Genomic DNA, 40,975 nt, shown 5'->3' on the forward strand with positions numbered 1-40,975 from the left:
GGCTACAGACCACCAGCTCCTGAAGCGCTCTTGCCAGCGACTTGTCTGCCGCCCTACGTTGAGGGCGTGCCGGCATGACCGCCGCACATAACCCGCCGGGCCCTAACTTTAAAACTGGGCCACTTGGGTGGGGCAGGCCAACTCCTGAAGGTAAGCCAAGGACCTTCTGTGCAGTAGCAACCGGCGTGGGCTCTTCGATAGCTTCTCAAAGGCGTCAGCTTCGCGCGCGGCCTACGGCAGCTTAATTGTTCTCAGTGGATTGCAAAGGTGTCCCTTGAAGCCAATCAGTCTCGGGCCGCTACGAATTCCCCGAACGCACCCGCCGGCATCCGCGTTATCATGAATTCTGGGCCCAGCCGGCCATGGCTGAATGGGCCGAGACCCGGCGCGCCAATAGCGCGACGGTCGGGCTGCAGCCGCCGATGGAGCCCGCGAAGTAACCGCACGTTGGGACGGGCACATTTCGAATCCCGCTTCCTCAATTAGGCGTTTTGGCAAAGCATGGTATTCAACCAATAGGGGAGATCTGGGGGCTTCAGTCATGGGGCGGAATCAGCTTTTCGAGCGTCGCGCGGTCTATCTGTGGGTGGTGGCTCAGCCATGATCCTCCGCCGCTTCATTCAGCATGTCCGCGAACAGAACTGGTTCGCTGTCGGGCTTGACTTCGCCATCGTCGTGGCCGGTGTCTTTCTTGCCGTGCAGATCGGCTATTGGTCGGAGGCGGTGCAGGAACGCTCGCGCTTTGCTGCCCAACTCGACGCGCTGGAGCTGGAATACCGCGAGCACGAGCTCCGTATCGACGGCTATCGCGCGCGGATCACATCCCAGCTTGAATATGTCCGCAGTGTACGGACCCAGTTTGGCCTGGCTGAACGAACGCTGGATGATGACGCGATCCAGATCCTGCCTCTCAATATCTTTTCCATCCCGAACTTCGCCTGGGGTATGTCCACCCAAGACATGCTGAGGAGCGATACGGCCATGCGCCGGCTCACTCCGCCAGAGCTGCACGACGCGCTAGTCGCCTGGGAAGCTGATCTCTCCTATGTCAGCCGTCTGGAAGCGGCTTCGCTGCGCAATCGCGACCTGGTCGCCATCCCGATCCTGCAACGCTCCACATCCTTCCCGGCCATCGCCGAACATCATGAAATCTCTGGCGAATACGCGCTCGAAAGCCGGTTTCCCAATGATCTCGATGTGCTGGCAGCCAACCGGGAATTCGACGGCCTGCTCGCTGGTCGCACTCTCTTCCTCAGCCATATCTTGACGCAGTTCGACGATCTGGAGCGCTCGACAACAGCCGTGCTCGACGTGCTGACGGGAGAGGATAGTATGGAGGCATCACCATGATACTGCGCCGTCTTATGCAGCATGTCCGTGATCAGAACTGGGTCGCGGTCGGCCTCGACTTCATGATCGTCGTGGTCGGCGTGTTCGTCGGTCTCCAGGTGTCCAACTGGAGTGCCGCCCAGGCCGATTTGCGGCGCGGCGAACAATACGCCCACAGACTGGCCGCCGATCTGGAAGTCGATGTAAACAACCGCCGGACCACTATCAGCTACTATGATGCCGTGAACGCCAGCGCCGAGCGCACGATCGAGCTCCTCGCTGACCCCTATGCCGACAGCCTCGAGCTGGTCGTGAGCGCCTACCGCTCAACAGAATACCAGCTGATCCCGCAAACGCGTTCGACCTGGGATGAGATTGTAGGAGCCGGCGATCTAGGCCTCATGCCTGATCGCGCCGTTCTGGACGGGCTCTCCCAATATTTCGGCGCAGATAGCACGGGACGGGCAGCGGATACCCTGAGTACTTCGGCTTTGCGCTTTCGCGTCAGAAGCACCATCCCTCACGAGATCCAAAAAGCGATCCGGGCGGGATGTAGCGACCATCGTAATGCGGATGGCGATATCATCGGCTTTTTGGCCGAGTGTCAGCTTGATATTGCCAGTGACGATATCTCCGCCGCGGCGGACGCCCTTCGCAACGATCCCGAACTTCTGCCTGCCCTGCGCTATAATTTCTCTGCTCTCAATTCCGCCCGTCTGAACATGCGGGGCGACATCATCATCCTGGAGCGTGTGATCGCCCTCCTGTCCCGCGAGGAGACGGATACTCCATGATCCTCAACCGCATCACCAGGGCCATCCGCGAATAGAACTGGTTCGCCGTCGCGCTGGAATTCGTCATCGTCATCCTTGGCGTCGTAATCGGATTCCAGATCACCGAATGGCGCGCCGCGCAGGCCAATCAGGAAACCGAAGCGATCTATCTCGCGCATTCGCATCAGGACATGGAGCGTACTGTCTGCACGATTCGCAACGAAGCTGCGGACAGTAGGCGCTGGAATGAGCGCGCCCGAAACACTCTGGATGCCTTGAACCTCAATGACCCTGATTTGGTGGATGACACCGGTCTCGAGCTCGTCGCCTCAACCCGGGTCCAGCCCGGCTCGTCTTCTATTAACTTTCTCAATTGTATTATCTGTGATACATAAAATACGATAATGCATTACGGATGATACAAATGCCTGCGCCAACACTGAACATAACACCGGCCGTCAAACGGGAGCTTAGGACGCTAGGCGCGGGATTAAAAAAAGCGCGCGTCTTGCGCAAATTGTCCATGGAACTTGTTGCTGAACGCGCGGGATCTACCCGAAGCACGCTGTACCGGATCGAAAAAGGTGATCCGAATGTTCGCATCGGTGCCTACCTATTGGTCATGCAGGCGCTGGGCATTCTCAAGGGCATTGGCGAGTTCAACGATGAACTCGGAGAACGCCTCGCTGCGGAACAACTTCCAAAGAGAGCGCGCCAACGTGACTGATATTCAGGTTTATCTGGACGCGTTTGGCCAACAGCGCCGGGTGGGAACGCTACGCCGTCATGCAGGAGCCCGCCGAGAGCGGGTCACCTATGAACACGACGAACTGTGGCTCACATCGCCAGAGGCGTTTCAGTTCGACCCCACCATCCCAATGGCCGCCGGCATCATAACTCCCCCTGCGAATAGGGAAATGTTCGGGACCCTAGGGGACAGCGCTCCCGACACATGGGGCCGTGAGCTCATGCGTCGAGCCGAACGGAGGTCCGCTGAACGCGAAGGCCGACCTGTTCGAACCTTGCACGAAACGGACTATCTGCTCGGCGTCTCGGATTTTACCCGGCTAGGCGCGCTACGGTTCAAGCTCGAAGGGCAAGAAGAATTCCTCTCGCCGCAAGCACGCGGCGTGCCAACAACGGTTGCGCTTGGCGATCTACTTGAAGCGTCTCAGCGCATCCTAAACGGCGAAGAGACCGATGATGATCTACTGCTGATTTTCGCGCCCGGCTCGTCTCTGGGCGGCGCTCGCCCGAAGGCATCGATCTTTGATCAGCATGGGCGCCTCTCGATCGCGAAATTCCCGAAAGAAACGGATCAATACTCGATATCGCGATGGGAAGCGATTGCGCTGGATATGGCGCGAGCCTGTGGCATTACCACAGCCGAGCACGACCTTTTGCCATCAGCCCACGGCCCGACTTTCATCACGAAGCGGTTTGATCGGGATGACGACCAGCGCATCCCGTTCATCAGCGCTATGGCGATGACAGAACATGATGATGGTGACCGGGATGGCAGTTACCTGGAGATCGTCGACATCATCACCGATCGCGGCGCCCAGCCCGCGCAGGATCGCATCGAGCTTTTTCGTCGGATCGTCTTCACAATTCTCATCAGCAATACCGATGACCATTTGCGCAATCATGGATTTCTTTGGACAGGCCGCCAGGGCTGGAAACTCAGCCCGTGCTACGACCTAAACCCTGTGCCCGACGGCCCACGCGTCCTGAAAACGCTCATCGATTACGACGACGGCACCGCGTCTCTTCGCCTCCTTCAGCAAGTCGCCGAGTTCTATCTTCGTCCCGATGAAGGTGATCAAATTATTCGGGATTGTGCGACTGTGGTGAGCCGGTGGCGTGAGTTCGCCCAACGTCGGCAAGCGCCAGCGGCTGAGATAGCTCGAATGACGACGGCCTTTGAACACGACGACCTCGCCTACGCTCAGCAGCTCTAGAGACGAGTAGGTGTGCCGCGGCGATTGCGTCCAATGCTCATCATGCGCGTTATCGCGGCCGTGTCGGTCCGACTAGCGATTGAGCTAGTCGTTGACTGGACGGGCTTGTAGGCCTTTGAGGAAGTCGCCAGCCGCACGCCCAGATCCGCTCCGAGCGTCGCCGAGGGTGTCGTCAGACTAAAGCGAACGTATCTCGAAATCCCGCAAACGCCCCTCCGTCAGGCGGCGAGTTGATGCCATTCGGCCAGGGCGGCGTATCCGCAGATAACTTTTCGGAACTATTGGTGGCCACGCATGACCAACCAACGGGTCCGCAAGTGGGGCCAGTGACCTCAAACAATTGACAACCGAAGCTCAGCGATTGCGGCGCTAAAGCGATCGGCGAGGCGCTGATCACTCGTCACCAGCAGGTAGTCGCGTTCGACCGCTTGAGCGACGATCCACAAATCGTTCTCATCGACCTGGAGCATCTGCCCGGTGGCCCGGTCCTGCCAGTTCTCCAACCACCTTGGTGCCCGACGTGACATGTCGAGATAGTGATCTGCCAACCGGGCCTTGACGTCGCCGTACGCTTCGGCGGTATGGCGCCCGATTTCCGCGAGGGGATAGGTTGCCGCTTGGGTGAGCGTTCTACGTATATGGGAGACATCCTGCCCGACACGCTGTGCCGCCTCCATCCCGTAGCGAAGTTCTGCCAGCACCACCACCGATAGATAGACAAGATCCGTTCGAGCAAAGGCTTGAGCGCGCGTTTGGACGGCGCTGAAGTTAGGGCGCCTCCGATCGAACAAAACGGACACGAAATTGGTGTCGAGAAGAATCTGCTCCATCAGCCAAGAAACCTGGAAAGCGCGTCATTCTCCTCATCGGAAACGGGCTTGAACACATCGAGCACCCATGCCCCGAGATTGGCGTTGTGGTCCCTGGTCAGCCACTCGTGAAGAGGAACAAAACCCTTCATGTCCTTAGGCAACCAGCCGTTGAAATCATGCAGCGTCGGTCGTTCGCGCCCCTCGAAATAGGCGAACAGCTGCCGTTCGAGGCGCGGCGGTAGATCGTAACCATCGAGAACGAGAGCATCGATCCACACGAGCAAACGATTAAGCCGCTCATCGCCATCATCGGAAGGCAGCAGTGTCTGCAGTTTTTGCTCGAGTACGGACTGATACTCACGGACGGCTTCCCCGAGTGCTGCGGTGTCGAGCTTGGGCGGCAACGGCATGCTTGCGAGCATAACGTTGGTGAAATCGTGGTCGGTCGAATGTTCTGTGACAAACGCATTGGCGAGCGGTCCGTTCAGGACTGCCGCGAGCGCATGGATGTCATAGTCGGCGGTGGGCCAAATCCCTGTGAACTGTTGGGATGCCCAAAGCCCGCTATCATCGGCTGCCGCCGCAAGCCGCCACGGACCGCGGGACGAGCGCTGATTGTTGATCAGGACCTTCGGTTCTTCCCATGGCTTTTCTAGCGGGCCAAGCCTATGGCTGAGAGCAGGATCCGTACCGAGCCAGACCGGGTTCATCAGGTGGAACGAAGCAAGGCTGTCAGCCGGCTTGTAAATTCCGCGTTCCCGCAACGGCCCGGGTTCGTTGAACACGCCAGCGCGTTGTGAGCGCCACTGGAGACCGCGGGAGATGTCGGCATAGTTGCCAAGCCGGGGGGCATCTTCAAGATAAGACCAAAGAGCGTCCAATTCACCGATCCAGAGGTCACCTTTGAGCGCCGGCCGAACGGCTCTGCGTGCGGACGTTACCGCCCCATCCGTGAGGAAGTGCGTACGACCCGCATCGGTCACGGTCTTCGCGCTCAACCGTACAGGCTTGGAGATGTCCTCCTCAGCCCGACGTTCGGTCGCGATCATGAGCGCACAGGGAAAAGTCGCCTTCTCGAAGATGCGGTCAGGAAGCGAGACGAGGTCGACCCGACGATAGGCGGCTGCGAGGCGTCCACGAAGCTTGCGGTATTTGGCCTGCTGGAGAACGCCACGCGGTAGCACAAATCCGAGGGCATCGGGTTCGGCGTCGATGGCAGCATTGAGCGCGACCATGGCCTTAGACGGTGATGTGGCGAAGGCGTCCGAATAATCACGCCGTTCAACCTTCGTGAAATCCTCAAACGGAGGATTGCAAAGAATGACGGTTGCGCCCTTAAGGAGTGTGTCGAGCGTGCCTTTCTCGAAGAGATCTGCAGAGCGAACATGCCAGCCATTAGCATTGGGATAATCTGCCAGGATCAACGACAGTGTCGCCACCTCGCAGGCGAACACATCTAGCTCCGCCCCGACCAGACGATCGACCAGAAACTGGTGGCGCCGTTCGGCGGACCAATTGGCCGGCAAGAGATCGCGCAGCTCGCGAAGGGCGGCGACCAGGAAAATTCCGGCGCCGGCGAACGGCTCGGCGATCCGCACCGTCTCGGGGTCGTAGCGGGAGAGGTCGATCTGGTTGAGCATGTATTCCGCCACAGGACGCGGCGTGCTGTGTGTGCCGAACAGCTTGCGGGTGTCCGCCGTTACCAACGTGTTTTCGTAGACAAATGCGAGGCTGTCCGACGAGATGTTGCGCAGGGAAATCGCCTTTCGCAGTCTCGCCCAGGCTGCGCCGATGTCATCGGCGGCAATCGCGGCGATATCGTTCCCGAGGGGCCTGAGACCATAGTAGCCCTGAATCCCGTCGAGAACGGCGCTGACATCCTCCTGCTCCCACTGGGAAGCCGCGGGATGCTCACGATCAATCAAGATCTTGGCGGCGAGCAAGCGGAAGGTTAGCCGGAACGCGGATTTTTCACCGTCGCGGCCGGCGTCACGCGGCAGGAGCAATTTGAGCACCTCCGCCATGGTCTGGTGGAGTTTGTGCTGTACTTCCCGCTCGATGGCCGGCAGCAAGCCTAGATCGACAAAATCGAACTGAACCGGACCACGCTGAAGCCTCACCGCCTTTGCTCTGTGCATCGCCTGCGGGGTCCAGCTGTCGTGATAGCGTGTGAAAAGATCAGGCAGCTCATCGACCGGCACGCGCTCGATGAGCCGGGGCGCCGCGCGTGCGCCGACTGCCCACACGCCAATTTCCTCACCGTCGATGGAGAAAAAGACTGGTGCGCCGAGCGCACGATTAGCCATGATGGCCGCCGGGGTGTCCAGCTCGTTCTCGATGACCCCGAAGGCCGCAGAGCGGAAGGATTCGGGGGTTTGGGTGAAGGCGGCGAGTGCGACCGTCCGCGTTTCCGCACTGGGATCGAGAACATCGGCGAAGCTGTAGGCGCGATGCATCGCCCCAGCTTCATAGCCCAGGTCGCGCAGCCCATGTTCAATTGAGGCGAGCACGTTCATCGGACCCGCACCGCGCGAAACAGCGGAAGCTGCTCGCTCTGATCTTGTGGGGCGAATTCGGCCTCTAAAACGTCTAGATGCGGGTCAAGGCGGAGGAACAACGTGTCCGGATCGTCAACGCCGACACGGACCAGGCCCTCAGACAGGAGTTCGCCATGCTCCATAGCGCGAAGCGCGAGCACACAACCGCGAAGCATCGGAAACGGCACACCGGAGAAAAGACCGCGCAGCGCGTGAAGCAAGCCTTTGTGGGCCTGCAATTCGATTCTGAACCGCTCCCGCAGAACTACGGCAATCCGCAATAGCAAGACCGTCTGCCAGCTATAGAGCGCGGGCCGACCAGGCCCCCCCGCCGCGACGTCGGGAGGAATGAGGTCGCGACGATGCGACCATTCCCTCAACTGATTGGCGGTTAGCGCAGTCAAATTCTGAACTTGGCCTGCCGGAATCATGATTGTCAGGCTCCTGAACCGGTATGGTGACAACTCAGACTCCAAAGCGGGCACCGTACCCGCTTTGAAATCATAAGCGGGCACAGCACCCGTTTCAAGTCGTCCGATGGCTCCGACAGGTCCAACGAGATTACGGATCGCAGGTTTGTCCCATTGTAGAACCTCTATGGCCCAACCGAACCGAAGCAGCACATTTGGCCATTTCAAAGAACAAAGCGGGCACATTGCGATGTACGCGCTTTGCGCACCATTGCTCTCCTTGCCGCAATCTAGGAATGTCCCGTCTGCGACCGGATGCAATTTCCGAAACTCACTGATGCGCCACCCTCAATGCTCGCGGCTTAGGTCGGCACCAGTGAGCGCCGCCATTTTTCCGGGCAGATCGGATCGGGCGTGCAGAACATCCACGATGATGACGCAGTCCGTATCCTCGATGAACACGATGAAATGCTGGCCGCAGCGCGTGAAACGCAAATCCTCAGGCAGATCGGGGTCGACCAGTAGGCGGCACCCCCGCGACACGGCCGTGCCCGCGGCAATGTCGTTGCAGCGTGCGATCAGGTCTTCTTCATAGGCGGAAGCTTGTCGCCGGCCAAATGTCTCTAGCGTCCAGCTGGCGATGTCGATGAGCGAAACTCTGGCCTGCCGCGTCAAGCGCCAGGGTTTGGCCATTACGTGCCCGTCCGGGCCGCTGAAAACGCTCGCCGAATGGCGGCCTCTCCGCTCCCCTCCGCCAATGTGCCGGATCGCGCCTGTTCAATGCCGCTGCGTAGTCGCACCCGCAATTCATCGAGCTCGGTTTCTTCGCGTTCGAGAAGCCGAAGCCCTGCCCGCAGCGCCTCCGAGGCATTCTGGAACCGACCCGACTCAATCAGTCGATCGACCAGTTTGGACTGCGTCTGTGTCAGAACTACGTTTCGCGTCACCATCGGATACCCCACACTTGGAGTTGGCAATATATGCCAATGCCGCAATCCTGTCCAATTCACGCGACCTTGGCCCGCCTCTCTTCCAACGCGGTCCCGATATTGTTCTTTGAACTAGAGCTTCAAATCGCGGCAGACCCATAGGTAGAATGTGCTCGCTGTTGCACGCGTTGATTTGTTTTTGGACGATAAACACGGCACGCTCTGAGTTGGCCCGCGTTTGCAGATCCGTTACCTATGGCGAAAGCGTAAACTCAAACCCTCAGGATTGTCACATGCTTAGTTTTATAGCCGCGGCCGCACTTGCCCTATCTGTTACCGACCATCACGGGCAGCATGGCGATCATCATCACGCTGATGCTCAAACCAGTTCGACGGTTGCTGCAGATGTGCGAGCGGTTGATGCCGCCAACCGGACTGCGGTTGTCCGCCACGATGCGCTCACCGAGCTGGGTATGGGGGCCATGACGATGCGGTTCGCTGTGAATGAGAACGTAGATTTCAGCCTGTTTCAGACCGGTGCGGCACTGACGATCACGGTCGTGAATGGCGAATCCGGTTTCGAGATTATCGCGGCCGAAGCACGCGCCCAGTAACTCGAATTCAAAGGCGGGCTCGGACGGGCAAGCTCTGAGCCCGCGTGGTTGAATACGAAGCCGTGGCGCAAGACGGAGGGCCCCCCTCACCTTCGCTATTCGCGGTACTTTCTGGATGGCGAAGGCAATTTGAATCCGGACTCCATACACCCGCCCTCAAACACAATCCGAGTACGTCGCACGGAACTCTCTTCGTGCGGGATTTTGGCTTGGCGTTTGCATCTCTCACGTATGAACGCGTCGAACGCTTGAATTAACTTCAATCCTGTATCGATGCGGCACTTGGAGCTGGTGCAAATGCCTGCGATCGATATCAGCCTGAAGCGCCCGAGCGAGCTTTCAGCGTCCGAACAGGACGCCTGGCGGATATTCGTGCAGGCTGACCCGGCTCTCGGCAGCCCATATTTCGCCCTCGAGTTCGCGCAATGTTGCGAAAAAGCCCGGTCGGACACACGGGTTTTAGTGGCCAGTCGGCGCGGACAGCCTGTCGCGTTCTTGCCATTGCAAACCGGCCGGTTGGGATTTGCGCGACCTCTGGCGGGCCCGTTGGGTGATGTGCACGGTGTCATCGCCGCGCCTGGTTTTCAACTCGATCCCAAAGACCTTCTTCGCCGCGCCGACATCCCCGTGTTCCAGTATCACGGTGCACTGGCGTCGCAGGCCGGCTTCAGATCGGGCGCGCGGGACGTCGAAGGATCCTGGGTCATGGATCTATCCCAGGGCTATGCGTCGTGGGAAGCATCCCGGCAACAGCTCGCACCCAAGGCCATGCGGAATCTACGGGCTCGCCGCCGGAGGCTCGAAGCGCTTTAGGGCGGCTTTTCCTTCGTGATTGCAGATTTCGGAGATACAGCGCTTCAAACCCTCTTGCGCTGGAAAAGCGAGCAATACCGGCGCTCTGGCGTGTTTGATGCGTTTACCGTCTGCTGGATACGCAATCTGCTCGAAGCCGTATTACGGCAACAAAGTGACCTGTTCACGGGTGTCTGCTCCACGCTCTACATCAATGGCCAAATCGCTGCTGTGCATGTTGGCATGACCACCGAAAAGCTGAGCCATTACTGGTTCCCGGCCTACAATCCGGACTACGCGCAGTTTAGCCCGGGCCTGCTCCTGCTTCTGGAAAGCGCCCGACATGCGCCTGCGCTGGGCTGTGAGGGTATTGAGCTCGGCCCCGGTGATTACGGATTCAAGAAGGATCTCGGTACATATCAGGTTGGCCTTGTAGCTGGCAGCCTGGGCACGCAATCCATTCAGAATGTGTCGCAGCGCGTGCTGCGCCGGATTGCCGGTCAAATGTCCAGGGCGCCTTTGGGGGCGCTCTCTCGCTGGCCGCAAAAGGCGCTCAACAAGGTCGATCGACTGTCGGGATTCTACGCCGTATAGCGGCGTTGCTCCAATTGAGACAGGGCGAACAAACCTGATTGGTCCGCTGTCAGGATGATCGAACCAAGGCAGGTTGGGTGGCGGCAACGGATTCTTCTTCCGAGCCAAAGAGCCACCGGCGAGCGCAATCGTCAATTGCTTGGCGGCCGCTCTGGCACAATTAAAACAAGCGATTAATGTCGGAGTATGACCCCCGAGTAAGGAGTGTGACAGTCACAGCGACGTCCGCCCGGTTGCGCCAGAACCAGCCATGGGCACCGTCGAACGCCGCCTCAAACTCGGAGGCGTCCCCGGCCTCGTTTCGACCTTGGCGGTAGCTGATGAAGTTATTTTGAGGATTGTCGCCGTGCAGGTCCGAATTGAGCCCGGCTTGATCGACGGACCACTCGTAGGTGACCACATCACCACGCCGCATGGTCAATTTGACTTCTGTCGCCTCCCCCGGTTGCAAGGTGATCGAGATACTGTCTTGCCATTCCGGTTCTGATGTCACCTGATCCGCAGCGCTAACCGCGTCCGATTCAAAAACGTCTGGATCAGAACTCTCTTCGAGTTGCGTAGCGACGGTCGCAGGTGCCGTCGCAATCGTGGACGCCGCCCTTTGCGCTTCACCTTGATTTTGAGCATCCCGAACGCGGTCGGCCTCCGCTTCCTCAGCGAGCTGGGTCTTGATCTCGCCCATCTCAGTCAAGCCGAGAAGACGCCCTACTCCCGTGGGATCGATCCCATATTCGGCGGGCAATATTGCAACAACGAGCAGTACTACAGCGGCGCCCATCGCGATCACTGTAGATTTAAAAAGTTGTGCTGAGGTCGGCAGGTCTTCGGGTTTCGGCATAGATGAATTGAACATTCTAAGCTCCAGAAATGGTTAGGCGACGAAGAAGCCGGTGAGCTGATATCCAATCAGCACGAAGCCGGCGCTCATCAGCACGGTGTTTGCGAGGAAAGCGTGGTTGGCGAAGGACGCTGTGCGCCGCCAAAAGCTCATCACGATGAGGATGGCCGAGAGCGCCAACAATTGGCCGATCTCTACGCCAATATTGAAGGCGATGAGATTTCCGAGAAGGCCATCTGAGGCGATCTCGTAGTCCAACAGCTTTGTGGATAGTCCGAACCCGTGGAACAGACCGAAGATAAGTGTTGCGGCCTTGGTAGACGGCTGAACATCGAACCAGCGCTGGAAAGCGCCCATATTGTCGAGCGCCTTGTAGACGACTGACAGACCGATGATCGCGTCGATCAGATACGCGTTGATTGCGATGTTGAAGAAGACGCCAGCCAGCATGGTCGTGGAATGACCGATGGCGAACAAGCTGACGTAGATTCCCACATGCTTGAGGCGATAAAGAAAGAAAATCACCCCAAAAAGAAACAGTAGGTGGTCATATCCCGTGACCATATGCTTGGCGCCGAGATACAAAAACGGGATCGGGTTTAATCCCGTAATTTCTTGAATATAGCCTTTGTCGCCCTCAGTGACGCCGTGAGCGAATGCGTCTCCGCCCAAAACAAAACTAAACAGGATTGCAGCGATCCACGCCAATCCAATTTGAGCGGTTCGGCCAGATAAAACCGATAGTCTCAAGGTTATCTCCAGGAATGAGGAACGCCCTCGCAGCACGAGGCTGCGAGGATGTTGCGACGATTAGTCTGCTATCTCAGGGGAAAGCGTGGCCACCTCGTTCGATCTGCCGCGCACAATGCACAACAGATCTGGCAGCACGATCAAAGTCAGCACGGTCGAAGAGACGATTCCGCTAACACGACGGTCGCCAGCGCTCGCTGGGCCTTCGCGCTGGCGCCCACATTGAACGCTATCGGGACGAAGCCAAGACTCGTGACAAGCGCGGTCATTAGGACCAGCCTCAATCGCGTCAGGGCGCCTTCCCGGATCGCTTCATCGATTGGCTTACCCTCTCGTTACATAACAGAGAAGTCAAAGACATTGAGGATAGATCGATATGGCTCAAACTGCCTCTTCTAGATGAAAAGTCAGCGTAGCTTGATCACTATGATAAACACCTGACGGCTCGCTAGGGGCAGAAATCCAAACGGCTGACAACAACACTACGCCCGCAATTGATGGGTCTACTCGAACGACTCCTTCCTCGTTCGTTACCGCGAAAGTTTGCTCTCCTGTATCCGAGTAGATCGTTACCCGTTGGTTCTCGACGGCTTGGCCATAACGGTACAGAGCGAAAGACCTCTCCTCATTGGCAACGCCGATGAATTCCAATGCCTGTCCGAACGGCGTTTGGGCGGCTTCCTGACCCGCCTCGCAGGTGTCGACGCATAAAAACACCTTCGTGTGCTTGGAGTAGCTCCTATTCAAGGGCGGCGATCCTGGCAGATCTTCGAAGGCTTGTCGGATGTCTGCTGGAGCCTCGATCTCATCAAAATAGGCTGCTGCGCCTTCTGGGCTGATTTCGCCAGCGCGCGGATGAGTGCTCATGGCAACAACCGAAAAGCCGCTTTTTTCGGCTTGAAACGACACGGACAGAGCCCTCTCACCTTCTGCGAACGAGAGGTTTTGGACCTGCGTGTTGGCCACTACCACGGACGTGAACGAAACACGGTCGAGCGCAGGCCCATACTCGACGTTGGGAAATTCTAATGCGCTTGTTAGTCCGACCTCGACTGTGTCGCCCGTCTCCCAGAGGTGCCGCTCGGCGGCCAAAAACGTCTTGTGTCCGAACGCTGGTGCGCTGAACAATAACGCGGAAAGCGCGCTGGCCACCCAGGCGCGTCCGCGGTTCGTTGATGGTTTTGCGGAGTCGCGGTTCATAGAAGCCTGTAATTTCATTTTCGTGCTCTCCATACTCAATTGCTGCAACGCCAAGGTTGAAGGCGGTCGCTCTGAGCGGCTTTCAGAAACCTCGGATTTTTGGACGTGAGCGCGTGCTGATGGTGTGCTGATCTATCATCCTCACGCTAAAGTTCTTATCAACTCAATCAGGCGGCGCCGAACACCGCGCCTCGATATGGATGAAAACGCTTTAGCCAGTTCCAGACCATCCGCACTAGCGATGAATTCGTATACGGTCTCGTTGATGCTGTCGGCAGGTGAGCCGATTGCGGTTTCGTTCAGGCCCTCGAAAAAATAGCCGACCTCCACTTGTAGCACCGTGGCGGCGCTAAAAAGTCGGCTTGCGCCCAGGCGATTGGTCCCGCGTTCATATTTTTGGATCTGCTGGAAACTGACACCTAGCTGGTCACCTAACTCAGACTGGCTCATTTCTAGAATGCTGCGGCGAAGTCGTAGCCGTGCACCGACGTGCTTGTCGATGAAGGTAGCCCGTCTCATGATGTGGCCCCTGACGGCCCGGACCATCTGATCCTAACCACAGCTAGCTATACCGCGCGAAGGCTTCGAGTTGATCGTTGCCGAAAGCCCAAACGTTATAGGCTTCCCGATACCCTTGAACTTCCATGCCAGGCGAACCGGCCGGCATGCCCGGAACCGCTAAACCATCTACTGGGGGGCGCTGCTCGAGAAGCCGGCGGATGTCCTGAGCAGGAACGTGACCCTCAATGACATAGTCTTCAACAATTGCGGTGTGGCAGGACCACATTTCTTGGGGCACATTATAGCGCGTCTTGATCGAGGTGACGTCCGCCATATTGCGTGCGCGAACTGAAAAACCGGCTGCTTCCAAGTGATCAATCCACGCATTGCAACAGCCGCAAGTCGGTGACTTGTAAACAAGGACTTCGTTGTCGGCGAAGACGGCGGGCGCGGCGATTGAAGTAAGGCCCAATACGCCAAGTGATTGAAGTAGAAGTCTGCGACGGTCGATCATTTTATCCTCCTCCGCCAACCACTCCATCCAACGCGAGGGTTGACCCAAACCTATTACGTTCAGAACAGCCGCTACCCTCATTCGCCAGAAGCGCTGTGATAGAGCGCTACGGATCGGCCCGCACTATCTGTTTATTAGTGCGACCAAGAACCGAGCGAAGCCCCTGTCCGGTCTTGACCTTCAAACGAAGGCTCGGCTTTTCGACGAACGTCCATGAAAAAGCTGCGATTAAGAACGAGGTCGGCAAGGCGATCGCTCCGATGAGAAGAGGGTGAGCGTCCGATTTAAAATACAAAACGGCCTGCATGATCGGATAGTGCCAAATATAAATCCCATATGACCAATCAGGAATTTTTGACCAGGTCGGTACGCTGCCGAGTTTGGCGAACGCGAACCAGAAAATTAGCGCTGATAGCGCAATGTTCAAAAGAGGTTCAGCCCAAGGGGCTTCGCCTGCCATCAACCAGAGTGGCAGTGCGGCAACTGCCGGCCATGGCATCACGGGAATAGTGTGTCGCCAACCGTGCACTACCATACCCAAGGTGAAGGCCGCTGAAAGCCGCGCAGAACTCATGATTAAGGCCGGGGCGTCGTTCCACAAAAGGCTAAGGGCTAGATATGTGCCGGCCGTCACCGCGAACAGGACGAGGTGAGTGTATTTGTTCCAAGGAAGAGGCGAAAAGAAAATAACCGCAGCGGCAACATATGCGATCATTTCATATCGCAGTGTCCACAACGTGGCTGAGAATTCTCCAGCCCACGGCAGGTCGGTAAAAATTCCAGCAGGGCCTTGCGAAGTGTCTAAGAACCCGAGCACCTGAACGGGAAACAGCCATGTTTGACCGCTCGACCAGTACTCAGCCATCGTCATTTCGGTAAAATAGGGCCCGAAGATAAAGACAGCCGCAAGGGACAGGAAAACCAATGCTGGCATGATGCGAAGTGCGCGAGAGGCGGCATAGGTAAATACATCTGCGCGGCGTTCCAAGCTGTCCGCGATCAAAAAGCCGCTCAAAATAAAGAACGCATTGACTGCGATGTAGCTAAGCGACCATCCATTCACTGCCAGCGGCGGCGGCGGCAGTGGGCCTTGGGTCACAATGATGGCGTGCTCAACCAATACCGCCGTAGCCAGTACGAACCGTATGGGTGTGAGCCTATTGTCTCGACCTACATAGGCTTGACCGATTGTGGACATCGCTGGAATGTCGCCCCTCCTCCCATCGTATCTTGTGATTACGCGACAAAACGACGCTCCCCTCAAAATTAGTTCCAACAACCAACCAAACGATTAAGTCCCACCAAATTGCTCAAGAAATTATAGCGCCATGTCTGCGTCCAAAAAGGAAAACTGGTACGGCAAGCTGCGTGTTGAGCCGGGTTGGGCGCATTACCAGGGGCCAATTGGTGATAGCGAAAGGCATGCGCACTACGCGGTCCAGTTGGTCTTTTCGCCGAGTGCAAAGATCCTGGCGGTCGATGAAGAACTCTGGTCGATTGCCCGCAATGTCAGGGCGATTCCAAGTGGGGTTCAGCATGTTGTTCAAGCAAGCTCAGAGGTCAGCGATCTTCTCTTCGTCGAGCCAAAGCTTTTTGAAGGCAACAAGATCCGGACGGTCAAAACCATACAGGTCGTCACGGTCGAGAATATCATCGCGCAGTTAGAGAGTGGGCCGCTGGCTAGTTTGCCAGATCGGTTCGCTGCCATTATCGCGTGTCCAAACGGGGAATTACCGGCCGGGTTTTCAGCGCGAGACGCGGCGGCGCGCCTAGGATTGTCTCGATCGCATTTTTCCCATTTGTTTCAACTCGAAATGGGTTTGCCGTTTCGTCAGTGGGTCCTTTGGACACGCCTTAAGCAAGCGGTGCTTTTGGTCATGAGCGGGGAAAATCACACACATGCCGCGCATGCGGCGGGGTTTTCCGACTCAGCGCATCTGGCCAGAACGATGCGCCGGATGTTCGGGATCTCGATTAGCGCGTTGTTCTGAGCGTCATAAAAGAGAGTGAAGAGTGTCTTTTCTTGATCCGTAGATTTCGTTTCAGTAGGCGTAGCTCTCTCTTCGACCGAAGCTTGGAAGCACACAAAATGAATAGAGACCTAATTATAAAAGTGGGAGCTGATCGGGCCGGGCTATCGCTCCGATCAGTCGGTGCACTGGGCAGGTTCCGTCGAGTGCCCGGCCCTTTCTAGCGAGTGTTTAGGCCAGCCATAGGCAGCCAAAGATGCGATCTGAGCAACCAGATTGTGAGGCAATTTGTAGTGAGAGCCGCTGGCCGAGCACGGTTTGGAAGTGCACGATGTTCTCTGACTGGTCTTGGTTGTGTCGCTCGAGTTCTGACGAAACTGCCGAGCGATCCAATTCGCTGACAGTCGCCGCAAATTGCGCTTCATCAATTCTGACCTGAGCCGGCGGCAGTCCAAGTAATTTCGCCGCGTTGTCATTCAAAGTAAGCGTGTGTTTGAATCGATCATACACAAAAGTCCCTAAACCAAATCGGCTCTCCGCGATTTCTACGAACGCGCGCTGAGCGTCCAATTGCTGATTCAGGCTATCGGTCTCTGTACGCAGGCCTTCCAGTTGGTTCATCCCCCAGACCAGCTTGGATTCCCCGACCTGGAAAGCGTACAAAAAGCGTTCTGGGCGCTCAATAGGTGTCGCCCACATCGCCGCAATTAAGCCGATGCATTGACTGCCACGAAATAGCGGCATCCCAACATACGAATGAAGATCGAATGTTGCCAAGTCTCGGTCCGCCGGGAAGCGGCTTTGGAGTTCTTCCGTGACCAAATACGGAGCGTGATTTCGAAAGACCTGCTCGCAAGGTGTTTTTTGAAGAGGATATTCATAATGCGTTGCCCGTTCAGAACGGTCGTAGAGCGCGTAGGCCTGTACTGGGTCATCCGCAGATACGATGCGGCTGATTAAAACCATATCGGCGTTCATTGCGTGGCCGGCCGCCAGAACAAAATCGTCGAGAAATCGAGCGCCGGGTGAAGCGATCAACTCCATCGCTATCTCCTGGACGATCGTCTCGGCCGTCGCATGTGGTAATCTTGCGTAGTTGATGGACATCTTCACTCCAAAGAGCGCCGAGTCGTCGCATTAAGCCACAAAATGGGCTGATCTCAAACTGATAAACTTGAACCGCGAGATCACCGAAACTCTGGCTCAGTCTGCCACTCGGCAGGCCCTATTACGGTGGGTCTGGCCTCGTTTCTTGATATGAAAATCACGCAGTCGCGCGCGCCATCAACGACCAGCGAAACGTTCAAGCTCCAGGGCGTCTGATTTGCTCTTCTGTTCCAAAGCAGAAAGAGCAATGTGATGACCAAGGCAGCAATAAGATGGGTCTTTCGGATCGGACTTGTTCCCGGGATTTTGCTGGGAGGAAACGCAGCGGCAGTTGCCATAGTTGAGAGCGGGGCAAATCACGTGTGGCTCGCCGCGCTTATCCTCGGCGCTATCGTCCTTTCGTTCACCGCGGAAGAGATCGTGCCGTACAATCCAGATTGGAACTTGAGCCAAAACGACAGAATTCGTGACACTATCCATTTTATAGTCAATGAAAGCGCAAATTTTACCTCGGTATTGGCACTGCCCTTTCTTGCCGGGGCGATGCCGCACCTCGATGTTTGGCCGGACGCTTGGCCGGTTTGGGCGCAACTTTTGCTCGCGATAGGAATAGTCGATTGCGGAATAACGCTCGCCCATCTGGCGAGCCACCGGATCCGCTGGTTGTGGCGCTTTCATGCGGTGCACCATAGCGTCAAGCGGATGTATGGCTTTAATGGGCTTATGAAACATCCCATCCACCAAATTATTGAGGGGATTTGTGGGTTCGCCCCGCTCATTTTAATTGGAATGCCTCAACCAATCGCGTGGTTACTCATCGTTGCGATCGCTCTGCAGTTGGTGCTTCAGCATTCGAACGCAGATATCCGTATTGGTCCGTTTAAGTACATTCTCGCATTGGCGCCGGCCCATCGGTTTCACCACCTAAATTCAGCCCGGGACGGAGATGTCAATTTTGGACTTTTCACTATGGTTTGGGATTGGATTTTGGGCACAGCGTCGTTTGATCCAAAGCGAAGGTTTGCGTCGGTGGATCTCGGCATTGAAGATGACGAGAACTACCCGACAGCGTACGTTTCTCAGCTGATTGAGCCGTTTCGAGCCGAGCGCCGCAAGGACTGAAAGAGATGGGTTGGTACGCCGCGGCACCTTAAGGCCCGGCTCGGTCGAGGGCCATTCTTGACTGCTGGCAGCACCTGGAGGGTCTGGTGCGCTTTATCAGTCCTGAATGAAGGTCTCTGGAAGCGGCAACGGGGCGCCCCGTCAGTGTTGGAACGACGCATTGGCTTGGGTTTGGCTGCGCTGCGCCTGCAGGCGCCGGGCCAAAACGTAGGCCCGGCTTGGTCGCCTAGACGTGCTTGTATTGCGCAGTATTCGCGTTAAACAGAGCAAAAATGAACTGTCAAAACGGAATCTATTGTAGATCTACACCTACTTGTCCGCAGCGAGTTGTTGGTTTTCGAGCGTTTTGAAACGATATCTAATTGCACTGGCGCGCGGGTCGCTGAGAAAAAGCTTTATTTGCTAGGGCTTTTCGATATGGTCATCGGCATGTCTCAGACGGTGAAACTGCTGTTGGTGCTTCTGGTGCTCCTCGCTTTTGGTGGCGAAGGAGTGGCTAATGCATTGCCTGAGCACGACCATCATTCTGAGTCTGTCTTAACCGAAGGGCCTCTTGAGACGCCCGAAAGCGAACACGGCAAACATGCTATCCATGGATGCGGTGTGTGTCACCACATGGTTGATGGACGCCTGCTTGTGATTGGTGTTGTGGCAGTCGCCACTGACCATAAATACCATTTCACGGGCGACCGCATGTCGTCGCGAGCTCTTGAGCCGCCGTTCCAGCCGCCGATTGAGGTTTCAGTCTGACCAAATCGTCTAACTGAAGCTAACAATCGGAAATTACATTAAATGAAATCAAATATTGTCGCCTGGCCAAATTGGCTAGGACGGAACGCTGTGGCAGCGATAGTGCTTGCCGGAGTCTCCATCGGCGCAGCTGGAGCCCAAACGACCTCCGCTGACCCGCTCAACCTATCTGGTGCGCTAAATCTCGCGCTGGAGAATAACCCAATCACTGGAGCGGCGCGTGCAGAAATACGCGCCGCCGAAGCCGACGCACTTCAGGCCGGGCTGTGGGATAACCCCACTCTTGGAGCAGAAGTAGAGGAATTCGGATCTGATCGCGGAGGTATCGGCGATGCGGATACGACCTTATCGATCAACCAAACGATACCGATCGGCGGTGACCGTGGGCGCGCTCGCGATGCCGCAAACGCTTGGGCGAGTGCTGCAAGCGCGGATTTTGCACTTCAACGAAACCGTCTCTTAGCGAGCACTGCGCAGGCCTATGTCGCTGCACAAGCGGCGTCAGAAACTCTGTCCTTGCGTATGGAGTTGCTGGAAATTGCCAATGACTCCGCTGATGCGATCCGTTCGCGTGTCGAGGCCGGCCGGGCTTCTCCGATCGAACGGAACCGAGCAGAAATGCTCGTTGGACTGGCAACAATTGCTGCCAACGATGCTGCGAGCGCCCAATCAGCAGCCAACAATGAACTCGTTGCGATTTGGTCTGGGCTGCCGGTAAGTGGAGAGCTTGCGCCTCCGCTTCAGAACTTTGACCTAGACGCCTTCGCCGATGCGCAACCCGAGAGGTGGATTTCTAGCAATCCTGAGCTTCTCCAGCTTAGAGCTGTGACGCGTGCGCGCGGCCAAGAAATTCGTCGAGAGCGTGCCGCTGCAATTCCGGATGTTACCGTAGGTGCCGGCGTTCGGCGCTTTGGAGGCACCGACGAGACAGCATTTGTCGCAACCCTTGAGGTCCCTATTCCGGTTCTAAATCGCAATCAGGGTGGCGTTGCTGCTGCGGCATCGCGCGAAAATGCGGCACGGCTCAATGAAGAGGTGATGAGGCGGTCATTAATCTCTCAATACGCCGCCGCTGCCGGTCGTTTTGCGCGTGCTCAGTCGACCTACATCCAACTCAACGACAATATTCTTCCGGCCTCCGAAAACGCGCTTAGCGCAGCTCAAGAGGCGTATCGCGAAGGCGCAATGGATGTCCTCAATTTCTTGGATATCCAGCGGTCGTACTTCGACGTCCGGGTTGATCTGATTTCTGCACGCGCCGATCTGGCGCGTGCCGCGATCGAGCTTGATGCCCTGGCAGGCGCACCGCAACTCAATCGACTGGTCGAAACCAACTTAGAGGAGGCAGTACAATGACCAAAAACAAAATCAATCTCCTGCTGATTACGGCCAGCATTCTGGCCCTAGCGGCATGTTCTCCCGAGGGTCAAACCGACGGATCTCGATCTGCCGAACGTCGCAGCGTCGATGGCGCGACGGAAGCACAAACTGGGCATGACGATCATGACGACCATACTGAGGCGGAGGGCCATGGCGAAGATGACCATGGAGATGACGAACACGTAGATGATAACGACGATGGGGAGGACGCAAGTCGCGCACACTCCGAGGGCGAAGATGACCATGGCGATGGCGATCACGGCGACGAAGACGGTCATGGAGAAGAAGATGAGCACAGCGAGAGCGCTGAAGTTCACCTCAATGACAGCCAAATATCTGACCTAGGAATTGTCGTGTCTGCGGTCTCAAGTGGTGCCGTTGATGGCATTCTTGAATTGCCCGCGGAAGTCGGGTTCGACCAATATCACCTCGCGCACGTATCGCCGCGCGTCTCTGGCATCGTGCGTAGTGTCGCGGTGGCTGAGGGTGACCGCGTTGAGGCGGGAGACGTGCTGGCAGTTTTAAACAGCCGCCCACTCGCTGACGCCAAAGCGTCTTACCTTTCGGCGCGAGCTAGATTGGACCTCGCCGAAAGCTCTTTCGAGCGTGAAGAGCGTTTATGGGAACGCCAGATCTCTGCGGAACAGGACTTCCTCGACGCCCGACGGGCGCTTGAGGAGGCTCGAATCGAGGTTCGCAGTGCCGGCCAACAACTTGATGCTTTGGGCGTCGACGTCGCGTCACTACCGCGCATGGTGGCATCGTCAGATGTATCGTTAACCCGATACGAGCTGGCGGCTCCGATCTCCGGCACGATTATCGAGCGCCACGCCGTGCTTGGAGAGGTGTTGGAAGAAGGTGCTCAGCCTCCTGCCTTCATCATCGCGGATACCGACTCTGTATGGGTTGATGCCGCGATCTACGGTGCTGATCTTGGACGCCTTCGCTCAGGTGCACCAGTCTCAATTGACCCTGGCGATGGTGGTCAAGCCATCGAGTCAACCATCGACTTTGTGAGCCCTCAAATCGGGGAGCGCACGCGAACCGGTCGTGCTCGGATCGTCATTGAAAATCCAGGAGACCGGTTGCGGCCCGGGATGTTTGTGACGGTGTTTGCGGCGGCTTCTGATGCCCAACCGACAGTGCGCGTTCCAGTTACAGCGCTCCAGACAGTGGATGGCGAAACGGTTGTTTTCGTGCGCAGCGTGGATGGTTTTGAGGTTCGTGAAGTTCGATTGGGGCGAAGATCGGATCGCTTCGCAGAGATCCTGTCCGGCGTCAGCCTGGGCGAGATGATCGCGACTACCGAGACGTTCTCGTTGAAAGCAGAATTGCAAAAAGGGGAGTTCGACGATGGACACGCGCACTAACTCCTCACAACAGGCCGCCGGTTTGACGGGCTTGCTACATCGCATTGCCGGAGGGCGCCTTCTTGCGGCTCTTGCATTCGCATTCGTCTTGATCGGCGGAATTGTCACCTTTCGAACCATGCCCGTGGACGCGTTTCCGGACGTGACACCGACGCTTGTACAGGTGTTCACAGAAACCGAAGGGCTCGCTCCGGAGGAAGTCGAGCGATACGTCACATTTCCCGTAGAAACGTCCATGAATGGACTGCCTCGGCTCCGCGAGGTGCGGTCGACCTCAAACTTCGGTTTGTCGGTCGTCAACATCTACTTTGAAGATGGCGTTGATATCTATTGGGCGAGGCAACTCGTTGGTGAGCGGTTACAACAAGCCAGAGAAGAAATTCCCGAAGGATTTGGTGACCCCGGAATGGGGCCCATCACCACCGGGCTCGGCCAAATTCTCTTCTACTTCCTGCAAACCTCAGACGAAAACCTCGACGGTGTTCAACTGAGGACGTTGCAAGATTGGCAGGTCAAATTTGATCTTCAAACCGTCGGAGGCGTGACAGAAATCCTGTCACTTGGTGGATTTGAGCAGCAATATCAGATCAATGTTCGCCCGGACGCCCTGCTTCGATACCAACTAGCGATCGAAGACATTGTCGCGGCGGTTGAAGCCAATAACGCGAATGCTGGCGCTCAGTTTCTCATTGAGAACAGCGAACAATACACAGTCCGTGCGGTTGGCTTGGCCCAAGGAATTCACGACCTTTCCGACATTATCGTTAAGGTCGAGGACGGCGTGCCGGTTCGTGTTCGCGATATCGCGAACATCGAAATCGGAGGCGCCCCGCGACAAGGCATGGCCACGATGGACGGTGAAGGCGAAGTCGTCGCCGGCCTCGTGCTGAAATTGCTCGGCGCAAACACGAATGAAGTGATCGCGCGCGTTCACGATCGGATGGAACGGATCAATGAGTCCCTTCCGCCTGGCGTGACCGCTGTTCCCTACTATGATCAGTCGGAGTTGGTGGGGGCTGCGGTTCGTACCATGACCACGGCCTTGTGGCAGGGCGCGCTGCTCGTCGCAGTGATCTTGTTTCTCTTCCTTAGAGGCTGGCGTCCAAGCTTAATCGTGGTCGCCTCCATCCCATTTTCGGTGGGCTTTGCGTTACTGGCGATGCAGTTCTTCGGCGTGTCTGCAAACCTCATGTCCCTAGGTGGCATCGCGATCGCCATCGGAATGATGGTGGATGGCGCGGTGGTGATCGTGGAAAACGCAAACCGCATCCTGAATGCGTCAAGCGAGAGCGATGACAAGCGCACGCTCATAGCGCGTGCGTGCGCGGAAGTGTTGCAACCGCTTATATTCGCAATCCTGATTGTGGTGATCGTGTTCGTCCCGATCCTGACCCTTGAGGGGGTAGAGGGTAAGACGTTCCGACCTCTGGCGTTTTCGGTTGTTTTCGCAATGGCCGGGTCGTTGGTTTTCGCTGTGCTCCTTGCACCGGCGGCGTCAATGCTTGGGCTGAAGATCGGCAAAAAGTCGTCAGATTCTGATGAGCCTGACTTCTACGAACGGCGGTTTGCGCCACTTGTGCGTTTTTTCGTTCATAAACGGTGGGCCGCGCTCGTACTTGCGGCCGCAATGCTCATGGTTGGCGGCGCGATTTTCCCGCGTTTGGGTTCTGAGTTTACGCCACGAATGAATGAAGGCGATTTGCTCGTTCGATTGACAATGGCTCCGTCGATTTCACTGCCGGAAGCTCGGGAGACGGTAACGCGCTTTGAACAACAACTGCTGTCTAACTTTCCTGAGGTCGAGCGCATCGTTACGCGTATCGGCCGCGGGGAAGTTGGTGCGCACGCTGATCCTGTCAACAGTGCGGAGGCTTTCGTCGCTCTCGCACCGCGAGATGAGTGGCAAACCGCAAGGACGCAAGAAGCGCTTCTCGCGATGATGAGTGAGAGCTTCGAAGCGTTCCCAGGGGCCCGGTTTAACTTCACGCAGCCCATTGCTGCTGCAACCGACGAGTTGTTGACCGGAACGAAAGCTGATTTGGCGATTAAGCTGTTCGGAGAGGACATGGCTGTCCTCGAGGACTACGCAGCGCAAATTGCAGGCGTCATTCGTGACATTTCAGGATCGGCCGATGTTCAAACCGATCAGGTAACAGGCGCGCCGCAACTCCGGATCACCGTGAACCGAGAAGCGATCAGTCGGTATGGCTTGAACGTTGAAGATGTATTGTCTGTGGTCCGCACTGCTATCGGTGGTGCGCAAGCGGGGCAGGTCTTCGAAGGGGTTCGGCGGTTCGACATTATCGTTCGTTATCGTGAGCAAGACCGTTTGAATGCCGAGCGCATAAGCCGGATCGTTCTCAACGGCCCAGGTGATGAGATAATTCCCTTGAGCCAAGTTGCGAGTGTTGAACGGATCGAAGGGCCGCGCCAGGTCACGCGTGAAAATGGCCAACGGTACATCACGATCCAGACCAATGTCCGTGAACGCGATATCGGATCGTTTGTAGCGGAAGGCCAAAATGCCGTTGCTGGAAACATTGAATTGCCTCCAGGGTATTTTGTTGAATGGGGCGGCCAGTTCGAGCTTCAGCAACAAGCAAATGCGCGTTTTGCGATCGTGATTCCAGTCACGCTTGGTGTCGTGTTTTTGCTTTTGCTGTTCAGCTTTGGTCGCTTAAAGAGCGCTCTGCTCATCATTGCCAACATCCCGCTGGCCCTCGTCGGAGGAATAGCGGCGCTCTGGCTGACGGGGCAAAATCTATCGGTCCCGGCATCGGTTGGCTTCATTGCTCTATTTGGCATCGCTCTAGGTAACGGCATGGTCTTGGTGTCTTTCCTAGACCGGTTTGCCAAAGAGCGGCTGGATGTTGATGCCTTCAGTGTCGAGGCTGCGGTACGCCGTGCTCAACCTGTCTTGATGACGGCGACAACCACCGGACTTGGTCTGATGCCGTTGTTGTTTGCATCGGGGATTGGCTCGGAGGTTCAACGACCGCTCGCCGCCGTTGTTATCGGCGGCCTGGTCACCTCGACCGTTCTGACGTTGTTGGTACTGCCAGCTGTCTACAAATGGTTCGCGCCACATCCACAAAAGCGCGCTCAAGAACGCCTGTCGACCTAACCGAAGACAGGTGAGGATCTGGTGGGGCAACCCTTTGTTCTCGCAACCACCAGATCCGCCGGCAGCCTCGGGCGTACTGCCCCCCCCCTTGCACAGACGCTCGGGGCTGTTTGCGCGGCAATTCATGTGTCGACCCTCAACGAGGAGATTGCAGTGATGAAACAATTAGCGTTGCCAATCAGCTTGGCATTAGGGCTGACAGCCTGCGCAAGTACATCGCAAATTGACGATGATATTCAGGATGTACGCCTAGCGGATACCCAGTACGCCCACCAAGATGAAGGAATGCGATGGTGGCGGCGGCATTGGGTGCAGCCGTACGCTTTTTTTGGCAGAGCGTCCTACAACGCATCAAGCTGGCGAATTAGCACCGATCCCCAATCGCCATCGGCGGTGGTATTGCAACTCCAGTCCGTAGGGGAAGATCGGCCGGGCCCGAGGCTCGAATTTCGATGTTCGGACGGGGCACAATCTTTTTCCTTTCAAGATGTAACCATCTTTTCGCCCTTCCACTCGAGCTTCGAAGTGTTCTTTGATGCCCAAGGCGAGAGGCGTTGGATCACAATTGCGCGACGCACCTCACCGCGCACACTCTCAATCGAAGACACCAGAATCGTCTCTCGAGCTTTTTCCGAATTGGAGCGTGCCACGAGCTTTACAATTGCGGTGCGCGACGCCACGCCTGTACGTGCCCGGTTCGTTCTTGAACGCTCGACCTCGACTTTCTCCGATTATCGGTCTCGCTGCGGAGCGCAAAACCGAGGTTCAGTTGAAAGCGAGGGTGTTCAGTGACCGCGTCTACCCCAGACAGCTCAATGTCGCATCAAGATCCGCTTGAGCGTGTCCTGCGATCGCCGGCGATCGCAGGCGTGGTGCTCTTGGCATCAATGCTCGTCGCTTTCATCTGGGTGAACTCGCCGTTCGCCGACAGTTACGAGGCTATACATCACGCGCCGGCCTCAATTTCTATCGGGTCGTTTGAGCTCGCTAAGCCGCTGATTTTGTGGATCAACGAAGGCCTGATGGTCGTGTTCTTTTTCTTGATCGGGCTGGAGATCAAGCGAGAGGTGTTCGAAGGCCAGCTTTCCTCGCCAAAACAGATTGCTCTACCTGCTCTCGCTGCCTTTGGCGGGATGATTGTGCCCGCAGCAATCTTTCTTGCGTTCAACAGTGCCAGTGAGGAGCATATTCGTGGTTGGGCCGTGCCGGTTGCGACCGATATCGTTCTAGCCCTCGCATTGCTAGCGATGTTGGGATCGCGAGTGCCCATAGCGCTAAAAGTGTTCCTCACCGCCCTCGCCATTTTTGACGATTTTGGCACGCTAGTGATCATCGCGTTTTCGTATTCAGAAGGCTTAAGCTTGCCATCGCTGTTGATGGCGGGGCTGGGTACGTTGGGACTTCTCGCCCTCAATCGACTACGCGTTGCTAGCCTCACTGCCTACATCCTCGTGGGAGTGTTTGTTTGGGTCTCCGTGTTGGAATCGGGGGTTCACTCCACGCTCGCCGGTGTGATTATCGCTTGGTGTGTCCCGATGCGCGTCGCCGGAAGAGAATTCCTCCATAAAATCGAGCATGATCTAAGCCCCTGGGTCGCCTTGCTCATTGTACCAGTATTCGCGTTTTTTAATGCTGGCATCGACCTCCGCGGCGTTGAATTCAGCACATTCTTTGGTCCGCTCGGCTTAGGCATCATCCTTGGCCTGTTCATTGGAAAACAGGTCGGCGTCATGTTGGGGGTCGGATTGGCAGTCCTCCTCAGGATCGGCGATAAACCCATCGGCGTTAGTTGGGGACAACTCTACGGTGCGGCTCTGCTTTCGGGCGTGGGATTTACCATGAGTTTGTTCGTGGCCGGCCTCGCGTTCGATCAGCCTGGCGCAGTCTTAACGGTCAATCTCGCAGTCGTCGTCGGGTCGCTTCTGTCGGCGGTCAGCGGCCTATTGGTCGTGGACCGAACTTCTGCGCGGCACGGATGTTCCGATTCTAGCAAAAACGGAGAAACCGCGTGAGCACGCATCGACACAACATCGCAATTCGAAGGAGCGAAACGTGACTACAGGTCTTTACGGGCGCATCAAGCTAGGGTTGAGGCGGCTAAATATTATGCACTTAGCCGTGGTTTTTCTTCTCGTTTCCCTTGACTTGATCGTCAAGTCCTCGCTTGAAGCGCGCTTGGAGGTGTGGCGGGGTTCGGTGTCCGTATTTCCTGGATTCAACTTGACGCTAGGCCACAATCGGGGCGTCAGCTTTGGTGCATTGGAAAGCGCGCATTGGCTCTCCCCTTATCTTCTATCGAGTTTGGCCGTCATTCTTGTTGTAGCTGTCTTGATCTGGACCGCCCCGCACAGATCGAAACTTGTAAAAATAGCTGGCGTTTTGATGGCATCAGGTGGATTGGCCAATGCAATCGATCGGCTTGGCGATGGAGCAGTAACCGACTACTTGGATTTTGGGTGGCAAGCGTTGCGGTGGCCCACATTCAATTTGGCCGACGTCTTCATATTTTTGGGCGTGGCGCTGCTATTTCTCAGCTGGAGAAAGCAGTCTTTGTCTCAGACTTAGGTGGTGGCTAGCCACCACTGCTCAGCTTCGACTCGGTCGATCGCGTTTATGATCCGAGAGACATTTGGTATGATCGAACAAGCTGGTGACGATCTCGCAATTGCCGACCTTTCCGCCAGCACATTGATCTATCATGCGCTTAAGTTCACGCTCCAGAATGCGCAGCTGTTCAATGCGCTTTTGCGTTTCAAGTAGATGGTGGCGCGCCAGTTCGTCTGCCTTCGCGCAATTGGTTCCCGGATTTTCTTGCAGATCGATCAAATCGCGTATGGCTTCAACAGTAAAACCAAGATCGCGAGCATGTCGGATAAACCCTAGCAAATCTACAGACGCTTGATCATAAACGCGTCGACCACTTCCAACGCGACGCGGCTCCGGCATCAGGCCGACGCTCTCGTAATAGCGGATCGTCGTAACCTTGACGCCCGACTTTGTAGCCGCTTTGCCTATACTGAAATCTTGCGCCATATTCTTCTTGATTCTACAGTCACTGTAGGAAGTAGACTCCAACTCAACGGTAGGAGTCAAGACAATGAGTTGTTGCCCAAACGGCCAGAAATTCGACGGTGCATCGGTAGCATACCGTCGCGCCCTGTGGGCCGTCATTCTCATTAACCTGGTAATGTTCTTCGTCGAGATTACCGCTGGGTTCGCCTCGGGCTCCCAGGCGCTGAAAGCAGATGCGCTCGACTTTGCCGGCGACACCTTAACATATGCCATCAGCCTCTTCGTGATCGGATCGACCCTTGCCGTACGCGCCCGGGCCGCTCTCTTTAAGGGCGGGCTTTTGATTGTGATTGCGACCTCGGTACTGGGCATGACGTTGATGCGCGCCCTGTCCGGCGAGCCGCCTGTCGCAGAAACCATGGGGATTGTCGGTTTTGCTGCCCTCCTCGCTAACCTAGCAAGTGTTTTCATCCTCCTTAAATGGCGAGACGGCGACGCGAATGTGCGCTCGGTTTGGCTATGCTCACGCAACGACGCCATCGGCAATGTTGGCGTCATGACCGCGGGGGGACTTGTTGCTATTACCGGTTCGGCCTGGCCCGATCTAATCGTAGCCTTCGTCTTGGCTGGGCTCTTTACGCGCTCTGCTTGGTCGATTTGCAACCAAGCATTGGCGGAGCTGCGAAATCATAAACAAGCTGGTGCGGAGACAGGAGACGCCTAAATGTCATCCGAACTCGCGATCGTCACTGGCTATGTAATCCTCAATGCCGTGCTAGCCGTTCCGTTCATGCTGGCGGCGCGCGCTGACTTCCAGCGTCGAGGAAAGTGGTCGCTGTCGACAGCTGTTTTTTCAGGCCTCATCATGCACGGGCATTTTCTCGCCACGGTCGTTCTCGCCTGGCTCGACCGTGGTAGCTTGTTCGAGCCGAACGTCATCTCACTCGCGGTTGGTAGTGCAGTTTTTCTTGGTGGCGCTTATGTGATCGTTCTTGGGCGCCTCGCCTATGGTTCTCAGGAGCGCGTCTACGGCCTACTCGAAGATACCCTGATCCAACACGGCATATACGAGCGTACGCGCAACCCCCAATACGTTGGCTATGCGGCCATGTTCTTCGGGAGCACGATCGTCGCCGGGTCGGGCCTAGCGGCGCTCGCGGCCTTTTCCTTTGTAGTTGTTATTCATCTCTTCATCACTTGGGTTGAAGAGCCCCATATGCGTCGCAGGTTTGGCGAGGCTTTCGACGAGTATTCTGCGCGAGTTGGAAGGTATGGGAATTTGTTTCCAGGGCTCAGTAGGCACGGAAGATCAAAATTGCTAGGGGCGCCAAAGTGTCACTCAACACCGGTAGTATCCACTATGCACACGACTACCAAAAAGACACACGGGTCGGATCATCAAGATTTCACCCCGGCTCTCGGAAGCTCGAAGTTAACTCCAATCTACGACAGTGTGATTGCGCTTTTGACGCGTGAACGTGTTTGGCGCTCACGGGTCGTATCTGCCGTCTCGCCACATCTAGTCGGCAGAGTCCTCGATGTCGGTTGCGGTACGGGGTCGTTGGCGATTGCTCTCGCTCGCGACGCAGAGCGTTCTGTAACAATATACGGTTTAGACCCTGATCCAGAGGTGCTCCTGCGCGCGAAGCGAAAAGCGAATGCTGTTGGGCTGAAAGTACGATTGCACAACGGGTTTTTTGACAGGGAGTTTTTGGACCGCAATGGGCCCTTTAATGTCGTGTTGTCCACGCTGGTCTTGCACCAGACGCCTCTCGCGGAAAAACGGCGTATATTAGGTCTGGCCTATGAAGCCTTGGTGGATGGCGGGCACTTGGTGATCGCCGATTATGGGCTGCAAGCCACCCCCATTATGCGCTTCCTTTTTCGACATACGGTTCAGCGTATTGATGGAGTGTCCGATACACAGCCCAATGCTGACGGGGTCTTGCCGAAGCTTATCAAGGACGCTGGATTTTTGATCCAAGAGCCAAGCAATGTTCTGCCTACACTGACCGGCGCGATATCGGTAATTGTCGCGAAAAAACCCTAATCGCATTCTCGATCTGTCGTGTCGAGCCGGCGTCGGATCAAAAACTGTCACCCGGGCGGATTTCTAATCTCAATTGACGATGTGCCGCACTAAATGCGTGCGCTGCGACTATAGAAAGTCAGCCGGTTCACGCGATTTTAATCTCATTTCTCCGACGGCGAACAGCATTGGCAAGCTAAGGCAGATCGGATTGATCAGTCGCTTTGATGGGAGGCGCGTGCCAGCTGTTGGTCGTCGTTCGAGCTGGGTCCGACAAAAACTTCCAAGAGGGGGTTGCTTCTATAGCCGCTGTAGAAGTTATAAGTACCAAAATTCGGCCTGAATGGGCTTTCTGATGGCGTGCCGGCTAGAACATCTGCCTGTCGAGGGGGCAATATCATCGTTGTATCGGTTAAATTGCCTTCGCTTTGCGGCTTGGTGACTAAACTAGCGACCGGAGTGCTGGTGGTCTGCGCGATGCTCGTTTCGCCAAGCGCGGATGCGGGCGTTTGTGTCGATGCTTCGACGACCGCTTACATGAGCATCCAACGAGATGCGGACGCGAACTCCAGGGACGAGGGTCACCGCGGTCGAGAAGCGGCAGCGAAGAATTGCGGCCCCTGTCACGTTTTTCAAATGCGCCAAGTGGCACTCGAGGCAGGCTTCGGATCAAGTGAGACGCGACCAGTTGGTCCATGGCAGGCTGAAAATTTACAATCTCCGCCGAAGGGCGCTCTCTTTCGACCACCTCGAGCCTGATCCCACAACGTATATCAGCCCGCTGTCGCGGGCGTGCTTAAGACGGATCCGCTGAGGGAGTTCACAACATGTCATTCATTCTACGAGGTGCGGCTGCGGCGCTAGCCCTGTGTGCCTGGACCGGCGGCGCGCTAGCTTCATCGTGCGGAAGACCGACGGGCGTTTCGAGTCAGATTTCTCCGGGGGAACCTCTGACGTTAGCCGCTGTAATATCGGAAATTCGCCTTGCTTCACCGGCTATTAGAGCGGCGGGCCTAGAGGCTCGTGCCCTCGGCGCTGAAGCGGATCAGGCCGGCAGATGGAACAATCCGACCCTGACCTTCGAAGTAGAGAATTTCGCGGGAAGCAACCGGCTTTCCGGGTTTGATCGAACAGAATCAACCGTCGCAATTGAGCAGACTTTCCGTCTTGGCGGAAAGAGAGTTCTTGAAGAGCGTGCCGCGCGTGCCCGAGAGGCCCTTGGTAGCGCTCAATGCGAGGTCATTTTGCGGGAATCCCAGCTTGAGGCTGCAACCCTATTTGCCGAGTTGCTGGCGGCTATTCAGTTGCGAGGACTAGCACAAGAAAACTCGGCTCTGGCCGATGAATTGGTGCGAATTGCCGCCCGACGCGTCGAGGCAGGCGCTGGAGCGTCGCCGGAACTTTCCCGAGCGCAGGCAGATGCAAGCGCATTGCACGCCTCCGTCGAGGCGGCACAGGCGGGAGTAGATCGGCGAGCCTACGAACTTGCTCTCTTATGGGGCAGCGCTCAGCCAACGTTCTCAGAACCTATCGGGCTAAGCCTTGATGATACAGCATCGGAGGCCGAGCATGCGATGGCCCACCCCGCATTAAGCGCGGCGGATGCTGCAGTACGGGTCCGACAGGCCGAAAGTGATTTCGCCCGAAGTGCGATCATACCTGATGTGAACGTCTCGGCAGGCGTGCGACGCTTTGAGGAGACTGGCGATGAAGCATTTGTCGCTAGTGTTAGCGTGCCGCTTCCAATCTTTGATCGCGGGCGGGGTACCACACGAGCGGCGGTGATCCGAGGCGATGCTGCCGCACTCAATCGAGCCGCGGCCGAACAACGATTGTTGGCCGAGCAGCGCGCCGCGGTGGCGGCCCAACGCTCAGCCCAACGCCGATTGCAAATTCTTCAATCCGATACGGTGCCCGCCGCGCAGCAGGCTTATGAAGCAGCCGCGCGAGGCTATCAGATCGGCCGCTTCGATCTGACAACGACTTTGAACGCGAGAGCGGCGTTGTTAAGCGCCCAGCTAGACGTGGTTGATGCTGAATTTGCGCTACTGAGCGCTGAGCTGCGCCTACGAGCGCTGATTGGTGCGGCCCCCTTTGATGGAGATCCTCGATGACAAGCAAACTTCATCAACTCACGGTCATCATTGCCGCGACGGTTCTGGCCGCATGTGGCAGTGGTGGGAGCCAAAACCCGGATCACCCCGTCGCAGTCGAGGATGAGCACAGCGGCCCCGAACGACCCAACGTAGTTGATTTGAGCCCTCAGGCGGCGGCCGAAGCCGGCATTGTAACCGCGAGTGCGACACAGGCTCCGTTAAGACAAGTGCTCTCGCTTCCCGCGGAATTGAGATTTGACGCAGACCGCGTTGCCGCCATCACATCGCAAGTGAGCGGCCGAATCATCGCGGTCATGGCCACCGAAGGCGATTTCGTTTCCGACGGTCAAACCTTGGCAGTTCTATCTAGTCGCGAACTCGCTGACTTGAAGGCTGAATATTTGACGGCAGCCACCGTCGAAAATCTTGCCCGACAAGCACTGTCGCGCGAAGAATCCCTCTTCGCGGAAAGGATTACGCCCGAGGCTGATTTGCAAGCGGCTCACGCTACACTTGTTGCCGCGCGCGCCGCGCGCGAAGGCGTTGAAAACAAGCTGATTGCTGTTGGAGTTCCTTGGACTGAGCTCACCACTCTTGGCGAGACGTCCGACCGAACGCTCGCCCAAGCACGCCTTCGAGCGCCAATTGGAGGCGTTGTCGCCCGCCGAACCGCGACCTTAGGCGCAGCAGTATCGGCAGAAGACGCAAGCGCGCCTGCCCTTTTCACAATTGTCGATGACAGCGTTTTATGGGCGGACATCGCCGTCTATACGCAAGACGCAGCAACGGTAGAGCCTGGAATGTCCGTTGTTCTTCGATCCGAAATGGGAGTTGAATTAGCAGCGGGTGAGATCGCGACAATTTTGCCCACGATTGACCAAACCTCGCGCATGGTGACTGCGCGTATGATCGTAGAAAATTCGAACCGCCGGATGCGACCAGGACAATTTGTCACCGCTGAGATTGATGTTGGGACCAGCGAGATCCGCCTTCAAGTGCCGTCAGAAGCCATCGTAGACATCGACGGGCGAGCGAGTTTGTTTCTGCCAACAGCAGATGGGTTCATACCGCAAGACGTTGAACTGGGAGCTGAAATCGGTTCCCAGGTTGTAATCCTGTCCGGTCTCAACGAAGGCGAGCTCTACGTTTCAGAAGGAGCATTCACGCTCAAAGCACATCTCGAAAGAGACTCATTCGGTGATGATGACGATTAGGACGCCAGAGATATGCAAAAACTGATGCACCGCCTTGCTGGCGGCCGCCTATTAGCCACCATCGCGGCCTTGGCCCTCGCTGTCGGGGGGCTGTTCGCGTTTCGTGCGCTTCCGGTGGATGCCTTCCCCGACCCCTCGCCGTCATTGGTTCAAGTGTTTACCGAAACTGAAGGGCTCTCGCCAGAGGAGGTTGAGCGCTATGTAACCTTTCCGGTCGAAACCGCGATGTCCGGCCTTCCAGATGTTGAGGAGATCCGATCAGTCTCGAATTTCGGCTTGTCCATCGTGAACATCTATTTCGAGGATGGGACGGATGTATATTTCGCGCGCCAGGTGGTCGGCGAGCGGTTGTCGCAGGCAAACGAAGTCATACCGGATGGTTTTGGGACACCCCAGCTTGGGCCCATTTCGAGTGGCTTAGGGATCATCATGTATTTTCGTGTCGTCGACGAGACCGACACCTACGACCTGACGGAACTTCGCGAAATCGCCGATTGGATGATCAAATACCCTCTTCAGTCCGTGGAGGGCGTCACTGAAGTGCTGGCGCTTGGCGGCTACGAAAAACAATATCAAATTCGCCTCAATCCAGACCTTCTCATAGCATATGACCTGGAAGTAGCAGATGTGATCGGCGCTCTCGAGAGCGCGAACCGCACTACCGGCGCGCAGTTCATCGAAATAGGTTCGGAACAATTCACGGTGCGCGGGGTCGGCTTGGCGCGTTCGATATCTGATCTAGCAGAAACTCCCGTCAGTACGGTCAGCGGACGCTCAATCCGAGTGGGCGATCTAGGTGATGTCGTCATTGGAGGTGGGGCGCGACAAGGCCTAGCGACCGCTGACGGAACTGGTGAGACGGTTGCCGGCCTAGTGCTCAAACTTTACGGGACGAATACATCCGATGTCATCGCGCGCGCGCATGCGCGCTTTGGAGAAATTAACGCGTCTCTCCCCGAGGGCGTGCGTGCCGTTCCATATTACGATCAGAGCACGCTGGTGAGCCGAGCCGCCTCAACTGTCACGACGGCGCTTTGGCAAGGCGCCCTCTTGGTTGCGGTGGTTGTGCTTGTTTTCCTTGGGGGGTGGCGCCCGAGCCTTGTCGTGGTTCTGTCAATACCATTTTCAGTGGGCTTCGCGTTCATCGCGATGAGCGCATTGGGAATAAGCGCAAACCTCATGTCGCTTGGCGGCGTGGCCATCGCAATTGGTATGATGGTTGATGGCGCAATCGTAATTGCGGAAAATGTAGACCGCGGCTTCCGAGAGCGCCACGAGGGCCAGGCCCCACGCGATGTCGTCGCTAAATCGACCGCGGAGGTTATTGCCCCACTCACTGCAGCGGTCGCTGTCGTGATTATTGTGTTTCTTCCACTGTTCTCGCTAGAAGGTGTCGAGGGCAAGACGTTCCGGCCGCTTGCTGCATCCGCCGCGCTTGCTATGACCGGGTCGCTAATTTACGCCGCTCTTGTCGCACCTGCGATGGCCTATGGACTTATTAAACCGCCAAAACGCCAAGATCCTGGTCGGGACGTGATTGGTGAAACGGTGAAGTCGGTCGCGAGTGTTTTCGTTCGCGCTCGACTGGCGGCAGTCGCGCTTGCGTTCGGATTGTTGCTGATCGGCGGACTGGCGGGTTCCAGACTCGGCTCGGAGTTCACTCCCACGCTAGAGGAAGGCGATATTCTGCTGCGCGTATCGATGGCGCCGTCAATATCGCTCACTGAAGGCGGTGAAACATCAACACGTCTCGAGAGGCGATTGCTCGCAGCCTTCCCAGAAATCGACTCGATTGTTAGTCGAATTGGTCGGGGTGAGGTTGGGGCCCATGCTGATCCAGTGAACAGCATTGAGGCCTTTGTCGCGTTGAAACCAAGGTCGGAATGGCGACCAGGGCTCACACCGAGCGACTTGCGGGCTGCGATTTCCGAAGATCTTGAAACGTTTCCCGGTATTAGAGTGAATATTGGCCAACCAATCGCGATGTCGGTTGACGAATTGCTCACCGGGACCAAGGCCCAACTCGCGGTGAAAATATTCGGGCCGGACATGGATGTGCTGTTGCCCGGTTCGCGGCAGCTGCAATCAATTCTTCAAAATGTCCCCGGTGCAAGCGACGTGCAAGCCGATCAAATTACCGGTGCGCCACAACTCGTCGTTTCCGTCGATCGCACTGCCCTGGGTCGATACGGACTCTCAGTTGAGAATGCCCTCGATACGCTTAGCGCAGCCGTCGGCGGTGCTGAAGCTGGTGTGTTGTTTGAGGGTGTTCGCCAGTTTCCGGTTGTCGTGCGATTTGACGAGGATCGGCGCAACAACGCCCAAGCAATTGGCCGACTTGTCCTAGAAAGCGAAAGTGGCGCCCAAGTTCCGCTGTCAAGCGTCGCCGATATCCGAAACGTGGTCGGACCACGCCAGATCACTCGAGAAAATGGTGAGCGCTTCATAACCGTACAGCTCAATGTTCGAGGGCGTGATATCGGTTCATTTGTTGCCGACGCTCAAGCCGCAACTTCGGATCAGCTTGAGCTTCCGCCAGGCTATCGCGTTGAGTGGGGCGGACAGTTTGAACTTCAACAGCAGGCGAATGCTCGTTTTGCCGTGGTGATACCGATCACATTGGGCATTGTCTTACTGATTTTGCTCCTAGCATTTGGACGTCTCAAATCTGCAGTGCTCATCCTGCTTAACATACCGCTTGCTTTAACCGGTGGCGCGCTAGCTTTGTGGTTGACAGGCCTGCCGATTTCCGTGCCAGCAACAGTTGGATTCATTGCGCTCTTTGGTATCGCTCTGGGCAACGGAATGGTGCTTGTCAGCTTCATGGACGACTTCGCACGACAAGGTCGTGATCACAACGCGCTCGCGATTGAAGCGGCGGGGCTGCGGGCTAGACCTGTATTAATGACCGCCCTTACTACGGCATTGGGATTGGCACCGTTGCTGTTCGCGACTGGTGTCGGAGCAGAAGTTCAACGCCCGTTGGCTACCGTGGTGATGGGAGGATTGATCTCGTCAACTGTTCTAACATTGCTTGTGCTGCCCGCACTGCATCGATGGTTTGCACCTCCAAAAGGAGACCATGTTTCGGCTTTGGAGGCCGTGCACGATATTGACTGAATGACGCCGTCAATCACCATCAAGAAGGAGTTCGCGGAGGGGAGTGAAGTCATCTGCAAGGCAGTTTTTCTGATAGACGAGATGCGCGACCCACAAATCGTTGTCGGTCGTTTTCGCAAGCGTCTTCATCGCAGAACTGGGAGACAAGACGCAGCTCGCAACGGTGTTGTTTGCCTCGGACACCAAGACCGCACCCGTTTTTGTGTTTCTCGCCGCTGCAGCCGCGCTTGTAGCAGGCACCGCCCTTGCCGTCGGGGCCGGGGTTCTGGCGGAGCGTTGTTTGCAGATGCGACCGCTTAAGCTCATCTCCGGTGCCGGGTTTGTTCTGATCGGTCTCTTGGCCCTCTAGGGTCATTTTCAAACGTGCTAGGTCGGCGCGGTCTTCGACGATTTCAGCGACAGGACCAGCGCGCAATCTGGCCGGTCGGTTCGCTCGCATTGGCTCGTGATTTCTTCCAGAGATGCAGCGAGCCGTTTGAGGTCATCGATCTTTTGATGGATGTGGGACAGGTGGGTCTCCGCTATCTCAGCGACCTGCTTGCAGGAATATGACTGACCTTCCGTCATCTTGAGAAGCTCCCTCACTTCTGCGAGTGCAAAGCCGAGTTGTCTCAGTCGCAAGGCGAACCGCAGGCGTTCGATGTCAGACTGCGCATACAATCGATGACCAGCTTCCGAGCGCGCGGACGCGGCAACCAGGCCGATGCTCTCATAGTACCGGATCGTCTCGATATTGCTGTCCAGCAGTTTCGCAACGGCGCCTCGCTTCAATGATGGCTTCATCGGGTCTCTGCCGCCTCACGCAAATATGCCTTGAACCTGTAGTTACTACAGACGTTATCATTGTGGAGTGATGAGATCGAGCAAACGTAATTTATTCCCTTCATCCCTCGTATCTAGCGGCGGGGCCGTCAGCGGCTTTCTGGCGTTCGTCGGTGCCTCTTGCTGCGTCGTACCTATCCTCCTCGTTCACCTGGGTGTGGCCTCCGGCCTGGTAGCAAAGCTGGGGTTCTTTGCACGATGGCAGGATTGGTTTGCATGGGGAGCGACGGGCTTGCTCGCTCTGTCGCTAACGCTCGCATTGTGGCGCGGCGGGCCTGGACGGGCATTCTGGACTTGGTGGAGTGTCGGCGCAGTTTTCCTGGCGGTGTCCTTAATCCTGCCGAGCTACGAAATGCGCCTTCAAAGCTGGTTGCTGGACTGGCTTCGGGGTTGATATGCCGAAACCGTCGCCAACCTTCCAATTTCATGGCGCGGGTACGCTTCCGCCACCTGGGCCGATTGGTCGCCTCTCCCGTCTAATCTTTGGCGTGGGAGCCGTCTATTGGGCGGTTCAGCTAATTCGCTTTGGCGAGGTTGAAGCTTTGACCAACGCCTGGGTGATCGGACTTACCGTCTTTGCCGTTCATCTCGCGCCTTACACGCTAAATATTGGCTTGGGCTTGCGGTTGGGCTTCTTGCCCAGACTGCTGCCGCTGGGATTGATCGCCGGCGCTGCCCTCGTCGGCTGGCAATCAACTGGCGAGTGGATCAATCCACTTTTCTGGACGAGTGTCTTGTGGCTCAACCTTTATGTCTATCTGCATCTCGGAGGCTCCTTCCTCCTGGCCGCCGTGTTCGGAACTCCCGGCTGCGAAATGCGCGCAATGCCGATATTGATCGGGCGAATGGTGGGGCGGGATATCCGCGATCACGAATGCCCCGGCCCGATCGGTTCAATTGATCGATGGGAGCGCTCTTTAAAACCTGATGGCTGATATCCAACTCAAATCTACGCTTACCTGTCCGCAATGTGGCGATGTGCACGCCGATCTCGAAATGCCGACGAACGCGTGTCAATTCTTCTGGGACTGTCCATCGTGTGGCACGCTCTTGACGCCGCGGTCGGGCGATTGCTGCGTCTTCTGCTCCTATGGAACCGTGCCTTGTCCGCCGATGCAGGAATTAGATGGGTGCTGTACTAGAAAGTGAGGATACGTTGAGACCGTTCTCGCTTGAGGTGTCTGGCGCACACGCGACCGGACATAATCAATGGCAAATCCCCAATTCGCGGTTCTGCGCGCTTCATTCCAACGGCGAATGACAAAAGTCTGCCGCGCCAACCGTTCTCTTTAGGAGCGCCAGATGTACCTCTGCCGGGTCGGGCGGAAGAGAAGGAGCGCGCGAGGCGCCGATCGGTCAATGTGTTCGCGGCTTACGAGAAATAACTTTTGTTTGAGTGACGGCGGTTGCGGCTGCGTAAGAGTGGAACGCACATCAATTACCGGGTTCCTCAGCAGGCAGCCGCAATGGCACAAAAACCAATTAGTTTCGTTCGAGTTGTATGCGAGCTCTGCGGTTGGCAGACGCTGTTTTCAACCTGTCGACCGGCAGCGAAGCCGGCAGGCTCAGAGATGTTCAACGTTCGCACAATCGTCCTGGAGTGCTGTCATTGCGGAACCACAAAGGGCATCCATCACAGTTTGCTAACTTCACAGGGGGGTGAACAAAATTAGGTGGTGAATGATCGCCGCACTCCGAAATAGATACTCGAATTGTCCCGAAATTGACTGAAGAACCCGTCATCGCGAGGCCCTGCGAAAGCGTTCACACCGCCGTCGATGCGCCAAATATCATTGAGCTTGAATTGTGCGGTGGCTCGAACATAGAGGTCGTCCTGGTTTGGGCTCCAGAATGCGATCGCGCTCAGCGTTAAGTTCTGGTTCGCGGCAAGTTGGGTGAGACGCGCACTCACTAAGTGGCGTGTCTCGTCCTCGGATCGCACGCGCCCAGTTTGATAACGCGCCCAACTGTCAAATTGTATGCGCCGCTCTTGATAGTATTGCACGCCAATCGTTCTGTTCGGTCCCGCCTCGCGCTCAAAACCCACCAACCATCTAAGTTGGCTATTGGGAGTTAAAGCGGAGCGACCCGCGCCGTCCTCCATGCTGTCGTAGTAAGCAAATTCCGAAGAAGCAATGCCGCCCAGAACCGGTCCTCGAGCGCTGGCGCCGTAAACGCTCAATTCCGGAAAAACGGGCGTCCCGCTGGCGCTTTGACCAGCCGGGCTTTTCCAGAAGCCTCGATACGCATATCCGGCAACCTCAAAAGCGCCAAATTGGCGGTACAATCGGATCGCCAACTCGTCATCCTGGATCCACCGATCAGGGATTGTCGGCGCAATCACCGCACCAGGCCCCACGATCCCGTCCAGAGCCGGATTGAAATAACTAAGGCGCTCTCCAGTTAAGAACCGATCGGCATCGAATTGAGGCACGTAAATGAACTCAACGTTGACCGCATTGAAAAACAAGGAGGCGCGGAGCGCGTCTGACGGCGCTTTCAGGTATTCCTCATCGCGCCCGCCAAAGAAGGATACATAGTCTTTCGGGAACAAATCGTTCAGGAATATTAGATCGCCCGTTCCCCAAGTCAGGATCTGTCGACCAACTTTCAGGTCTAGGTTTCCGGTCGGTCGAAGCAAAAGGCTGGCTTCTCTGACATCGACAAAGCCTTCACCGGTATTGAGGTTGACAGCTAGATCATCCTCAACGTCGTCTAGAACCAGATCGGATGTGAGTGCAAATGTACCAGCCGGCGTTGACCATTCGCCGCGAACCTGCCCTCGAAGCTCATGCATGATCGTCGAGGGATGATTGCGACTACTACTAGCGCGTGAGCCAACCCTCCAATCGATAAAACCTGTGAGCCCGGTGAAAAGCCGAGTTTCGGAAGCCTCTCTTCCTATCTCATCGGAGCGAGTTTGATCGGCCTCCGGGGCCTCAATCAAGCCGGGCGGGAGCACCGGTGGATTGCTAGCGTTGGGTTCGTCTTGTTGAGGTGGAGACAAACCGGTCGGTAATGAAGGCGGCTGGGCTTTAGCCTCACCGAGCAAGCCAGAAAACAGGGCAAGCCCGAGTATCGCAGCCATACATCGCATGATCATCGCCCTAGCAGCGCGCGAGGCGGATTGCGAAGATAGCGCTCCTGGAAAACGCCTTCCGGCATGGCCTGCCCCACCCAAGTGGCCCAGTTTTAAAGTTAGGGCCCGGCGGGTTATGTGCGGCGGTCATGCCGGCACGCCCTCAACGTAGGGCGGCAGACAAGTCGCTGGCAAGAGCGCTTCAGGAGCTGGTGGTCTGTAGCCC

The 40,975-nt window shown here is 56.6% G+C and carries 38 protein-coding genes and 2 pseudogenes; 24 read left to right on the plus strand and 16 right to left on the minus strand.

Annotated elements, in window-relative coordinates:
* Nucleotides 1–600 precede the first annotated feature (600 nt).
* The 4 genes from AC13HB_RS00695 to AC13HB_RS00710 all read left to right on the plus strand — a co-directional run bounded on the left by AC13HB_RS00695 (nt 601) and on the right by AC13HB_RS00710 (nt 4,063).
* Nucleotides 601–1,350 (plus strand): hypothetical protein, encoded by a 750-nt coding sequence (locus AC13HB_RS00695; protein WP_482947795.1) that lies wholly within the window; start codon nt 601–603, stop codon nt 1,348–1,350.
* Nucleotides 1,347–2,123 carry a hypothetical protein gene (locus AC13HB_RS00700; RefSeq protein WP_482947796.1) on the plus strand — a complete coding sequence of 259 codons (777 nt, stop codon included), beginning with the start codon at nt 1,347–1,349 and terminating at the stop codon, nt 2,121–2,123. The genes AC13HB_RS00695 and AC13HB_RS00700 overlap by 4 nt, the downstream gene beginning before the upstream one ends.
* 403 nt (nt 2,124–2,526) lie before the next feature.
* Nucleotides 2,527–2,829, plus strand: a complete 303-nt coding sequence (locus tag AC13HB_RS00705) for a helix-turn-helix domain-containing protein (protein ID WP_482947797.1) — start codon at nt 2,527–2,529, stop codon at nt 2,827–2,829.
* Nucleotides 2,822–4,063, plus strand: coding sequence for a type II toxin-antitoxin system HipA family toxin (locus AC13HB_RS00710; RefSeq protein ID WP_482947798.1), 1,242 nt, complete (start codon nt 2,822–2,824; stop codon nt 4,061–4,063). Before AC13HB_RS00705 ends, AC13HB_RS00710 begins: the two co-directional genes overlap by 8 nt.
* 332 nt (nt 4,064–4,395) lie before the next feature.
* Here AC13HB_RS00710 and AC13HB_RS00715 read toward each other — a convergent pair whose 3' ends face one another.
* The 5 genes from AC13HB_RS00715 to AC13HB_RS00735 form a co-directional block, all read right to left on the minus strand.
* Nucleotides 4,396–4,893, minus strand: a complete 498-nt coding sequence (locus AC13HB_RS00715) for a PIN domain-containing protein (protein WP_370372839.1) — start codon at nt 4,891–4,893, stop codon at nt 4,396–4,398.
* Nucleotides 4,893–7,391 carry an N-6 DNA methylase gene (locus tag AC13HB_RS00720; RefSeq protein WP_482947799.1) on the minus strand — a complete coding sequence of 833 codons (2,499 nt, stop codon included), beginning with the start codon at nt 7,389–7,391 and terminating at the stop codon, nt 4,893–4,895. Before AC13HB_RS00720 ends, AC13HB_RS00715 begins: the two co-directional genes overlap by 1 nt.
* Entirely contained in the window at nt 7,388–7,843 is a 456-nt protein-coding gene (locus tag AC13HB_RS00725; RefSeq protein WP_482947800.1) for a hypothetical protein, read from the minus strand. Before AC13HB_RS00725 ends, AC13HB_RS00720 begins: the two co-directional genes overlap by 4 nt.
* 327 nt (nt 7,844–8,170) lie before the next feature.
* Nucleotides 8,171–8,515 (minus strand): type II toxin-antitoxin system RelE/ParE family toxin, encoded by a 345-nt coding sequence (locus AC13HB_RS00730; RefSeq protein ID WP_482947801.1) that lies wholly within the window; start codon nt 8,513–8,515, stop codon nt 8,171–8,173.
* Nucleotides 8,515–8,772, minus strand: coding sequence for a type II toxin-antitoxin system ParD family antitoxin (locus tag AC13HB_RS00735; protein WP_482947802.1), 258 nt, complete (start codon nt 8,770–8,772; stop codon nt 8,515–8,517). Before AC13HB_RS00735 ends, AC13HB_RS00730 begins: the two co-directional genes overlap by 1 nt.
* A gap of 272 nt (nt 8,773–9,044) precedes the next feature.
* Between AC13HB_RS00735 and AC13HB_RS00740 the strand changes: the two genes are divergently transcribed.
* The 3 genes and pseudogenes from AC13HB_RS00740 to AC13HB_RS00750 all read left to right on the plus strand — a co-directional run.
* A complete protein-coding gene (locus AC13HB_RS00740; protein WP_482947803.1) occupies nt 9,045–9,365 on the plus strand; it encodes a copper-binding protein in 321 nt (106 codons plus the stop codon).
* 297 nt (nt 9,366–9,662) lie between these two features.
* On the plus strand, nt 9,663–10,178 hold the full coding sequence (locus AC13HB_RS00745; RefSeq protein ID WP_482947804.1) for a GNAT family N-acetyltransferase: 516 nt from the start codon (nt 9,663–9,665) through the stop codon (nt 10,176–10,178).
* A gap of 12 nt (nt 10,179–10,190) precedes the next feature.
* Nucleotides 10,191–10,751, plus strand: a pseudogene (locus tag AC13HB_RS00750) (GNAT family N-acetyltransferase); the annotation flags it as partial.
* Nucleotides 10,752–10,911: 160 nt separating this feature from the next.
* On the opposite strand, the gene AC13HB_RS00755 reads toward AC13HB_RS00750, so the two are convergent.
* The 7 genes and pseudogenes from AC13HB_RS00755 to AC13HB_RS00785 all read right to left on the minus strand — a co-directional run bounded on the left by AC13HB_RS00755 (nt 10,912) and on the right by AC13HB_RS00785 (nt 15,752).
* Nucleotides 10,912–11,604: a transmembrane anchor protein gene (locus AC13HB_RS00755; RefSeq protein ID WP_482947805.1), complete on the minus strand. Its 693-nt coding sequence runs from the start codon at nt 11,602–11,604 to the stop codon at nt 10,912–10,914.
* A gap of 18 nt (nt 11,605–11,622) precedes the next feature.
* Nucleotides 11,623–12,303 (minus strand): HupE/UreJ family protein, encoded by a 681-nt coding sequence (locus AC13HB_RS00760; protein WP_482947831.1) that lies wholly within the window; start codon nt 12,301–12,303, stop codon nt 11,623–11,625.
* A gap of 96 nt (nt 12,304–12,399) precedes the next feature.
* Nucleotides 12,400–12,653 (minus strand): annotated as a pseudogene (locus AC13HB_RS00765) (efflux RND transporter permease subunit); the annotation flags it as partial.
* 67 nt (nt 12,654–12,720) lie between these two features.
* Entirely contained in the window at nt 12,721–13,557 is an 837-nt protein-coding gene (locus tag AC13HB_RS00770) for a DUF4198 domain-containing protein (RefSeq protein ID WP_482947806.1), read from the minus strand.
* A gap of 123 nt (nt 13,558–13,680) precedes the next feature.
* Nucleotides 13,681–14,058 carry a helix-turn-helix domain-containing protein gene (locus tag AC13HB_RS00775; protein ID WP_482947807.1) on the minus strand — a complete coding sequence of 126 codons (378 nt, stop codon included), beginning with the start codon at nt 14,056–14,058 and terminating at the stop codon, nt 13,681–13,683.
* 43 nt (nt 14,059–14,101) lie between these two features.
* Nucleotides 14,102–14,554: a DUF411 domain-containing protein gene (locus AC13HB_RS00780; RefSeq protein ID WP_482947808.1), complete on the minus strand. Its 453-nt coding sequence runs from the start codon at nt 14,552–14,554 to the stop codon at nt 14,102–14,104.
* 106 nt (nt 14,555–14,660) lie between these two features.
* Entirely contained in the window at nt 14,661–15,752 is a 1,092-nt protein-coding gene (locus AC13HB_RS00785; protein WP_482947809.1) for an acyltransferase family protein, read from the minus strand.
* Nucleotides 15,753–15,882: 130 nt separating this feature from the next.
* Between AC13HB_RS00785 and AC13HB_RS00790 the strand changes: the two genes are divergently transcribed.
* Nucleotides 15,883–16,545 carry a helix-turn-helix transcriptional regulator gene (locus AC13HB_RS00790; RefSeq protein ID WP_482947810.1) on the plus strand — a complete coding sequence of 221 codons (663 nt, stop codon included), beginning with the start codon at nt 15,883–15,885 and terminating at the stop codon, nt 16,543–16,545.
* A gap of 210 nt (nt 16,546–16,755) precedes the next feature.
* On the opposite strand, the gene AC13HB_RS00795 is transcribed toward AC13HB_RS00790, so the two are convergent.
* Entirely contained in the window at nt 16,756–17,631 is an 876-nt protein-coding gene (locus tag AC13HB_RS00795; protein WP_482947811.1) for a GAF domain-containing protein, read from the minus strand.
* Nucleotides 17,632–17,883: 252 nt separating this feature from the next.
* On the opposite strand from AC13HB_RS00795, the gene AC13HB_RS00800 reads away from it, so the two are divergent.
* From AC13HB_RS00800 to lspA, 8 genes are all read left to right on the plus strand, one after another.
* A complete protein-coding gene (locus AC13HB_RS00800; RefSeq protein WP_482947812.1) occupies nt 17,884–18,753 on the plus strand; it encodes a sterol desaturase family protein in 870 nt (289 codons plus the stop codon).
* Between the two features lie 330 nt (nt 18,754–19,083).
* On the plus strand, nt 19,084–19,503 hold the full coding sequence (locus tag AC13HB_RS00805; protein WP_482947813.1) for a hypothetical protein: 420 nt from the start codon (nt 19,084–19,086) through the stop codon (nt 19,501–19,503).
* A 42-nt stretch (nt 19,504–19,545) separates the two neighbouring features.
* On the plus strand, nt 19,546–20,859 hold the full coding sequence (locus tag AC13HB_RS00810; RefSeq protein ID WP_482947814.1) for a TolC family protein: 1,314 nt from the start codon (nt 19,546–19,548) through the stop codon (nt 20,857–20,859).
* Nucleotides 20,856–22,253: an efflux RND transporter periplasmic adaptor subunit gene (locus AC13HB_RS00815; protein WP_482947815.1), complete on the plus strand. Its 1,398-nt coding sequence runs from the start codon at nt 20,856–20,858 to the stop codon at nt 22,251–22,253. The genes AC13HB_RS00810 and AC13HB_RS00815 overlap by 4 nt, the downstream gene beginning before the upstream one ends.
* The gene (locus AC13HB_RS00820) at nt 22,237–25,377 is read left to right on the plus strand and encodes an efflux RND transporter permease subunit (protein ID WP_482947816.1); all 3,141 of its coding nucleotides are present in this window, start codon (nt 22,237–22,239) and stop codon (nt 25,375–25,377) included. The genes AC13HB_RS00815 and AC13HB_RS00820 overlap by 17 nt, the downstream gene beginning before the upstream one ends.
* A 126-nt stretch (nt 25,378–25,503) precedes the next feature.
* Nucleotides 25,504–26,169 carry a hypothetical protein gene (locus AC13HB_RS00825; RefSeq protein ID WP_482947817.1) on the plus strand — a complete coding sequence of 222 codons (666 nt, stop codon included), beginning with the start codon at nt 25,504–25,506 and terminating at the stop codon, nt 26,167–26,169.
* Nucleotides 26,170–26,192: 23 nt separating this feature from the next.
* Nucleotides 26,193–27,389, plus strand: coding sequence for a Na+/H+ antiporter NhaA (nhaA, locus tag AC13HB_RS00830; RefSeq protein ID WP_482947818.1), 1,197 nt, complete (start codon nt 26,193–26,195; stop codon nt 27,387–27,389).
* Between the two features lie 40 nt (nt 27,390–27,429).
* Nucleotides 27,430–27,942, plus strand: coding sequence for a signal peptidase II (lspA, locus tag AC13HB_RS00835; RefSeq protein WP_482947819.1), 513 nt, complete (start codon nt 27,430–27,432; stop codon nt 27,940–27,942).
* 21 nt (nt 27,943–27,963) lie between these two features.
* Here lspA and AC13HB_RS00840 read toward each other — a convergent pair whose 3' ends face one another.
* On the minus strand, nt 27,964–28,410 hold the full coding sequence (locus tag AC13HB_RS00840; protein WP_482947820.1) for a MerR family transcriptional regulator: 447 nt from the start codon (nt 28,408–28,410) through the stop codon (nt 27,964–27,966).
* Nucleotides 28,411–28,474: 64 nt separating this feature from the next.
* On the opposite strand from AC13HB_RS00840, the gene AC13HB_RS00845 reads away from it, so the two are divergent.
* The 6 genes from AC13HB_RS00845 (at nt 28,475) to AC13HB_RS00870 (ending at nt 37,197) form a co-directional block, all read left to right on the plus strand.
* Nucleotides 28,475–29,113, plus strand: coding sequence for a cation efflux transmembrane domain-containing protein (locus AC13HB_RS00845; RefSeq protein ID WP_482947821.1), 639 nt, complete (start codon nt 28,475–28,477; stop codon nt 29,111–29,113).
* Nucleotides 29,114–30,439: a methyltransferase gene (locus tag AC13HB_RS00850; protein WP_482947822.1), complete on the plus strand. Its 1,326-nt coding sequence runs from the start codon at nt 29,114–29,116 to the stop codon at nt 30,437–30,439.
* An 806-nt stretch (nt 30,440–31,245) separates the two neighbouring features.
* On the plus strand, nt 31,246–32,532 hold the full coding sequence (locus AC13HB_RS00855; RefSeq protein ID WP_482947823.1) for a TolC family protein: 1,287 nt from the start codon (nt 31,246–31,248) through the stop codon (nt 32,530–32,532).
* Complete coding sequence (locus tag AC13HB_RS00860; RefSeq protein ID WP_482947824.1) at nt 32,529–33,728, plus strand: efflux RND transporter periplasmic adaptor subunit; 1,200 nt, start codon at nt 32,529–32,531, stop codon at nt 33,726–33,728. The genes AC13HB_RS00855 and AC13HB_RS00860 overlap by 4 nt, the downstream gene beginning before the upstream one ends.
* 12 nt (nt 33,729–33,740) lie before the next feature.
* A complete protein-coding gene (locus AC13HB_RS00865; protein WP_482947825.1) occupies nt 33,741–36,848 on the plus strand; it encodes an efflux RND transporter permease subunit in 3,108 nt (1,035 codons plus the stop codon).
* Between the two features lie 100 nt (nt 36,849–36,948).
* Nucleotides 36,949–37,197 carry a TMEM165/GDT1 family protein gene (locus AC13HB_RS00870; protein WP_482947826.1) on the plus strand — a complete coding sequence of 83 codons (249 nt, stop codon included), beginning with the start codon at nt 36,949–36,951 and terminating at the stop codon, nt 37,195–37,197.
* Between the two features lie 17 nt (nt 37,198–37,214).
* Here the strand turns inward: AC13HB_RS00870 and AC13HB_RS00875 are convergent, their stop codons facing one another.
* The gene (locus AC13HB_RS00875; protein WP_482947827.1) at nt 37,215–37,631 is read right to left on the minus strand and encodes a MerR family transcriptional regulator; all 417 of its coding nucleotides are present in this window, start codon (nt 37,629–37,631) and stop codon (nt 37,215–37,217) included.
* Nucleotides 37,632–38,065: 434 nt separating this feature from the next.
* On the opposite strand from AC13HB_RS00875, the gene AC13HB_RS00880 reads away from it, so the two are divergent.
* Together AC13HB_RS00880 and AC13HB_RS00885 are read left to right on the plus strand one after the other, a co-directional pair.
* Nucleotides 38,066–38,605 (plus strand): hypothetical protein, encoded by a 540-nt coding sequence (locus tag AC13HB_RS00880; RefSeq protein ID WP_482947828.1) that lies wholly within the window; start codon nt 38,066–38,068, stop codon nt 38,603–38,605.
* Complete coding sequence (locus AC13HB_RS00885) at nt 38,598–38,819, plus strand: GDCCVxC domain-containing (seleno)protein (RefSeq protein ID WP_482947829.1); 222 nt, start codon at nt 38,598–38,600, stop codon at nt 38,817–38,819. Before AC13HB_RS00880 ends, AC13HB_RS00885 begins: the two co-directional genes overlap by 8 nt.
* A gap of 520 nt (nt 38,820–39,339) precedes the next feature.
* On the opposite strand, the gene AC13HB_RS00890 is transcribed toward AC13HB_RS00885, so the two are convergent.
* Entirely contained in the window at nt 39,340–40,758 is a 1,419-nt protein-coding gene (locus tag AC13HB_RS00890; RefSeq protein ID WP_482947830.1) for a hypothetical protein, read from the minus strand.
* Between the last annotated feature and the right edge of the window lie 217 nt (nt 40,759–40,975).

It is taken from the genome of Maricaulis sp. B-26 (assembly GCF_056857855.1).

What these genes read in the sequence shown, in the direction of transcription:
- AC13HB_RS00810 (WP_482947814.1), top strand. Translation starts at nt 19,546, where the DNA reads ATGAAATCAAATATTGTCGCCTGGCCAAATTGGCTAGGACGGAACGCT.
- AC13HB_RS00865 (WP_482947825.1), top strand. Translation starts at nt 33,741, where the DNA reads ATGCAAAAACTGATGCACCGCCTTGCTGGCGGCCGCCTATTAGCCACC.
- AC13HB_RS00770 (WP_482947806.1), bottom strand. Translation starts at nt 13,557, where the DNA reads ATGAAATTACAGGCTTCTATGAACCGCGACTCCGCAAAACCATCAACG.
- AC13HB_RS00875 (WP_482947827.1), bottom strand. Translation starts at nt 37,631, where the DNA reads ATGAAGCCATCATTGAAGCGAGGCGCCGTTGCGAAACTGCTGGACAGC.
- AC13HB_RS00855 (WP_482947823.1), top strand. Translation starts at nt 31,246, where the DNA reads ATGTCATTCATTCTACGAGGTGCGGCTGCGGCGCTAGCCCTGTGTGCC.
- AC13HB_RS00820 (WP_482947816.1), top strand. Translation starts at nt 22,237, where the DNA reads ATGGACACGCGCACTAACTCCTCACAACAGGCCGCCGGTTTGACGGGC.
- AC13HB_RS00755 (WP_482947805.1), bottom strand. Translation starts at nt 11,604, where the DNA reads ATGTTCAATTCATCTATGCCGAAACCCGAAGACCTGCCGACCTCAGCA.
- AC13HB_RS00705 (WP_482947797.1), top strand. Translation starts at nt 2,527, where the DNA reads ATGCCTGCGCCAACACTGAACATAACACCGGCCGTCAAACGGGAGCTT.
- AC13HB_RS00880 (WP_482947828.1), top strand. Translation starts at nt 38,066, where the DNA reads ATGCCGAAACCGTCGCCAACCTTCCAATTTCATGGCGCGGGTACGCTT.
- AC13HB_RS00715 (WP_370372839.1), bottom strand. Translation starts at nt 4,893, where the DNA reads ATGGAGCAGATTCTTCTCGACACCAATTTCGTGTCCGTTTTGTTCGAT.
- AC13HB_RS00700 (WP_482947796.1), top strand. Translation starts at nt 1,347, where the DNA reads ATGATACTGCGCCGTCTTATGCAGCATGTCCGTGATCAGAACTGGGTC.
- AC13HB_RS00840 (WP_482947820.1), bottom strand. Translation starts at nt 28,410, where the DNA reads ATGGCGCAAGATTTCAGTATAGGCAAAGCGGCTACAAAGTCGGGCGTC.
- AC13HB_RS00890 (WP_482947830.1), bottom strand. Translation starts at nt 40,758, where the DNA reads ATGGCTGCGATACTCGGGCTTGCCCTGTTTTCTGGCTTGCTCGGTGAG.
- AC13HB_RS00740 (WP_482947803.1), top strand. Translation starts at nt 9,045, where the DNA reads ATGCTTAGTTTTATAGCCGCGGCCGCACTTGCCCTATCTGTTACCGAC.
- AC13HB_RS00790 (WP_482947810.1), top strand. Translation starts at nt 15,883, where the DNA reads ATGTCTGCGTCCAAAAAGGAAAACTGGTACGGCAAGCTGCGTGTTGAG.
- AC13HB_RS00745 (WP_482947804.1), top strand. Translation starts at nt 9,663, where the DNA reads ATGCCTGCGATCGATATCAGCCTGAAGCGCCCGAGCGAGCTTTCAGCG.
- nhaA (WP_482947818.1), top strand. Translation starts at nt 26,193, where the DNA reads ATGTCGCATCAAGATCCGCTTGAGCGTGTCCTGCGATCGCCGGCGATC.
- AC13HB_RS00845 (WP_482947821.1), top strand. Translation starts at nt 28,475, where the DNA reads ATGAGTTGTTGCCCAAACGGCCAGAAATTCGACGGTGCATCGGTAGCA.
- AC13HB_RS00735 (WP_482947802.1), bottom strand. Translation starts at nt 8,772, where the DNA reads ATGGTGACGCGAAACGTAGTTCTGACACAGACGCAGTCCAAACTGGTC.
- AC13HB_RS00800 (WP_482947812.1), top strand. Translation starts at nt 17,884, where the DNA reads ATGACCAAGGCAGCAATAAGATGGGTCTTTCGGATCGGACTTGTTCCC.
- AC13HB_RS00720 (WP_482947799.1), bottom strand. Translation starts at nt 7,391, where the DNA reads ATGAACGTGCTCGCCTCAATTGAACATGGGCTGCGCGACCTGGGCTAT.
- AC13HB_RS00780 (WP_482947808.1), bottom strand. Translation starts at nt 14,554, where the DNA reads ATGATCGACCGTCGCAGACTTCTACTTCAATCACTTGGCGTATTGGGC.
- AC13HB_RS00785 (WP_482947809.1), bottom strand. Translation starts at nt 15,752, where the DNA reads ATGTCCACAATCGGTCAAGCCTATGTAGGTCGAGACAATAGGCTCACA.
- AC13HB_RS00885 (WP_482947829.1), top strand. Translation starts at nt 38,598, where the DNA reads ATGGCTGATATCCAACTCAAATCTACGCTTACCTGTCCGCAATGTGGC.
- AC13HB_RS00795 (WP_482947811.1), bottom strand. Translation starts at nt 17,631, where the DNA reads ATGTCCATCAACTACGCAAGATTACCACATGCGACGGCCGAGACGATC.
- AC13HB_RS00725 (WP_482947800.1), bottom strand. Translation starts at nt 7,843, where the DNA reads ATGATTCCGGCAGGCCAAGTTCAGAATTTGACTGCGCTAACCGCCAAT.
- AC13HB_RS00775 (WP_482947807.1), bottom strand. Translation starts at nt 14,058, where the DNA reads ATGAGACGGGCTACCTTCATCGACAAGCACGTCGGTGCACGGCTACGA.
- AC13HB_RS00860 (WP_482947824.1), top strand. Translation starts at nt 32,529, where the DNA reads ATGACAAGCAAACTTCATCAACTCACGGTCATCATTGCCGCGACGGTT.
- AC13HB_RS00695 (WP_482947795.1), top strand. Translation starts at nt 601, where the DNA reads ATGATCCTCCGCCGCTTCATTCAGCATGTCCGCGAACAGAACTGGTTC.
- AC13HB_RS00730 (WP_482947801.1), bottom strand. Translation starts at nt 8,515, where the DNA reads ATGGCCAAACCCTGGCGCTTGACGCGGCAGGCCAGAGTTTCGCTCATC.
- AC13HB_RS00850 (WP_482947822.1), top strand. Translation starts at nt 29,114, where the DNA reads ATGTCATCCGAACTCGCGATCGTCACTGGCTATGTAATCCTCAATGCC.
- AC13HB_RS00815 (WP_482947815.1), top strand. Translation starts at nt 20,856, where the DNA reads ATGACCAAAAACAAAATCAATCTCCTGCTGATTACGGCCAGCATTCTG.